The 48,657-nt window shown below is 54.3% G+C and carries 52 protein-coding genes (1 of these 52 running past the window's edge); 21 read left to right on the top strand and 31 right to left on the bottom strand.

The window, feature by feature from the left end; genetic code table 11:
• The 28 genes from FEF65_RS07820 to FEF65_RS07955 all read right to left on the bottom strand — a co-directional run.
• On the bottom strand, positions 1 to 2,230 hold the 5' portion of the coding sequence (locus FEF65_RS07820; protein ID WP_138239241.1) for an ATP-binding protein. It extends 206 nt beyond the left edge of the window; the window shows 2,230 of its 2,436 coding nt (coding positions 1-2,230); the start codon lies at positions 2,228 to 2,230; the stop codon falls past the left edge of the window.
• A 216-nt stretch (positions 2,231 to 2,446) separates the two neighbouring features.
• Entirely contained in the window at positions 2,447 to 3,169 is a 723-nt protein-coding gene (gene kdsB / locus FEF65_RS07825) for a 3-deoxy-manno-octulosonate cytidylyltransferase (protein ID WP_138239242.1), read from the bottom strand.
• Between the two features lies 1 nt (position 3,170).
• Entirely contained in the window at positions 3,171 to 4,088 is a 918-nt protein-coding gene (gene rfaE1 / locus FEF65_RS07830) for a D-glycero-beta-D-manno-heptose-7-phosphate kinase (RefSeq protein WP_138239302.1), read from the bottom strand.
• 31 nt (positions 4,089 to 4,119) lie between these two features.
• Positions 4,120 to 5,247: a dTDP-4-amino-4,6-dideoxygalactose transaminase gene (gene rffA, locus FEF65_RS07835; protein ID WP_138239243.1), complete on the bottom strand. Its 1,128-nt coding sequence runs from the start codon at positions 5,245 to 5,247 to the stop codon at positions 4,120 to 4,122.
• Positions 5,244 to 6,668: an ArnT family glycosyltransferase gene (locus FEF65_RS07840; RefSeq protein ID WP_238701255.1), complete on the bottom strand. Its 1,425-nt coding sequence runs from the start codon at positions 6,666 to 6,668 to the stop codon at positions 5,244 to 5,246. The genes rffA and FEF65_RS07840 overlap by 4 nt, the downstream gene beginning before the upstream one ends.
• Positions 6,665 to 7,342: a GNAT family N-acetyltransferase gene (locus FEF65_RS07845; RefSeq protein WP_138239244.1), complete on the bottom strand. Its 678-nt coding sequence runs from the start codon at positions 7,340 to 7,342 to the stop codon at positions 6,665 to 6,667. The genes FEF65_RS07840 and FEF65_RS07845 overlap by 4 nt, the downstream gene beginning before the upstream one ends.
• Positions 7,335 to 8,267 carry a glycosyltransferase family 2 protein gene (locus FEF65_RS07850; protein WP_138239245.1) on the bottom strand — a complete coding sequence of 311 codons (933 nt, stop codon included), beginning with the start codon at positions 8,265 to 8,267 and terminating at the stop codon, positions 7,335 to 7,337. Before FEF65_RS07850 ends, FEF65_RS07845 begins: the two co-directional genes overlap by 8 nt.
• A 31-nt stretch (positions 8,268 to 8,298) precedes the next feature.
• Entirely contained in the window at positions 8,299 to 8,937 is a 639-nt protein-coding gene (locus FEF65_RS07855) for a class I SAM-dependent methyltransferase (protein WP_138239246.1), read from the bottom strand.
• Positions 8,937 to 9,797, bottom strand: coding sequence for a class I SAM-dependent methyltransferase (locus FEF65_RS07860; protein WP_138239247.1), 861 nt, complete (start codon positions 9,795 to 9,797; stop codon positions 8,937 to 8,939). The genes FEF65_RS07855 and FEF65_RS07860 overlap by 1 nt, the downstream gene beginning before the upstream one ends.
• 371 nt (positions 9,798 to 10,168) lie before the next feature.
• A complete protein-coding gene (locus FEF65_RS07865; RefSeq protein ID WP_138239248.1) occupies positions 10,169 to 11,206 on the bottom strand; it encodes a glycosyltransferase family 4 protein in 1,038 nt (345 codons plus the stop codon).
• Between the two features lie 5 nt (positions 11,207 to 11,211).
• Positions 11,212 to 11,985, bottom strand: a complete 774-nt coding sequence (locus tag FEF65_RS07870) for a glycosyltransferase family 2 protein (RefSeq protein WP_138239249.1) — start codon at positions 11,983 to 11,985, stop codon at positions 11,212 to 11,214.
• Entirely contained in the window at positions 11,978 to 12,799 is an 822-nt protein-coding gene (locus FEF65_RS07875; RefSeq protein WP_138239250.1) for a glycosyltransferase, read from the bottom strand. The genes FEF65_RS07870 and FEF65_RS07875 overlap by 8 nt, the downstream gene beginning before the upstream one ends.
• A 2-nt stretch (positions 12,800 to 12,801) precedes the next feature.
• On the bottom strand, positions 12,802 to 13,506 hold the full coding sequence (locus tag FEF65_RS07880; protein ID WP_138239251.1) for an FkbM family methyltransferase: 705 nt from the start codon (positions 13,504 to 13,506) through the stop codon (positions 12,802 to 12,804).
• Complete coding sequence (locus FEF65_RS07885) at positions 13,503 to 14,306, bottom strand: DUF3108 domain-containing protein (RefSeq protein WP_138239252.1); 804 nt, start codon at positions 14,304 to 14,306, stop codon at positions 13,503 to 13,505. The genes FEF65_RS07880 and FEF65_RS07885 overlap by 4 nt, the downstream gene beginning before the upstream one ends.
• Complete coding sequence (locus tag FEF65_RS07890) at positions 14,300 to 14,869, bottom strand: methyltransferase family protein (protein WP_138239253.1); 570 nt, start codon at positions 14,867 to 14,869, stop codon at positions 14,300 to 14,302. Before FEF65_RS07890 ends, FEF65_RS07885 begins: the two co-directional genes overlap by 7 nt.
• The gene (gene waaC / locus FEF65_RS07895; RefSeq protein WP_138239254.1) at positions 14,859 to 15,872 is read right to left on the bottom strand and encodes a lipopolysaccharide heptosyltransferase I; all 1,014 of its coding nucleotides are present in this window, start codon (positions 15,870 to 15,872) and stop codon (positions 14,859 to 14,861) included. Before waaC ends, FEF65_RS07890 begins: the two co-directional genes overlap by 11 nt.
• Complete coding sequence (gene waaF, locus FEF65_RS07900; RefSeq protein ID WP_138239255.1) at positions 15,869 to 16,849, bottom strand: lipopolysaccharide heptosyltransferase II; 981 nt, start codon at positions 16,847 to 16,849, stop codon at positions 15,869 to 15,871. Before waaF ends, waaC begins: the two co-directional genes overlap by 4 nt.
• Positions 16,846 to 17,526, bottom strand: coding sequence for a class I SAM-dependent methyltransferase (locus FEF65_RS07905; RefSeq protein ID WP_138239256.1), 681 nt, complete (start codon positions 17,524 to 17,526; stop codon positions 16,846 to 16,848). The genes waaF and FEF65_RS07905 overlap by 4 nt, the downstream gene beginning before the upstream one ends.
• Entirely contained in the window at positions 17,523 to 18,392 is an 870-nt protein-coding gene (locus FEF65_RS07910; RefSeq protein WP_138239257.1) for a lysophospholipid acyltransferase family protein, read from the bottom strand. The genes FEF65_RS07905 and FEF65_RS07910 overlap by 4 nt, the downstream gene beginning before the upstream one ends.
• A gap of 65 nt (positions 18,393 to 18,457) precedes the next feature.
• Positions 18,458 to 18,637 carry a Trm112 family protein gene (locus FEF65_RS07915; RefSeq protein WP_138239258.1) on the bottom strand — a complete coding sequence of 60 codons (180 nt, stop codon included), beginning with the start codon at positions 18,635 to 18,637 and terminating at the stop codon, positions 18,458 to 18,460.
• A 90-nt stretch (positions 18,638 to 18,727) separates the two neighbouring features.
• A complete protein-coding gene (locus tag FEF65_RS07920; protein ID WP_138239259.1) occupies positions 18,728 to 19,387 on the bottom strand; it encodes a Bax inhibitor-1/YccA family protein in 660 nt (219 codons plus the stop codon).
• Positions 19,388 to 19,510: 123 nt separating this feature from the next.
• Positions 19,511 to 19,930: an FxsA family protein gene (locus FEF65_RS07925; protein WP_138239260.1), complete on the bottom strand. Its 420-nt coding sequence runs from the start codon at positions 19,928 to 19,930 to the stop codon at positions 19,511 to 19,513.
• A gap of 90 nt (positions 19,931 to 20,020) precedes the next feature.
• Entirely contained in the window at positions 20,021 to 20,527 is a 507-nt protein-coding gene (locus FEF65_RS07930; RefSeq protein ID WP_138239261.1) for a type IV pilin protein, read from the bottom strand.
• A gap of 153 nt (positions 20,528 to 20,680) precedes the next feature.
• Positions 20,681 to 22,420, bottom strand: a complete 1,740-nt coding sequence (locus tag FEF65_RS07935) for an O-antigen ligase family protein (RefSeq protein WP_138239262.1) — start codon at positions 22,418 to 22,420, stop codon at positions 20,681 to 20,683.
• Complete coding sequence (locus tag FEF65_RS07940) at positions 22,417 to 23,061, bottom strand: hypothetical protein (RefSeq protein WP_238701256.1); 645 nt, start codon at positions 23,059 to 23,061, stop codon at positions 22,417 to 22,419. The genes FEF65_RS07935 and FEF65_RS07940 overlap by 4 nt, the downstream gene beginning before the upstream one ends.
• A gap of 26 nt (positions 23,062 to 23,087) precedes the next feature.
• On the bottom strand, positions 23,088 to 23,894 hold the full coding sequence (locus FEF65_RS07945; protein ID WP_138239263.1) for a hypothetical protein: 807 nt from the start codon (positions 23,892 to 23,894) through the stop codon (positions 23,088 to 23,090).
• The gene (locus FEF65_RS07950; RefSeq protein WP_138239264.1) at positions 23,887 to 24,579 is read right to left on the bottom strand and encodes an ABC transporter ATP-binding protein; all 693 of its coding nucleotides are present in this window, start codon (positions 24,577 to 24,579) and stop codon (positions 23,887 to 23,889) included. Before FEF65_RS07950 ends, FEF65_RS07945 begins: the two co-directional genes overlap by 8 nt.
• 78 nt (positions 24,580 to 24,657) lie before the next feature.
• Positions 24,658 to 25,119 (bottom strand): prepilin-type N-terminal cleavage/methylation domain-containing protein, encoded by a 462-nt coding sequence (locus FEF65_RS07955; RefSeq protein WP_138239265.1) that lies wholly within the window; start codon positions 25,117 to 25,119, stop codon positions 24,658 to 24,660.
• 223 nt (positions 25,120 to 25,342) lie between these two features.
• Here FEF65_RS07955 and FEF65_RS07960 point away from each other — a divergent pair, with 223 nt between their 5' ends.
• From FEF65_RS07960 to FEF65_RS07985, 6 genes are all read left to right on the top strand, one after another.
• Positions 25,343 to 25,705, top strand: coding sequence for a DUF6164 family protein (locus FEF65_RS07960; RefSeq protein WP_138239266.1), 363 nt, complete (start codon positions 25,343 to 25,345; stop codon positions 25,703 to 25,705).
• Positions 25,706 to 25,753: 48 nt separating this feature from the next.
• Complete coding sequence (locus FEF65_RS07965) at positions 25,754 to 26,536, top strand: outer membrane lipoprotein-sorting protein (protein WP_138239267.1); 783 nt, start codon at positions 25,754 to 25,756, stop codon at positions 26,534 to 26,536.
• Position 26,537: 1 nt separating this feature from the next.
• On the top strand, positions 26,538 to 27,746 hold the full coding sequence (locus tag FEF65_RS07970) for an ABC transporter permease (RefSeq protein ID WP_161595211.1): 1,209 nt from the start codon (positions 26,538 to 26,540) through the stop codon (positions 27,744 to 27,746).
• 162 nt (positions 27,747 to 27,908) lie between these two features.
• The gene (locus tag FEF65_RS07975) at positions 27,909 to 29,141 is read left to right on the top strand and encodes an ABC transporter permease (protein ID WP_138239269.1); all 1,233 of its coding nucleotides are present in this window, start codon (positions 27,909 to 27,911) and stop codon (positions 29,139 to 29,141) included.
• 4 nt (positions 29,142 to 29,145) lie between these two features.
• Positions 29,146 to 29,835: an ABC transporter ATP-binding protein gene (locus FEF65_RS07980; protein ID WP_138239270.1), complete on the top strand. Its 690-nt coding sequence runs from the start codon at positions 29,146 to 29,148 to the stop codon at positions 29,833 to 29,835.
• A gap of 56 nt (positions 29,836 to 29,891) precedes the next feature.
• Positions 29,892 to 30,959, top strand: coding sequence for a hypothetical protein (locus tag FEF65_RS07985; protein ID WP_138239271.1), 1,068 nt, complete (start codon positions 29,892 to 29,894; stop codon positions 30,957 to 30,959).
• A gap of 2 nt (positions 30,960 to 30,961) precedes the next feature.
• Here FEF65_RS07985 and FEF65_RS07990 read toward each other — a convergent pair whose 3' ends face one another.
• Positions 30,962 to 31,864 carry a MerR family transcriptional regulator gene (locus FEF65_RS07990; RefSeq protein ID WP_138239272.1) on the bottom strand — a complete coding sequence of 301 codons (903 nt, stop codon included), beginning with the start codon at positions 31,862 to 31,864 and terminating at the stop codon, positions 30,962 to 30,964.
• Positions 31,865 to 31,937: 73 nt separating this feature from the next.
• Here FEF65_RS07990 and FEF65_RS07995 point away from each other — a divergent pair, with 73 nt between their 5' ends.
• The 6 genes from FEF65_RS07995 to FEF65_RS08020 all read left to right on the top strand — a co-directional run bounded on the left by FEF65_RS07995 (position 31,938) and on the right by FEF65_RS08020 (position 38,331).
• On the top strand, positions 31,938 to 32,504 hold the full coding sequence (locus tag FEF65_RS07995) for a glutathione peroxidase (RefSeq protein ID WP_238701257.1): 567 nt from the start codon (positions 31,938 to 31,940) through the stop codon (positions 32,502 to 32,504).
• Between the two features lie 60 nt (positions 32,505 to 32,564).
• Positions 32,565 to 33,935: a cryptochrome/photolyase family protein gene (locus FEF65_RS08000; RefSeq protein WP_138239273.1), complete on the top strand. Its 1,371-nt coding sequence runs from the start codon at positions 32,565 to 32,567 to the stop codon at positions 33,933 to 33,935.
• The gene (locus tag FEF65_RS08005; protein ID WP_161595212.1) at positions 33,919 to 34,881 is read left to right on the top strand and encodes a YbgA family protein; all 963 of its coding nucleotides are present in this window, start codon (positions 33,919 to 33,921) and stop codon (positions 34,879 to 34,881) included. The genes FEF65_RS08000 and FEF65_RS08005 overlap by 17 nt, the downstream gene beginning before the upstream one ends.
• A gap of 190 nt (positions 34,882 to 35,071) precedes the next feature.
• The gene (locus tag FEF65_RS08010; protein ID WP_138239275.1) at positions 35,072 to 36,283 is read left to right on the top strand and encodes an FAD-dependent monooxygenase; all 1,212 of its coding nucleotides are present in this window, start codon (positions 35,072 to 35,074) and stop codon (positions 36,281 to 36,283) included.
• On the top strand, positions 36,280 to 37,500 hold the full coding sequence (locus FEF65_RS08015; protein WP_138239276.1) for a UbiH/UbiF/VisC/COQ6 family ubiquinone biosynthesis hydroxylase: 1,221 nt from the start codon (positions 36,280 to 36,282) through the stop codon (positions 37,498 to 37,500). Before FEF65_RS08010 ends, FEF65_RS08015 begins: the two co-directional genes overlap by 4 nt.
• A gap of 78 nt (positions 37,501 to 37,578) precedes the next feature.
• Entirely contained in the window at positions 37,579 to 38,331 is a 753-nt protein-coding gene (locus FEF65_RS08020) for a lipoprotein YafT (protein WP_238701258.1), read from the top strand.
• A gap of 66 nt (positions 38,332 to 38,397) precedes the next feature.
• On the opposite strand, the gene argB is transcribed toward FEF65_RS08020, so the two are convergent.
• Together argB and FEF65_RS08030 are read right to left on the bottom strand one after the other, a co-directional pair.
• Positions 38,398 to 39,285: an acetylglutamate kinase gene (gene argB, locus FEF65_RS08025; protein WP_138239277.1), complete on the bottom strand. Its 888-nt coding sequence runs from the start codon at positions 39,283 to 39,285 to the stop codon at positions 38,398 to 38,400.
• Positions 39,282 to 39,791, bottom strand: coding sequence for a hypothetical protein (locus FEF65_RS08030; protein ID WP_138239278.1), 510 nt, complete (start codon positions 39,789 to 39,791; stop codon positions 39,282 to 39,284). The genes argB and FEF65_RS08030 overlap by 4 nt, the downstream gene beginning before the upstream one ends.
• 288 nt (positions 39,792 to 40,079) lie before the next feature.
• Between FEF65_RS08030 and FEF65_RS08035 the strand changes: the two genes are divergently transcribed.
• The 9 genes from FEF65_RS08035 to FEF65_RS13640 form a co-directional block, all read left to right on the top strand.
• On the top strand, positions 40,080 to 40,877 hold the full coding sequence (locus tag FEF65_RS08035) for a TorF family putative porin (protein WP_138239279.1): 798 nt from the start codon (positions 40,080 to 40,082) through the stop codon (positions 40,875 to 40,877).
• Between the two features lie 103 nt (positions 40,878 to 40,980).
• Positions 40,981 to 41,322: a P-II family nitrogen regulator gene (locus FEF65_RS08040; protein ID WP_138239280.1), complete on the top strand. Its 342-nt coding sequence runs from the start codon at positions 40,981 to 40,983 to the stop codon at positions 41,320 to 41,322.
• Between the two features lie 18 nt (positions 41,323 to 41,340).
• On the top strand, positions 41,341 to 42,627 hold the full coding sequence (locus tag FEF65_RS08045; protein WP_138239281.1) for an ammonium transporter: 1,287 nt from the start codon (positions 41,341 to 41,343) through the stop codon (positions 42,625 to 42,627).
• A gap of 283 nt (positions 42,628 to 42,910) precedes the next feature.
• Positions 42,911 to 43,405, top strand: a complete 495-nt coding sequence (locus FEF65_RS08050) for a GNAT family N-acetyltransferase (protein WP_138239282.1) — start codon at positions 42,911 to 42,913, stop codon at positions 43,403 to 43,405.
• A gap of 62 nt (positions 43,406 to 43,467) precedes the next feature.
• A complete protein-coding gene (locus FEF65_RS08055) occupies positions 43,468 to 44,535 on the top strand; it encodes a hypothetical protein (protein ID WP_138239283.1) in 1,068 nt (355 codons plus the stop codon).
• Positions 44,536 to 44,963: 428 nt separating this feature from the next.
• Positions 44,964 to 45,305, top strand: coding sequence for a P-II family nitrogen regulator (locus tag FEF65_RS08060; protein ID WP_138239284.1), 342 nt, complete (start codon positions 44,964 to 44,966; stop codon positions 45,303 to 45,305).
• 33 nt (positions 45,306 to 45,338) lie between these two features.
• Complete coding sequence (locus FEF65_RS08065; RefSeq protein ID WP_138239285.1) at positions 45,339 to 46,550, top strand: ammonium transporter; 1,212 nt, start codon at positions 45,339 to 45,341, stop codon at positions 46,548 to 46,550.
• A 94-nt stretch (positions 46,551 to 46,644) separates the two neighbouring features.
• On the top strand, positions 46,645 to 47,910 hold the full coding sequence (gene tolB / locus FEF65_RS08070) for a Tol-Pal system beta propeller repeat protein TolB (RefSeq protein ID WP_138239286.1): 1,266 nt from the start codon (positions 46,645 to 46,647) through the stop codon (positions 47,908 to 47,910).
• Between the two features lie 57 nt (positions 47,911 to 47,967).
• The coding region (locus FEF65_RS13640) for a hypothetical protein (protein ID WP_238701259.1) at positions 47,968 to 48,657 on the top strand (690 nt) is incomplete at its 3' end.

Below are 48,657 nucleotides of genomic sequence, written 5' to 3' on the forward strand. Positions count from 1 at the left end.
CAATGCCACTTTTCTCCGGCATCATGATATCAAGAATAGCCAGTTGGATGTCGCTTTGATGCAGTGCAAACAGCTCGATGGCCTGCACACCATCGGTCGCTTTTAACAGGCGGTAATTTAGACGCTCAAGCACTGCGGCGATGGAGTCCAGTACTTCGGGGGCATCGTCTGCGAGAAGAATCAGCTCATGTTGTCCATATTGCATGGTCTGGTTTGTGGTGGCATCACCAACGGTGTCCGGCTTATGTTCAATATGGGAGCACAGCGGCAGGTAGATGGAGAAGGTTGTGCCCTGATCCTTACTGCTTTCTATATCAATGGCGCCATCATGGGTTTTGACGGCACCAAAGGCCATGGCAAGGCCAAGACCGCTACCTTTCCCGACCTCTTTGGTCGTGAAAAATGGTTCAAACAGATGGGGCATATCTTCTGCCGCAATGCCGCAGCCGTTATCGACCAATGTGATGCAGGCGAATGCATCGCCTTGCAGTTCCGGATGCAACTTGCGGAAGGCTGCATCGGCTGTTAGCCGCTGCAGTCGGATGGTCAGAGCGGGGTTGTTAACCCCTTTTAAGGCGTCACGGGCATTATTGGCCAGATTCAGCAGCAGTTGCTGGAGCTGGTTATGATCCCCGCAGATATGGCACTCATCTTCACAATGCGTGTATTCAAGCCGGATGTTTTCAGGAAGAGCAAGGCGAATCAGCGCCATTGTGTCACTGATCAGTGCGTGCAGATGCAGCGGTTGTTTGTGAACCATGGCCTTGCGGGCAAAGGTCAGCAGTTGGCCGATGACCTCGGCGGCCCGATAGCTCAGCTCGTTGATATGATCTATTCTGGCCTGTACGGCAGGCTGGGCCAGGGTCTCCTGCTTGATCAGATAAGCGTAACCGGTGATACCTGCCAGCAAATTATTGAAGTTGTGAGCGATTCCTCCGGCCAGTATGCCGACAGCCTCCATCTTCTGCGCCTGAAGAAAGCTCTGCTCCAGCTGTTCATAGTCCGATATGTTCTGTTGAATGCATACCACATGTGAAATATGACCGGCGTCATTATAGATGGGAGCTGCTGACATCATGGCCGGGTAACGGCTTCCATCCTTGCGTCGGGCAGTCACTTTATTCTGCCAGATTTCACCTCGATTGACAGTGGTCCAAAGGGCATTGAAAACAGGAATGGTTTGACAGCTTTCCTGCAAAAAGGCGGGCCCGTGGCCGATGAGCTCTTCGGGATCGTAACCGGTCAGCTTGCTAAAACTGTTGTTGATATAGACGGTAATGCCATTCAGATCGGTTACAGCAATCGCTTCTCCCGCCTGCTCAATCGCGGATGAGAGGATGCGAAGCCGGTTTCTGGCTTTAAATGCACTGCGAATGACCAGTGTGGCGAGTGCAGTGACAATCAGCATCAGCAGTAGAAGAAGCGGCATCACACCTTCAATCATGCGATGGGCCACTGCATCCACATGCCAGGTCAGATAGCCGATCGATTTACCATGGATATCTTTCAGCTCAAAGCTTCCTCCATTCGTAACATCAGCGGCAGCTGTATCGGTAGCGGAAATAACCTGCAGCCGGTTGAGAATCAGTTTTTTCGAGTGTTCCTTGAACAGTGCTGTGGAAAACGGTCGCATAAACAGAAGCACAGGTCGTAATCCGTCAGGCAGGGCGGTTGAGCCCTCTTCTTCCGGCGTCAGGGCGGAGGCTGAGACAACCATGATTTGTCCCTGAACGATGGCAAGTCCATTAAACGGTTCCGGTTCTGACGATGAGGCGCTGCGAGCCCGGTTGAGCAGCAGTTGTAGTGTATCCGTATCGAACAGCTCGGTTGCATCAGTTTGGCTGAATGTGTCGTCATGGATGGCATAGAGCGTTTGATTGTCTCCGCCGATCACAATCATATCCGATATTTTCAGCGTTTCCGAAAGGTAGGGGATATAGGTTTTTCTAACCCACTCAGGATCGGGTTGAGGGGTGGAGTGGATGATGATTTCGTCCCACCAGCTGTTGTCTTTGGCAAGAAGGCCGAGATCACCATAAATACTTTCCAGTTCCAGCCCGGCAAAGTAGCGGGACTCATCAACCCTTTGCTGATCCATGCTGCGTGATCCGAAAAACAGAATCAGCGTAAACGCAATCGCCCCGATGATAAAGAGGGCTGAAAATGACAAAATCAGCGTATTGATGGCACAATGAGGTTGCGCCGCTGCGCGGTTGTTTTTTACGCCCATATGCGTTGCCCGGTTGTTTGCTTCATCACATATCTCGCGATGGGTTTATGTGATCCTCACACGGGCTGATTTCTTCAGCCCCCCGAATACCTCGTTCCTGCAAGGCTCGCATGTATAGCCGGATGTTTCCAGCGGTTATTGTTAAGGAGATGCAGATTTATTCAGAGTATCCCTGACAGTGATTTTTCAACGATGGCATCGCAGCCGGCAGGTGATTCAGCTGTTACCTGCCAGCAATAACTCGGCACGGGCGAGGTCGGCCGGGGTGTCGACCCCGATACAGTGAAAGTCACCGACCGTCACCGCGATATCATAGCCATGATGCAGGACCCGCAACTGCTCAAGCTGCTCACTTTGCTCCGACTCACACGGAGTCAGGGCAGGATAGATCAGAAGAAACTCTTTGCGGTAGGCGTAAAGGCCGACATGCTGAAGTGCATTTGCCTCGCCTGAGCGTGGAAAGGGGATCGCGGCACGGCTGAAATACATCGCCCGACCTTTGCCATTGGCAACGAGTTTGACGACATTGGCATCATACAGGTCATCCGGATTACGCAGCGGGTGGGCCAGCGTTGCCATGGGCAGGAATGGATCGGATGTAAACGGGGTGACTACAGCCCTGATCGCGGCCGGATCGATCAGTGGCTCATCGCCCTGAACGTTGATGACGATATCGCACTCCATGTCGCGCACGGCTTCTGCCAGCCGGTTGCTGCCATTGGGGTGATCGGCGCGGGTCATGCAGGCGATGGCACCGCAGTGGCGGGCAATATCGGCAATACGTGCATCATCGGTGGCGACAAACACCGGGCCGAGTTCGCTTGCCTGTGCCTTTTCGATCACATGCTCAATCATCGGGCGCCCGGCCAGCAAAGCCAGAGGCTTGCCGGGAAAACGGGTGGAGCCCATGCGGGCGGGAATACCAATGGCGATTTTCATATCAATGGGCCTCAATCTCTGCCCAGCTGGCCGTTGCCGTGCCGAGCTTGCCAACCACTACGCCGGCAGCGTGGTTGGCCAGTTTTGCTGCTGTCAGGGCATCATCACCACGGGCGAGACAGGCGGTGAAGACGGCAATCACTGTATCACCGGCACCGGTGACGTCGAAAACATCGCGGGCCGCCGTCGGAATATGATGGTGATGTTCGCCGTCAAACAGCGTCATTCCTTTTTCCGAACGGGTAATCAGCACATAGCGCAGCTCAAGCCGTTCATGCAGGGCACGGGCGATGGCTTCGACATGCTGGTCCTCATTGACAGCCTTCATGCCGGCCATTGCGGCAGCCTCCATCAGGTTCGGTGTAATCACCGTGGCGCCCTGATAGGCATCGGTGTGAACGGGTTTCGGATCGATGGCAATAATGCGATCGCCAAGTTGTGCGATCAGCAGGCGGATAAAATCAGGGGTCAGTACCCCCTTGCCGTAATCAGAGAGAATCACGGCCGTGGCATCGGCCTGCAGCGACTCCACACTGGCAAGCAGACGCTGGTGGGTTTCCGGCTGTGCCGGGGCAACCCATTCCCGATCATAACGTACGACCTGCTGGTGGCGTGCAATGATGCGTGTTTTGATGGCGGTCGGCCGGTCATTTGTTTTGGTGATGACGCCGCGATTGTCCGAATCCATCCCGGTTAACTGCTCATGAACCCAGCGCCCGGGCTCATCATCGCCGACGATACCGAACATGGCCGATGCCGTATCCAGTGCATGCAGGTTGCGCACCACATTGGCCGAGCCTCCCAGTCTGCGGTCAATGCGATCAACCGAGACAACAGGAACCGGTGCCTCAGGCGAAATGCGTGATACATCGCCCCAGATAAATTCATCTACAATGATATCGCCAATCACCAGAATCACGTTCAATTCCCTCTCGTTGTCAGGTTCGCTATCATGGTTGCAGTGCAGCAAGTGCGCAATCGATGACATATGATTGCCGGTTTTCAAGTTCGGGCCACAAGGGCAGGCGCACCAGCCGGTCGGCAAGTTGCTCTGTGTGGGGCAGGTCGCCGTGGGTGCGGCAGAATTTCAGTCCGGCCGGAGCAAGGTGCAGCGGCACATAGTGGAAAACACTCATGATATCTGCCTGTTTAAGTGCGCTGATAAACGTCGTGCGTTCGTCCAGAGAGCTCAGCAGCAGGTAATACATATGGGCGTTGTGGCGGCACTGCTGCGGGATCACGGGGCGGCGAATGATGCCAGCCTGCTCAAGTGGTTCGAACGCTTCGTGATAGCGTTGCCAGATGGCCAGGCGCCGATCGGTAATGGCCTCGGCGTGTTCGAGCTGGGCCCAGAGGAATGCGGCGATCAACTCTCCCGGCAAATAGGATGAGCCGATATCCACCCAGGTATATTTATCCACTTCACCGCGAAAAAAACTGCTGCGATTGGTGCCTTTTTCCCACAGGATTTCAGCCCGTTCGGCAAAGCGCTCATCATTGATCAGCAGTGCACCGCCTTCACCTGAAATCACATTTTTCGTCTCGTGAAAACTGAAGGCAGCCAGGTGGCCTATGCTGCCCAGTGCGCGCCCCTTGTAGTCGGACATCACCCCCTGAGCGGCATCTTCAATGACAAACAGCCCATGACGAGCGGCAATAGCCATGACCTCATCCATTTCACAGCCGACGCCGGCATAATGAACGACACAGATGGCACGGGTTTTTGAGGTGATGGCGGCCTCAATCAATTGCTCATCGATATTCAGTGTATCCGGGTGGATATCGACAAAAACAGGGATGGCTCCCCGCAGCACAAAGGCGTTGGCCGTGGAGACGAAGGTATAGGAGGGCATGATCACTTCATCGCCGGGTGCAAGATCCAGCAGCAGGGCAGCCATCTCCAGTGCTGCCGTGCAGGAGTGGGTCAGCAGTACCTTGCGGGCACCGGTTTTCTGCTCAAGCCAGCGCTGACACTTTTTTGTGAACGGGCCATTGCCGGCCAGTTGGCCGTTGGCATGTGCCTCCAGCATATGCGCCGTTTCCTCGCCGGTCATGTAGGGCTTGTTAAATGGAATCAAGGTGTTGCTCCTGTAGATGCCCGGCTGCCTGCATGACGGTAGAGGTAGACATGATCACCGCGCAGTCGCCAGGACTTGATCAGCTGCCCCAGTGCCGGAGTTTCCACCTCTGCCAGAATGTAGACGGTCTTCTCACTGCCACTATACCAGGTGACCGGAGGGCGCTGCTGACGCCATACATCGATATAGGCGGCAATGGCGAGACCGGTAGCCACATCATTCTGTGTTAACAGCGGGGCATCATCGGTCATGCGCATGATCTCTTCAGCCACTGCCTTGACATCCCGCTCCGGACGCCAGTCCTTGATATAGGGCAGTACGGCAAGGCTGTAAGGGATTTTAAGAATCACCAGCAGTGTCAGTAACAGCAGGGACTGGCGTAGTCGTAAGGCATCCAGTTGCAGGGTCATCCCTGTCAGCAGCAGGGCAACCAGTCCGTACAATGGCACCAGATAGCGAGGGGTGGCACCGGCCGAGATCCAGAACGGCAGGAAACAGATCAACAGCACCAGCGCAAGCGTGGTCAGCGTGTGATCGAGGTGCAGGCGGTATTTGTGACGCATCCACAGCCAGGCAAGAAACAGGGAGAGCGGCAGGGCGCGAAAGAGGAAGACAAACGGAAAGCTCAGCCAGTGACCGATAAAGGCGAGGATGCCATAGCCGGTATAGTTTCGGATCACATCATTGATCGTAGTGGTGGCGGTATTATTGCCAGCCGGGACGACATAGGCCTGCCACAGGATCGGGACCGAGAGGGTGAGCAGACCCGCGATCAGAAACAGCGGTTTCTTCAGCAGTGACCACTGCTGCATACGCCAGATCAGAACCAGGCCCGCGGCGCCGAAAAGGGCGTAGGCGGTGATGTTTTTGGTCATGAATGCCATGGAAATCAGCAACAGCGAAAGCAGGAACCAGCTGATTTTTTCATCATGGATGGCGCGCCAGAGTGCGGTGATGGCGGAGAAGATAAACAGTCCGAAGGTTGCATCGACATAGCCCAGCCAGCCATACCAGAATGCAACCTCACCCAGCGTCAGATAGACAAGGGCGCAAAACCAGCCGGCATGCGGGTGTGAGCGGTGGAACAACCAGTGGCCAAACAGGCCGGCCGTCAGCGCGGTCAGCCAGGTGGCAATGACCGAGACAAGGCGTACGGCAATGTCGACATGTTCCCAGCCGATCAGATTGCTGATCGCCATGACCGGCCAGTGCCAGAGCGGTGAATGAGGCCAGATCATGCCGACAATCGACGGGTGCAGCCAGTCATGGCGCACATACATCTCATAGGATTTGATCGCCATCAGTCCCTCTTCACCGACATATTGCATCACAGGCAGCGGCAATAACATCAATACAGCTGCCGAGAGAGTCAGCAACTGAAGAAGTTTGAGGGTAGGGGAGAATTTATCGGCGATATTCAATCGGATGATCGTGTGAGTCGGTGATAGATGTCTGTTGCATGGCAGAAACGAAAGCCCAGTGATGCATAGAGATTCAGTACGGCAAGATTGGCAGCGGAAACAGAGCTGCGAATTTCAGATGCACCGGAAAGAAACAGATGGTCACATACATTCGACCAGAAATATTTTGCCAGGCCCTGTCCGCGATATTCGCGGGCGATGGCATGCAGCAGCAGATTGCCCTGATGGTGGGCAATGAAGCCGGCAAGGTTTGAGTTGTAATAGAGAGCGAATACCTCATTCTCGCAGTGCATCTGGCTCAGCCACTGCCGATAACGCTGGTCTGCGGCAGCACCGGCGAGCATAAAGTCGCGATGAAAGCGACCGTGCAGAAAGGTGTGATCACACATGGGTAGCAACTCATCCAGTGGCGTATCTGTGCGGACTGAGCAATCGGCATGTTGGTGCGGGGTGAATCGATCCGCCCTGCACACCGGCTCGATCAGTGTGTCAGTGTAGTAGAAGCCGTATTTCTGCAGCAGCTCCTTGTTGGCGAGCGGATCCACCTTGATGGTGTAATGGCCCGTGACGCTGGCTGCGATGGCCAGCGGCTCTTCTGCATATGCGGTGATTTCAAAGCACGGGATGCCGAAAACCTTTGTATCCCATGGCGTGGGGGATATGTGGTTATGCATGATCATCGAATGTTTGGTGGTTAATGATATAAAGGGGACGCTTTTTCGTTTCATCAAAGGTTTTGCCCAGGTAAATGCCGATAATACCCAGGTTGGCAATGATGATGCCACCAAGAAAATAGATTGAAACAATCAGGCTGCTCCAGCCCATGATCGGGTTATTGTAGAGCAGTGCATAGGTAAACAGACCGATGCCGATCATAAAAGCCAGTGCAGCAATGGTAAAACCGAGTTTGATCGACATGCGCAGTGGCTTATCCGAGTAGGCGATAATGGTATCGGTTGCCAGGCTGACCAGTTTACGGAACGTGTAGGTTGATTCGCCGGCAAAGCGGCTGCCATGTTCCACATCGATTTTTGCAGCAGGGAAGCCCATCCAGTCGACCATGCCGGGAAGAAAACGAAGGTTTTCACGCATGTTCCGGCAGTTTTTTACAATTTTGGCCGACATGATGCGAAAGTTTCCGACCGCCGGATCGTAGTCCATGCCGGTCAGATAGTTAAACAACCGGTAAAATAGCACCGATGAAAGTTTCTTTTCGGCCCTGTCCTTACGGTGTGTGCGGCGTGCCAGTACCAGATCAAACCCCTCCTGTGCTTTTGCATAGAGGCGGGGAATCTCTTCCGGTGCATCCTGAAGGTCACAATCCATGACCACGACCCATTGTCCGCTGCAGTAATCAAGCCCCGCTGTGATGCCATAGTGCTGGCCGAAGTTGCGGGAAAACTGCAGCCCTTTGATACGCGGATCCGCTTCTGCCAGCTCCTGGATGATCTCCCATGAGCGATCACCGCCGCAGTCTTCGATCAGCAGGCATTCAAAATCGGTGGTGATCTGCTCCAGTGCGCTTTTTAGTCGCCGATAGAGTTCATGCAGGCAGCCTTCTGCCTTATATACCGGAATGACGACGGAGAGATGGGTCATGCGGCAAGCCTATCATACGCCCGGCGGATTGCTAAAGCGTTTGGGGGTCGCTGTTCTGGCACTCCAGAATACAGTGGGAGTAGGGAATGCGCAGCATGTCGTGCCGGATCATCGTATTGACCCGGGCAAACTGCTGACTGGCCAGGCTGCTGTAGTGTTCAGGGCTGCGGATGCACTGGCCCCGATCCTTGCTGATGATCCATTTTGCCATGCTGTTTTGCCCTGCGACATAGGTGGGATCGATGGTCAACAGCTTGCCGCCGGGTGCAAGGGCATGGCTTGCCAGCTGGAAGAGCATGCCGGCTTCGTCATCGCCCAGATGGTGTAAAAGTCCGAAGGCCAGAACGAGATCAAAACTGCCCAGCTCATCAAGTGTCGCCTCTCTGACGAGTTCGGCCCGGAATGTGCCTCTGTTGCCGAACAGGCGCACTGCCTGCTGGATATAAGCCTCCGATGCATCAAAACCATGATAGTCAATTGCGGTTGGCAGGTGCCGGAGGATTTCAGCGGTACCGCATCCGATATCAAGCATGCGATAGCGGTTTTGAGCGGGGAAGTAGTCTTGTACCAGTATATGACGGGCTTTTTCAGCTCCAACCATGCGTTGCGCCAGATTGTAGATCAGCGCACTGGAAAATATGGCCCGGAAGCCTGTGACCTTTTGTGCCATCAGTTCAGCCTTTTTGGGGTGATATGGACAATCATGGGGGTCGCCAGTGACGGGGGAATATAGCGGAACAGTGTTCCGATTCCTGAGCGCATCAACAGTCGGGCGATGGTGGCGACAGCTCCCTGATGACGGGTTTCAAACAGTGGATCATCCTCAATGCGTTTGAGGGCCTTGTAGAGCAGTGCTTTTTCAAAGGTGCAGGAGAGCTCGTGTTGTTTGCCGTAATGAGCTACTTCCCTGCAGGTAATAAAATTCAGGGAGTCCCATATCTCTGTATCATCTCTGTTACCGAGAAAGAGCCATTTGCTAAATTTCCGCAAGTGTCTGAAGACAGGTACCCCGTAATGAGGCTCATAGGGAACAGTGTAATTGGGGCACGCATGCAGCATCTTGCCCTGATCACTTAATACCCCGCCCATGGCAGTCAGCGCTGCCGGCCAGTCGGGGATATGCTCGATGACATTATTACTGAAAATCAGGTCAAAGTGGCCATCAGCAGTCGTCAGTGCTTGAGCCGGCTTCTCCAGTACGGTCAGCATGCTGTCGCTGTAATGGTTGAGTATGGCTCTCTTTAACTGCTCAAACAGGCCGAACCCCCCCATGGCCGGCTCAAGGGCCGTGATCTGATAGCCCTGCTGTTTGAGAAACAGGCTGGTCAGGCAGAGTCCTGCCCCTACCTCAAGCAGGCGCAGCGCCGGTGTCAGGTGCGGTTGAATCAGTGCCACAGTGACTCTTGATTCGTTTGCATAGGTGAGCAGTCTCTCTTTGATGTTCTCCGCATCCAGCCCGTTGTCAGCGGAAAATTCACGAGCAAGCTGATCATAGGGCAGGGTCTTGAGAAAGTGATCCAGTTCGGCCATCAGTGCGCTGCTATGTGATTCTGTTGTGATGACCGCTACTCCTGTTTGAACGTTTACATGTCCTCATGTCGGGCCATGGTCGGGCGATACTAGGAGCCTGTCGTACTTAAGCAATCCGTAGCGAGCAGGTGGGATGGCGAGGCAAAAATATTCCGGGATTGAGGAGCATAGTGGTGACTATGCGACAAAAGCCCGGGGCATTTTGGGCCGCTATCCCTGCCGCGCAGTAGGTTTGAGTTAAGTCCGACAGACTCCCGGGAGCCTGAGGGACTTTGGCAATGCATGGTGAGCCGAAGAAATTTGCCACTGAACGTCATTTTTCGCTGTTTGCAGGCTGTTTCCGCAGCAGGTCTGCGGGGCTTGAGTGGAAGTTATCGCTGCAGTTGCTGATAACAGCGTAACTGCTCCTTTGCCACATCGCGCCAGCTGCGCATGGCGGGCTCACATGTCGTACCCAGCAGCTCCAGTGTGGCCTGGGCCCAGGAGGCCACTGGCGCATCCTCCTGCATCACTGCAGATGGGGGGAGCTCACAGGCGATACCGCATGCATCCGACACCAGCACAGGTACGCCGGCTGCCCGTGCTTCCGCGATCACCATGCCATAGGGCTCCTGACGGGCCGGATGCAGCAGCAGATCAAAGCGGGCATAAAGCGGGGTGCTGTCGGTCTGCCCAAGCAATTGATAGCCGCCAGTCCAGCCGGTAAACAGATGTTCGATCTCGGCCGGTTGCGGACCTGCGACCATCATCTTCAGGTCCGGACGCGTTTTCCGTGCGGCAGCGACAATGGCTACGGCGGTATCAAGCCCTTTGCGACGCCACTCCTTGCCGACAAAGCCGATGATGCCGCCGTTTTCAGCGATATTCCGCGGTGGTCTTGGCGGAATATCGCCAACGCCCGGTGCCACAGGGGCAACCATGCGGGAGCCGATGCACGGATAATGGCTGGTAAGTGCCTCACCGATCATGAATGAGTTTGGCACTACCGCTTGTACCTGAGGCGCGCATACCTCACGCTTCTCAAGCCACAGGTTGACGGCAATGCGCAGCGACAGCCTTTTCCACCACGGCTTGCTGCGTACAGCCGCAAAAGGGGGGCCATGAAATGTGGTGACATGATGAACGGCTGTTCTCTCATGACTGTGGATGATGCGTTGCGGGTCCGGATGATCTGTCACCCAGCGGGAAACGCGGCGGGAAAAGCGCAGGTGTGCCAGCCAGCGGGGTTTGGCGGTTACCGTACCAAGCTCAATGACGCGAACCCCCTGAGGGGGGGCGTCGGCATAGAGTGCCTCGCACAGCACGGTAACATCGTGGCCCATGCCCGCCAGCTCGCGACTTAGTTCCCACACGTAACGCTCCATGCCGCCGACAGGGCCGTAACGACGTACCACCTGTAACAGGTTCATCGGGGTCATGATTGAGGCGGTCGGTCCCAGCCGTATTTGCGTTCGCAAAGCTTGGCATAGCGGTAAAATACCCCTTCCAGATTGCTGAAGGCGATGACAAAACCGGCCCAGCCATCCAGAAATCCAAGCTTGAGAATATAAATGCGGAAGAAGGACCACAGCCCGCGCAGCAGAGCATGGCCCATGCCGGCTCTTGCTCCTTTTGCCTCAAGGCGATCCACACCGAGTGACGAGTAACGATTGGCCTTATCCAGTGCCTGGGCCATGTTCCTGAACGGGAATTGCCAGATGGCTGCCTGCATGTGCGCGGTCGTGCCGTTGACCCGGTAGCTTTCGTGCACCTTGTCACCTGTTTCAAATAGCAGGGCGCCGCGACGGAACAGTTGCGGTTGCCGATAATCGGGATACCAGCCGCAATGGCGGATCCATCGCCCCATAAACCAGTTTTTACGGGGGGTGAAATAGGCATCGGCACTGTCGTCGGCATTGATAATGCGGCGGATCTCTTCTGCTGCCTCCGCAGTGCAGCGCTCATCGGCATCCAGGCTGAAAATCCACTCATGAGTGCAGCTGGCAATGGCATCATTGCGCAGTTTACCGAAACCAGTGAACTCAAGCTGTACAACACGGGCGCCGAGTGCGCTGGCAATTTCGGCTGTTCGGTCACTGCTGCTGGAATCGGCGACAATGACTTCATCGGCCCACAACACGCTGTTGACGGCATCGGCGATCTTTTCTTCCTCGTTATAGGCGATGATATAGACAGAAAGATCAGCCATGGCTCTCCTCCAGTTGCTTCAGTCCGCACAGGGCCTCAACCCTCTTTTCATCCAGGCATGCCTGTAGCAGCGCATCATTTTCTGTCAGCTGCTGGCGAGAAAACTCGCGATGCCAGAGATGCAGTACCGGCTGGCCGCGCAGATTACGTCGTTTCAGGCCTGCATGCAGAAGCCGGGCTGTCAGATCAGAATCTTCGCGGCCCCATCCTTCGAATGATTCATCAAAGCCGTTGATTTGGCGGAGTGCTGCAGTCGGGCAGGAGAGGTGACAGCCGCGAATGCCTTCAAGCCGGGTGGATGCAGGCGAGAGAGCCGCTGGTAATAGCAGTGGCATGACCCGGTTGATGTGGCCTTTGAACCGTTGTTGCAGCCACCAGATAGTCGGGCGATCGGTTGTCAGTGCGGCAGATTGTGCACACAGTGTGGCAGTCCATGTCGCTGACAGCAGGACGCGGCTACCGCTGATAAATATGTGGTCAGTGGCAAAGCGGCGATGGGCGGCCACCAGCTCTGGCAGGGGAATGCAGTCACCATCCGTCAGCAGGGTATAGGGTTCATCAATGCGGGCAATGACGCGGTTATGAATGCGGGCTTTACGGAAGCCGTCATCCGGTTGCCATATGTGATGAATCGGTACCGGGAAATTCCGCCTGAGTCGTTCGATTAATATTTTTGTTTCATCCGTCGAGCCATCATCGGCAATATAGATGACAAAGGCCTTATCGCTTTGCTGGCGATATCCCTCCAGCGTCAGACGAAGAAAGTCCGGGGCGTTGTAGGTTGAGATGACAACGGCAAGCGGGGAGACGGGCACGATCAGCGCTGTTTAAGCAGGCCGCTGTTCGGCAGGGCATAAATCAGGGTAAAACCGACCCAGTTCATCAGCTTGTAACCCTGCTCCTCCAGATAGCAGTGCATCGGCAGCTGCAGAATCCCGGCAAGATCGGTCAGGTGGCTTTCAGTCAGCAGAATTTTTGGTTTGTAGCGCACCATATCCAGTGACTGGATCACCTCAAAATCGTGTCCTTCAGCATCAATGGTGAGAAGATCGATTTGGCGATCCCTGAACGGACTGGCATCGATGATTTCGGTGAGCGGGCGAGTTTCAATCTCATTTTTGCTGTACACCGGCATAGGGGTGTTTTTTGCCACTTCAGGGTCGATCGTCGATCCCAGGCCGTATCGGCTGAAGTTATAGACAGTCACCGTCTCTCTTCTGTTGGAGACGGCGGCATTGATGTTGGTATCGTTCGGCCGGGCAAGATCGAAGCATTTGATCTTGATGGCATCCATATCAATGTTAATGCCGCTCCAGCCACGTTTATGCAAAAAACAGGTGTTGGAAAACTTGCTCGGGTGATAGCAGCCGACATCGACATAAAATCCGTTTTTGACCGATTTATCAAGCCAGTCATTGAGCACCACATCCTCACCGAACTGGGAATGGTGGCGGCGGCTGTGCCGGGTTAGCCATGTTTTGCGCAGGATATAGGCTTTTTCAAGCAGGCTGCCCAGACTCATAAGTGCTGTCCTTCCTTGATGGTCATGATGGCCGGTTCTTTTGAGGCAATCACCGGTTTGTCAGTTGAGTATGAGGTCAGCCGGGCAAAAATGCGTCCGAATTTGATCTTTGCCATCATTTTGACCGGAATATGACGCTCGTCATCGGTCATCCACAGCGTCATTTCGCCGCGGTTGGTGAAAATACCCTCTGACTTCAGTTTGGGGGTGACAATCAGGCAGCTGACTTTTTCTCCCCACGGGGTGGTCAGGGTATCGCGCCGATTCTGAATGTTGACCTCAATTTCATAGCGTTTACGTGAGTCAAAAACCGGGATATTGATGGTGGTACCCGGCTCCAGTTTCAGTTTGCGAACGGCAAGAAAGGCATCGATCACGCTCAGGTGACCGGCGGGGACATCAAAGTATTCAGTGATCTGGTTCTGGGTATGGGTGACCTTGTTCTGTTGCCAGAGAAATTCGGTTTTTTTCTCCGCTTTATATTGACGTTCATGCAGATTGGCATCAAACAGGGTGCTTTGCATTTTTCCGTTGATACAGATCCCTTCTGCCGTGATGTAATCGCGTACTTTTTTAAAGGCATCGAGCAGCGGATTGGTGCGGGCAAATGTTTTGGCCTGCCAGCCCTGATCGGTTGCGGCAATATCCATGGTAGCGGAGCCGGCATTGATAAACTCCCAGCCGATATCAAAGCTCATATGCTCACCGGCATAGGGCATACAGGTAGAAACGGAATTTGCATGGGCTGTAAGCGGTAACAGCAGGGCCAGAAATATCGCCAGCCGGGAGGCTTTCACCATGAGTGGCGTAACACTCCGAGCGCAATCATGCCGGCAGCGCCGGCAGCAAGGCCGAACAGGTGATTCCACTCACGGTGCTGTTTTACCATGGCCCAGCTGAACTCCCCGCTGAACATCTGTGCGCTCCATCGTGGCAGAATGGCAAAGCGGGTGGCCATGAACTCACGATAGGTATCCCCGAACAGGGCAATGAGGTTTTTCTCCTCGTTTTTCCATGTCGGTACATAGACAATAAAAAACGAAATGCTGACGATGATGTAGGCCAGCAGGCTGTTGGCGGCAATACAGAAGCCGGTGGCAATAATGAAGTGGCCAAGATAGAGCGGGTGGCGGCACATCGCGTAAGGACCTGTTTGCGTGACCTCAGCCGACTTATGAATGTGGCCTGATGCCCAGATACGCAGTGATTCACCCAGGGCAATCACTGCAAGGCCGATCAGCCAGCTGTTCAGGGTCGGGTAGGCAAGCAGAAGAATGGAGGCTCCCATCAGAATGCTGGCCGGTATGCGGGCACGCAGAAAAGCCTTGTGCAGGCGCTGGCCGGTAGTAAGTTCAGAGTTCATGCAATACCTTTATGATGGACCCGGCCTCGATGCGATCCATGCAGTTGAAATGTGCACACTTGCGCTGAAAGCAGGGGCCGCATTCCGGGTTGGATTCGATATGCCAGTGTCTCTCTCCTGTAGGGGCTGAGCGCCATGATGCCGATGGACCCCAGAATGTAATCGTCGGGGTGTCCAGCGCGGCAGCCAGATGCAGCAGGCCAGTATCTGCACCCACGACGGCCGATGCGCCGGTGAGCAGTGCGCACAATGCTGACATATTCAATCGTTCGGGCAAAGCAAAGCCATGGCATGCACGGGCCAGCGCCTCTGCCTGCTGCTTTTCCTGCTCGTTGCCCCAGCTGAATACCGCCTGTGGGGAGTGCTCCGGCAGGTTGTGAGCAATGCTCAGCCATGTGGACTCGGGAAGCTGTTTGGTTTCCCAGCCTCCGGCCGCATGCAGGATCACAAAGCCCTTTTTGCGTAACCCGAGTCGTGCAAGCAGGTTGGCATCAGGGTGGCAGTTTGTCCTTTCCAGCTCGATGTGCGGAGCCTGATAGGGAACAGCCTGATCGCGTGTATACCCTTTGTTGCAGGCTGTAAGTGCAACGCGGCGATACTGCTGGACCACATGACGCTCATCCGGATGAAAGCTGACCGGACGGGTCAGCCATGCGCTGACTTTCTCACGCAATTGCCGTTTGTCGAGGCCATAGACGGGCGAGCCACAGGCTCGCGCCAGTACTGCGGATTTAATCAGCCCCTGCAGATCAATGACGGTATCAAACTTGATGGCTCTGAGTTTAACGATGGTCTGCCAGGCAGAGCGCAGCGGTGTATCGCCCTTGAGGGCGACGCGGTGAACATGGACACTGGCCGGAAAAATTCCGCTGACAAAGGCGTAACGCTCATCGACCAGCCAGTGAACCTCACTGACATCGGGGTGGCTGAGCAGATCATCCAGTGCCGGCAGGCTGTGAATAATGTCTCCGAAAGCCGAGAGCTTGACGACCAGTACCTTCATGGCTTGAGCAGGGCGAGGCAGGCATCGCTAAGCATGCGGGGCGTGATATTGCTCATGCACGGGTGTCCTGTAACCGTGCATTCACGCTGCAGGCAGGGGCTGCACGGGGCTGGCTGATAGATGATTTTAACGTGTTTGCCGCTGGGGGCTGTGCGCTCAGGATCGGTTGCGCCGAAGGGGGCGACGGTCGGAATATCCAGGCCTGCCGCGATATGCATCAGGCCTGAGTCGTTGCAGAGCATAAAGCGGCTGGCACCAATCAGTGCAATCGCCTGGCTGAGTGTGGTTGCGCCGGCTGCATTCCAGGTTGCCACATCAAGGCCGGCAAGAATGCGTTCACCGGTTGCATGATCCTCCTTCATGCCGAGGACCACCGGTTGAAAACCATGGCTGGCAAGGTGGCGGCAGGCCTCGGCAAAGCCTGCCTCAGGATAACATTTGGCCGCGCCGAACTGTGCACCTGGCGCCAGCATAAAGCTCTTTTCCGGGTTCAGTCCGTGAGCGCGTATCATGTTGATCCCTTCCTCAACGGCATCAGCGGGAGTGGAGAGATGTACATACCGTTGTTCAATGGCCATGCCCGACTGGGTCGCAATATCGAGGAAGAAATCGCGGTGGTGCTGGTGTTTCTGGCTGATGCGTTGGGGCAGGGCCCGGCTGAGTAGCAGGCTGCGCCACTGGCCGGAGTAGCCGATAATGCTGCGGATGCCCGCTTTTCGGCACTGCCATGCCGAGCGCAGGGAGTTTGGAAACAGGAAGGCTGTGTCCGCTTTCGGCAATTGCTCTGCATAGCGGGCACCTGCCAGATTCAGCCATGGCAACAGGTCTTTAAGCCAGGGGCGGCCGCAAACGGTGATCTGCAGCGCCGGATTCAGCGCGCGATAATGGCTGGCAACGGCGAACATGGCCGGCTGTGCCATGATGACATCGCCGATCCAGTTCGGAGGCATGAGCAGCAGATGGTGAACCGGCTTCATGCGCCGGCTTTCCTGTCGAGAGGTGAGCAGACAAAAATACGCTCAACACGCCTGAATGGCGGCAGAAAAGTACTTTTCCGGGTCATCTCCTGCACGATGGTAAAGTGTCTCGCCAGCGTGCGACGGATGCCGGTTAACGAGTAGTAATAGGGCCGGGTTTTATGGCACAGGGACGGAGCACAGCATTCGGCATAGTAATGCATGCGGGCTTCAAGTGCACTGTGGGTGGTCATGGTCAGAATCAGCAGGCCAGCCGGTTTCAGCAGTCGTTCCATTTCATGCATGATCAGCTCCGGATTCATTGAGCAGGAGAGAGCGTGCGTGCAGAGAATCAGATCATAGGATGCATTGGGGCGCTCGATTGATTCTGCGCCATTAGCCAGATATTCACCCTCCGGCAGTTTGCCGGGGAACATGCGCCTGAAATCATTAAGCAGTGGATCGAGATAGGTTTTATGTCTTTGCGGCAGGAACTGGCTGATGCAGATCGGGCCACAGCCCACCTCAAGAATCGATGCGCTTTTAGGGTACTCACGGGCATAGCGTAACAGCAGTGGCAGCAGTTCACGTTCCGCCTCTTCACGTGCCAGCTGAAGATTTTTTCCCTTCCATTTTTCCAGGGCATGCTTTTGGGCGGCCTGCCAGCGGGTGCGGGATACGGGTTTGTGGCGACTCATGCTGCCTCACTCTCCTGCTCATCCAGGTACAACCAGCGTCTGTGGATCCATAACCATAGTTCCGGCCGGGCATGAATAGCCGGGGCAAAGCTGTCGGAGATCAGTTTCAGCTGATCAACCTGGTGATTGACGTGGTCAGTTAAATCAATGGTCCGGAACTGCAGACGAAAACGGAACCCTGTTCCGATTCTGTGCAACATGACAGCAAGAATAGGGGTGCCATATTTGCTGTGGATGGTGGCGGGCAGTGTGGTGGTGCGGGCCATGTGGCCGAGAAAGGGCACGGGCACGCCACCGGACAGGTGCTGGTCAACCATAAAGCAGATGCAATGATTCTCTTTCAGTGCTTTGGGAATCCACCTCAGACCATCGTCGCGCGAGCGTAGTGTGGAGCCGAAGCGGCTTCGTGCCCGGCTGATGAAAAGGTCGATGGGCTTTTGTCTGATTGGCCGGTAGAGGCTGTCGTTGCGGTAGCCAAGCAGGGAAAAGGTCAGTGCTCCCAACTCCCAGTTGCTGTGGTGGCAGGCGGTCAGGATAGCACCCTGTCCGTGCGACAGCGCCTGTTGCAACAGCTCCTCACCTTCGACCTCAATGCGGGAGAGCAGAAATGCGCGCGAGCGAAGAAATACATGCGGTAGCTCAAAACATGTACGACCAAGTTCGGCACACGACTCACGTGCCGTGTGCCGGTGCCAGGAAGAATCTTTTTCCGGGTAAATCCGCTGCAGGTTTTTTATGGCAATGTCACGGTGGCGTCGATCCAGACGATAGAACAGGCGCCCCATCCCTGCACCTGTTGCACCGGCAACCCGTACCGGGATCAGTCGGATAAAGTAAAACAGCAGTTTGACAATAATACCGACCATATCAGCGGCCGGTCCTGCAGGCGTGATCTGCCTGAAAATACATGGTCAGGGCGGTGGAGGTGGCTTTAGCTGGCGCTGCCGGTCAGTTGTCTGGCCTCATCGATCAGCATGACAGGGATATCATCGCGAATCGGGTACTCAAGGCTGCATGCATCACATACCAGACCGTTTTTTGCCTCATTGTAACGCACGTCGCCCTTGCACTTCGGGCAGGCAAGGATTTCCATTAAAGCTTGATCCAACATGGTGAACTCCAGTAAGCGTAATCGCGTATCAGCGTCGTATGATAACGCGAATGCAGCCTGAGAACAGGCTGCACTGTGATCGTGGGAAAATCAGTCGTCGCCGAGTATGCCGAAGAGTGAGAGAATATTTTCAAACAGCATGAATACATCCAGGTAGAGGGTCAGGGCTGCAGCAATATATTCATCATTCGGATAGTCGCGCAGGATGCTGGATGTATCGTAGAGAATAAAGGCGGAGAACAGCAGTACGCCGATCCCGGAGAGGCTGAGTGCGACGACGGGAGATTCAAAAATGAAGTAATTTGACAGGCCTAGTACAATCATGGCAATGAGGCCGGTCCAGACGAACCCTTTAAGGAAAGAGAAATCACGCCTGGAGATAAAGGTGTAGGCTGTGAGGGAAACAAATGCGATCGCGGTGGTGAGAAATGCCTGTGTCACCAGCATGGGGGATTTGGCGGCGACCATGCCGACGAGCGGGGCAACTGCCATGCCGGTGATACCGCCAAAGGCGATAAGGGCTGCAAGGTTGATGCCGGGTGTGTGGCGAACCGCCTGTACGCCAAAAATTCCACCTATCATGATCATCAGCATGATAAACGGATGCTCATGCGGGAAGGCTATGCCCATAGAGAGCCATGCCCCGGCGCTCCCTGCTGCGATACAGAGTGCCAGCATGCCGTAGGTTTTGCCGAGGAAGCTGATGCGGGCATCGGCAAGTTGTGTGACCTGAATTGTGTTTGTATTCATTGAATCCCCCATGGATACATAAATTTGGTGGAGCAGTACAGCTGTCGAGTTTTACAGATGTGAGTGAATGACAGATTAACGCGTTGCTGATTTTTGCCAGGAGGGCAATAAATCAGCATCTCATTAACGGATGTGATGCTCGTGGTGAATGACTTCTGCCTCGATAATCGTTGTGTCCTGTTGTGTATGCATGGGTCGGATCGGCAGCAGCCTGTGAATGATCAGTTGACGCAGGGCCGGAATGAGTAACAGAAAACCGGCGGTATCGGTGATGAAGCCCGGCAGAAACAGCAGCAGGCCAGCCACGGCAAGAAGAATACCGTGAAATCCATGATCGGCAGGGATTTCCCCTCTGGCCATGCATTTTTGCGCATCAATCAGGGTTGCGATGCCCTGCCACCGGATGATCAAGCCGCCGATGGCGGCGGTCAGCAGACAAAGTGCAATGGTTGTAAGGCCGCCAATACCACTGCCGACTTTGATCAGCAGGTAGAGTTCAGTGAGTGGTGCGATGACAAACAGAAGAAATAAAAGTTTCAGCATTGCCAATGTATAGGGGGACTGCGCATGCAATTCAAGCGCTGTTCGTGTCAGCTATTCTCTGTCGTGTGTCGGTGCATGACTGTCTGTGTGTTACTGGTGGAAGACCGGGTAACTGCTCAGGTCGTTGCCTGAAGTAGAGTTGGGGATGCTGGAGGAGGCAAAGGAGCCGCTGAGCGTGATGGCATGGTAGCCATCCTGGGCATCGGGATCAAAGGCGATAATGGTATCACTGCCGGCAGCAAGCCCGCCGATGACCAGTGTCTGGTGCGTGTTGTCGGTATTTACAGCAACCTGTACGTCCGCTGTCAGGTTTCTGATCTCGAACAGCACAACGGAGCCATCGGCCAGCGTAACATTTTTACTCAGTAATCCGCTTGCCTGTTTGTCAGCAGGGGCAATGGGCACGTACTCATGATGTTCATCATAAAACTGATTTTCAAACAGATAGAGATGGTAGACGTCAGAGACCGACTGGGTGTTTTTTGCCCGCACCTGGTAGCCGTGCATCAATGGAACGGCAATGGCGGAGAGGATACCGATGATCACCAATACGGTCATCATTTCGATCATTGAAAAGCCTTGCTGCTTATGCCTCATGATAGCGATCTCCTGCCTGAATGAAGTCGTACTAAAATGGTTGCCGAAGCAATTTGGCTGCCATTCATGTTGCGGCTGCAGTCACACTCTGTAGCTGCCGGGCAGCATAGTGAACTGTTGCCTGTTTGTCAGATGAATTCTGACGTTGCCGTATTATGGTTTTGTCTGGGAGAAATTGTATTCCGCAGGGACTTTTCCTGTGCAGCTTTCCTGGTAGGCCTTGTTGTTGTGATCGAGGCTGAAGTGCTGGTTGCTGATTATTTCGCCGATTTTGCACGCTTGTTGCAGTGAGCCTGTGCCGGCAAGTGCATAAAAGAGAAGCTGGTAGGAGGGAATCAGCGGCAGGTCGCGGGTTACCTGTGTTAAGGGGGGGATCGACCACTTAAGCAGCCCTCTGTGCTGACCGGTGACGGCAACCTGATAGGTGATCCAGATCGCAGGAATGGCTCCGATTCGTGCCGTGTCAGTAAAAGAGGCCAGTGTTTTTACGCTTGCCTCATCATTGAAATCAAACGCATACAGAGCCTTTTCCGCTCTAAACCATTGCATGATGACCGGGGTGCTCCAGATCAGATAGAGCGCAGTCATGATTGGAAGCAGGATCAGGATGATGCGGTGGAGATGATGCTTCCGGTTGTATCGTCTGAGTCGCGGCGCCATGGCTACACCGGCAAAAAAAGCGAACAGCAGCAGAGGAACCGGTTTTGTGTAAATGATATTGATCTGTGACTGGATGATAAACGCGATGGCTGCGAGCGCATAACAGATGCGGATATTGTGGGCCTTTTTCAGCAGTCGAATGCTACATGCCATGAGTGACCAGAGTGCTGTCAGTGTGGCCAGAAGCGCAATGATGCCGCCCTCTGCCATGATGTGCAGAAACAGATTGTGGGCACTGAAATAGACATTGGCCAGTTGATGTGGCTGGCCCGCTGATGCAAGCAGGCTCGCGGCCTGTGGTGCGACAAGCCAGGACCGGGCTGCATATTGTCCCCAGCCATTACCGGTGAAAGGTGCTTGCAGAAATTCCGCCAGTGCAGTGGCCCAGATCGTCAGTCGCGCCGTAAGTGACGTACCGGCAGTATTGATGACACTGATCATACTCTGTTCATGGGCGAGCGCCGGCTGGCTGTAGTGTGACAGGAGTACGCCCATGGTTATGCCGCACAACCATGGCAGCAGGAAACAGCGTAACCATGTCTGTTTGTCGGGTTTGATGGCAAATAGCAGGGCTGCGATGGAGAGAGAGAAGGCCAGCCAGCCTCCGCGTGACAGGGTGTCAAACAGCATGGCGGTGAAAAAAGTTGCTGCAACCACGTACTTCCAATGTTTCTTCTTCCAGGCGAACCAGTGTGAAAACAGCAGGGCAAGACCGGTCAGGCCCGCAAAGACATTGCCCTGATTGAACGGGCCGGCCAGCTTGATGGCCGGCGGCATGGTGATCGTAAACGGGCCGACTCGCAGTGCCTCTCCGTCTGTTCCTCCCAGCCAGACGAACAGGCCGATTGCTGACCAGAGAATGGCAGCCAGCAGATAGAGTTGCAGCCAGCGCTGCAGGCTTTTTACGGGTACGGATGCGCCGGCTACAAACATCAGTCCCGCCATGCTGTAGAGTAGTAGCTGAAGCAGCCATGTGCTGACCGACAGCAGCTGCTGACTGCCATACAGCCACAGCTGAATGGATACCAATAGCCCCAGTGCTGTCAGAAATTTCGTTGGTAACAGTATCGCACCCCTGTTTTCGAATGCGATTGCGATGACGAAGAGCAGGGTGGCCGCCGATGCGGAGAGGATATTGACGTCGTGCGGAAAAAAACCGGGATATGCGAGCGGTGTCGCCAGCAGCGCAATAAAGGCGATCGCACTGTATGGCAGCGGCGGGCTCTGTATCATCCGGATTGCCTCTTTTTCTCCAGACGTTTGATGCGGGCATCAATGATATCCCGGTATTGAGCCGGCATGCTGGCTTTCAGGTAGTTCAGAAAGTGAATGCTGGCCTCGGTACCCTCCGAGCTTTGCAGAAACTTTGAGGCCAGACCTACTGCCAGCGGAGGGGCATCAGGGCGTTTGATCGCTTCTGACATCAATGCATAGGCGCGTGCATCATCATGCAGGAAATCATGAGCGATATAACCGGCCATAAAAGGCAGTTCCCAGTCCCATGAACGAGCCTTTGCACCGCGCGAAAGCAGTTCAACGGCGGTAGACGCTCCCTGTTCATGAAATGCCGTGAGCCCGATCGTCAATCGGTATGTGTCGGCAAACCAGGGATCCAGCGTTTGGGCTGCCAGCAGGCGTTCATTCAGTTTTTTCCATAAATCGGTCTGATTCGTTTGTTGTTGACGGATTGTGTCATAGATCGAAAACAGGGCGAGGATATCGAGGTCGGCGGCACTGCCGGCAAAGGGGCCAGCCAACATTTTTTGAGCTGCCGGAGGCATTCCTCCGGTCAGCAGTGTGGTTTGATCCGCCTGCTGCGCCGGCTTGCAGGCAATCGAGCTGCCATACAGGCACAGCCCCGTCAGCAGGGTCATCCGGATGAGGCTGGTTTTGTGCAGTTTCACAGATCCCGACGGTCAAACAGCAGCAGGGCCGCAGCAACCAGTGTGATGATATAGCCGCACTGGCCTGCAAGGTACCAGCCAAGCTCCGCTGTTGGCAAAGTGAGTCCATGGGCAATGCAAAGGGCCACCTGACCGCCGCTCATATCAGGAAAGAGATAATCAATCGTGTGGATAAAGGCCACGCTCCAGGCCGGTACCTGTGCGATCACCTCGCTGGATGTGATGGCACTCATCACCGATGGCAGCAGGTAGGCCATGAGCGTAAATGCACTGGAAAACAACATCATTTCAACCACACCGGTGGCCCATGAGCAGGTGAACAGAACCATGGCCAGGATGGTGGCGGACTGAAGCAGTGCAAACAGTCCCATGATTGTTGCAGACCAGAGGCTGATTCCGGCGGCTCTGTCCGGCAATGCGTGTTCAAGTCCCCATGCCACCGTGGCGGTTGAGAGCACGGCCATCAATGCCAGCAGCAGTGTCAGGGCAAGAGTCAGACCGGCTGTTCTGCCAAGCAGGTAGCTGTGGCGATCCATATGGGGAAGAAAGAGCGATGCAGTGCCACGAGTGATATCGTGTCCCATCAGCGTGGTGCCGATGAACAGGCTGAATCCGGCTCCGAGCAGTGACATGCCCAGCCACAGAAAGTCCAGCTGTACCTTGACGGTTTCCAGCAGGAACAGATTGGAAACAGCCAGTGCCATGATGGCAAACAGGGCGGTTGCGGCAAGCAGGGCTCTGAATGCCGGAGATGCCAGGATTTCACGCAGGGTAAATGCAGCTACGATGTATATGTTATTCAAAATCATGGCCTGCTGTTTGTATGAGTCTGTTTTCCAGCATGGCTGCCTCTTCCATGCTGTGCGCAGAGATGTGAATGGTGTCGATCATTGATCCCTGATGAATCAGTAGCACCCGATTACACAAGCGGACGAGGTCGGGAACGATATGGCTGCAGACCAGCATGCCGGTTCCCCGGGCATTCAGGTCAAGCAGGATATCGAGAAATTGTCTTCGTCCCATGGCATCGAGGCCTGACATCGGCTCATCCAGAATGAGCCAGTTTGGCTGGCCGGCGATGGCATAGGCCAGGGCGACCCGTTGACGCATGCCCTTGGAAAAGGTGCCCAGTGGCTTATGCCAGTGGCGGGGAGCGAGTAACACCGTATTGAGCAGGCTGCTGATCTGATCGGTCGAGTCGGTATGGGTAAGCTGGCAGGCAAGCTGAACCATTTTCCATGCAGAGAGAGAGGGAGGGATGCGCGCCAGTTCCGGCAGGTAGCCGATGGTGGTGCCGGCAGGGGTGATGATCGTGCCGCGATCCGGTTTGACAAAGCCCAGCAGGCATTTGATCAGGGTACTTTTACCAGCACCGTTGGGGCCGAGGAGGCCTGTTACAGAGCCTTGTTCGAGCGTCAGCGAAACATCATGCAGGGAGCAGGTGTGATGGTATGATTTATGGATATGTTGACAGACAATTGCAGGCATGGTCAGGTCATTGCTGAAGAGTGAGAATAAACAGAGGCAGCCGGTAAAGGCTGCCTCTGCTCTGTGTAAACAAGCTGATCAGGGGCAGGTGCCGACCGTTGCCAGTGCAGTGCCTTTGGTGCCACCGGAGGTTGCCGCAACGCTTGGTGCTGCATCGGTTGCCGAGTAGCAATTGTCGCCAGCGACATGTTTGGTCATGATCTGGTAGTTCTGGCCGGCAGTGCCGCCATTGATGCCGGAGCCGGCAGATACGCCGGTGGAAAGGGTCCAGCTGGTGGTGCCGGTTGCAGAGCCGGATGTCAGCTGCAGGCTGAGAGTGCCGGTGCCGACGGTTGTCGCCTTGGGATAGGCATTGTTGTCTGTATAAAATGCCTCAAACAGGGTGACGCCGGTGTTGGCATCTGCAGCTGCAGCAGCATTGAATGCCTTGGTGCGGTAATTTGAGAACTGCGGGATGGCAATAGCAGCCAGAATGCCGATAATGGCAACAACGATCATCAGTTCGATGAGCGTAAAGCCTTTTTCATTGTACATCTTCATTAAGAATCTCCTTGTGTGATCAGCCATCCTTGGCCGGTGATATCATGAACCATGGTCCAGCAAGCAGCGTGCCATCCGGATGGTTTGTCTGTCAGCTGTATGGTGTGTCATTCTGACGTATCCCGTCAGTTTTGAGTGACAAAAAATGTCATATGTAGCGCAAGATCGTTCTTCCTGAGTGAGGACGAACCACCTACTCTTCGCCAAATCTGTGGAGGTAATCATGGCAGAGTTGCTGTTCAGGTTAAGAGGGGTGCCGGATGATGAGATTGATGACATCCGCGGGTTGCTGGATCGTCATGATATTGACTTCTATGAGACCACGGCCGGTAGCTGGGGCATTTCTCTGGCCGCGATCTGGCTGCATGATCATGACAGACTGGATGAGGCGAAGGGTTTGATTGACGCCTATCAGCAACAGCGGGCTATACAGGCCAGGCAGGCCTATGAGCAACTGAAACAGCGTGGAGAGCACAAGCGCCTCTGGCAGGGGATTGCCGCTCACCCGTTTCGCTTTTTGTTGATGCTGGGGCTCATGGCCTTCACGCTTTATGTGACGCTGAGTCCGTTTATTCACTTTGGTTAATACAATAAATTCATAGAGATGGCTTTAAGGTTTGGCTACAATCCAGCTATGTCGATGCGTCTGTTTATAGCTCATGTTGTGATAGTGCTGGTGCTGGTCGGTCATGCCGGAGCCGCCTGTGCCGGCGGTCAGTTCTCTGACGCGGATGCGCGTGCGCTGGTGGAGAAGGTGCAGCAGCTGTTGCGTTCGGATACCAGTATGGCCCGTTATACCATGCGCATTGAAACGCCGGAATGGCAGCGCGAGATGCGTATGGATACCTGGGATGATCGTGTTCACAAACGTTTTTTCATACGCATCCTTTCGCCGGCAAAGGACAGGGATACAACCTGGCTGAAGGATGGCGCTAACCTCTGGATGTATTTGCCGAGGCTCGAGCGGGATATCCGTATCCCGCCATCGATGATGCTGTCGAACTGGATGGGCTCTGATTTCACCAATGATGACCTGGTCAAGATGGAGTCGGTCGTGGATGATTATAGCCATCACCTGATCGCCCGGGATGAGCGTGCTTATACCATCGAATCCATACCCCTGCCTGATGCTCCGGTTGTTTGGGGCAAGATTGTGCACCGCATCAGTCTGGACGGTATGCCTCTTTCCGATGATTACTTTGATGAGCATGGTGTCCATATCAGGCGCCTGTTGTTTGATCAGGTGAGGGAGATGGGGGGCAGGAAGATACCATCGCGCTGGACGATGCAGCCACTTGATGAGGCAGGCGAGCTGCAGGGTAAACAGACGGTGATGATCGTCGAGTCTGTCAGTTTTGATGTAAGGCTTGATGATGCGGTTTTCAGTCGTGCCAACCTGAGACGGAGTGCCCGCTAGGGTGTTTGCACTGGCCTGGCGCAATATCGTGCGCAATGCCCGCAGAAGCCTGATTACTGTTTCAGCAGTTGCGCTTGGTTTGATATCGCTGATTTTTTTGTGGGGCTTCAATGATGGTGTGCACAACACCATGATGCGCAACCTTCAGCAGGTGATTGTCGGCAGTATCCAGATACATGCGGATGGCTTTTTTCATCATCCGAAGCTTGTTCATACCGTGCCGGATGTGAATCGGGTGGCCGGTTTGCTGAAATCGGCCGGTGTTGCTCACTATAGCGGGCGTTTGCGTACGTTTGCGCTTGCCGCCGGCGAAGATAGCTCGGAAGGATTGATTCTCCTCGGTATAGATCCGTTGGTGGAAAGACAGGTTACTCGCATGGACAGCAAGGTGGATCAGGGGCGCTTTCTCCGTGATAATCAGGAGGCAGCCTGTGTGCTGGGACGTACAACCGCCCGTAATCTCGGTGTGGTGCCGGGGGATGAGGTGGTGCTGCTGAGTGAGGATCGTTATGGCTCGCTGGCGGCGGAGAGGGTGCGACTGGTTGGTGTGATCAATAGTGGCGAGATGGGGATTGATCGCGGCCTGGCGATTGTTCCATTGGGGTTTATGCAGCAGATGACGGGTATGCAGGGGCGATACTCTGAAATCGTGGTGCAACTGCAGCCCGCTCGCCTTGAGGCTGTTGCCAGTCAGTTGAAGCAGGGGCTTGATCAATCATACGAAGTGCTGCGCTGGTATGATATGTATCCGATGATGAAGCAGTGGGTTGAGCTGGAGAATGCATTTTATTACATATTTCTCTCTATTGTACTGTTGATTGTGGCGGCCGGTATCATGAATACGGTGCTGATGAGCATGCTGGAACGGATTCACGAGTTCGGGGTGATGATGGCCCTGGGATGCGGGCGGATGCAGCTGGCCGGGATGGTGGTGATCGAGTCGGTGCTGCTGGGCGTTGCCGGGATCGCCATCGGCGTGATGGTGGGCATGTTGCTGGTGCACTATTTTCACGGGGTGGGCATCGATCTGTCCGACCAGATGGATTCGATCACACGATTTTATCTGAATCCGGTGGTGCGTACTGAAATTGATACCGATCACCTGCTGAATACCGTGTTGGCAGTATTGATGGCGGCGTTGCTGGCTGCAGTCTGGCCGGCCATACGTGCGTCACGCCTGGAGCCGGTTGAAGCGATCCGCCATGTTTAAATGGTTGTTGGCTGATAGCGGGTTACCGCCGCAGGTATGCATGCTGCATCTCGTCGCGGCAGGCGATGGAAACCATCGCCTGCCGGACCGTCATACATGTGGCACTGGCCGCTCTGCTTGCATATCACTGCGGATGCGGCCGTTTTGTCCGGGAGCGTTATGATGGATCATCTGATGGTTTATCCGGTGCTTGGCTGGCGCAATCTCTGGCAGCATCCGATGCGTACACTGCTGACCACTGCCGCGCTTGCTGTCGGCATTGCGGCGCTGACCTTTCTCTCTGCCATGGACGATGGCTGGTTGCAGCAGATCAAAACCAATTTCGCTTTGACCGTGACAGGTCATATCCAGATTCATGCCGAAGGATTTGAGGATAGTCAGAAGCTTGCGCTGAATATGAAGGATCCGGACCGGATCATGACAGATATCAGCAATATGGCCGCGGTGCAGGGGGTGACGCGCCGGATCCGGGTATCCGGGCTTGCCTCCAGTGCCGGAGCCAATGCCGGTGCCCTTGTTTATGGCGTAGAGCCTGTCGCTGAGCAGCAGATGAGTCGGCTTGCTACTTTCATCTCTTCAGGATCATGGTTGCCAGAGGGGGATGTGCGGGCGGCGGTGCTCGGGGATGGGCTGGCCAACAAGCTCAATATCGGTATCGGCGACAAGCTGGTGCTGATGGCTGCAGTGCCGGGAGGGGATATTGCATCGGAGGTATTCAGGGTGCGCGGCCTGGTTCATTCCGGCGTCATGGAGGTGGACGATCTGATTGTGATTGTGCCGCTGGGCATGGCCCAAAAGTGGCTGGGGATGGGGAATGCGGTCACCGATATCGTCATTCGGGCGACCTCTTTTGATGCTGTGACGCCACTGGCTGAGCGCTTGCGGGAGAGATTGCACGACCGTCATCTTGAGGTGCTGCGCTGGATTGATATCGATCCGATGGCTGAGCAGTGGGCTGATTTTGCCGATGCCTATACGTGGATTGTGCTGGCTGTTGTGATCGTCGTGGTGCTGGCTGAGGTGCTGAATACGATGCTGATGAGTATGCATGAGCGTATGCATGAATTCGGGTTGATGGGGGCGCTGGGGGTCACATCGCGGCAGATGTTCGCCATGATGGTCTGGGAGACGATGCTGCTCGTATTGATCGGCGGGGCGGCAGGATTTTTGCTGGGTGGGGGGCTCGCGCTCTGGTATGGTGAGCAGGGGATAGATCTCTCCCGTTTTGCGATTGCTTTCTCATTTATGTACATGGACCCGGTGATTCACCCGTTGCTGCGACCTGAAAGTGTTTTTCGCATCCTGGGAGCGGCGTTGTTTGGAGCCATGATCGCCGGTTTGATTCCGGCATGGAAGGCCTCGCGTCTGGAGCCGGTGATGGCATTGAGGGAGTAGTTTGATGGCGGATATACTGATTCAGGCTGCAGCCTTACATAAAAGCTATGCCAGTGGTGACGCGGTAGTGAAGGCACTCGATGGTGTGGATCTGGTTGTGGAGCGGGGTGCGTTTGTCGTACTTTCCGGTCGTTCCGGTTCGGGGAAAACCACCTTGTTGAATATGTTCGGTGCACTTGATCGTCCCGATTGTGGCACGCTTACGCTTGCCGGGCAGGATCTTCTGGCCATGTCGGCGGCTGAACGGGCTCGCTTTCGCTTGCGCCATCTGGGCTTTGTTTTTCAGGCCTATAACCTGATCAGGGTGCTTAATGCCCGCGAAAATGTTGCCTATGTATTGCAGCTGCAGGGTATGGATAAGAAGCAGCGTTTTGCCAGTGCGGACCGCTGGCTGGCGGCAGTCGGGCTGGCCGGTTTTGAACAGCGCAGGCCGGATCAGATGTCCGGTGGTCAGCAGCAGCGCGTGGCTGTGGCCAGAGCGCTGGCGGCAGCACCCGATCTGATTCTGGCCGATGAGCCGACAGCAAATCTGGACTCACATAATGGTGAATCACTGATTGCACTGATGGAGCGGCTGAATCGGGAGGAAGGGACGACATTTGTCATTGCCTCGCATGATCCGACCGTGATTGCGGCAGCCCGTACTCTGGTGACGATGCAGGATGGACGGATTGAAGCGGTGAATCACTTGTGACGGGGGGGGCATTTCTGCGGCTGTTATCCGGCCTGTGGTTATTGCTGTGTTCTAATATGGCAGCCGATGCGCTTGAGTTTTCGGGGCAATCCGCCAACCTTGTCATGGGTTCGAAAAATTCATTGCAACAACAGGGGATTTCAGGCCTTGAGCGGGTGCGTCTGAAGGTGGCACATACTGCCGGACCATGGTCGGGGCAGCTTGCATATGATCATGAGGCTGTGTGGGGGGCGATGGTGCGCGACCCTCTTTTTCCCTTGCAGGCGGCACAGCCGCAGCCGACATTTTTTGATGCCACAGCAACGGTCAGGCAATCACGCTCCCTGTATTGGCAGCATACCCTGTATCGGGGGTGGATTCAGTTCGATAACAGGAAGGTGCGTGTCACCGCAGGCCGCCAGCGCATCGCATGGGGCTCAGGCCGTATCTGGAATCCGACCGACCGTTTTAATCCGGTTCAGCCGACAGCGCTGGAGGTGGATCAGAAGCTTGGCGTGGATGCACTGAATGCCGAGTGGAGATATGCGTCGGCTGGCAGTGTGCAGGTAGTGCTGGCCCCCGGTCGGCCTGCGGCGGCGGTATCCCGCAAGCTGGCATTGCGCTGGCGCGATACCCTTGCTGATACCGATGTGGCCGTACTTGCTGCCCGCATCGGGGGGGAATCGGTGGTTGGCGCAGATCTTACCGGTAACTGGTTTGATGCCGGATGGCGCCTGGAAGGGATGCAGGCCTGGCAGCATGGGGGGCGAAGCTACGGGCAGTGCGTGATCGGGGTTGATTATACCTGGATGAATGCGTGGCTGCCGCAGGGATTATATCTGGCAGTGGAGTATTTTTATAACGGGGCCGCAGCATGGCCTGTCACGCATGACCGTCTGCAGAGTCGCTCTGCCCATCTGCTTGGCACTATGGCCGGTTATGATCTCACACCACTGCTGCGTCTGGATCTTTTGTTGATCAACGATCTTCAGCAGGCAAGCTGGTTTGCCTCTCCTTCACTGACCTGGTCTGTGGTGGAAAATGTTGATCTTAAACTTTTTTCCCAGCTTCCCGGAGGGCGGGGGGCAGGTGAGTTCGGATTATTGAAGGCATTGTATGCGTTGCGTATCGACTGGTATTTCTGAGTTCATGGGCATGTGTTGGTCTCTATCCAGCCCTTGAGTATGGCAATGGCCGCCTGCTGATCTGCCGGCAGTACCGGTATTGATATCTCCTGCAGTTTTGCCGCATGTTGAAGGGCGAAGGCCCCGCCGATGGCAACCGGTATTTCCAGACTGCTTTTGAGTCTGGATAGCAGTGCCTCCCATGGTCCCAGGATTTCACTATCCTCCCATATGACGGCAGCACGGATGTTGTGCCTGTGTGCGATCTCTGTCAGAGCGGAGATGCCGGGGACTCGTCCCAGCCAGCGCAGGTCCACACCGGCTTCCCGGGCAATGCTTTCAAACAGGTGTGCGCTGAGCGGAATTTTTTCGGCCAGCATGGTGACCATAAATATAGTCGGCGCTGCGGCCGGCAGATTGACCTGATGGCTGCGCTGGTCGAGATAAATCGTGACTGATTGTTCCAGCAGCTGGCTGTGTGCCCAGCGGTCGCTGTGGTCCGACTGGTCAATGAAGTGCTGCACGGGGGTGATCAGCTCACTTGCCAGCATGGGCAGGGGATACAGTTTGCCGGCATGGCGGATCAGGTCGATGATGGTTGATTTTCTGAGATTTTGCGCGGCGTGAAGAAGCTGCTGGCGAAGCTGGGGCCAGTCAGATGTCGAGGCGGTGGTGCCCTCGGGATCTTGCAGGTGTTGGCGAACTTTGCCGACAGCAATGCCCTGGTTGATCAGTCGAATGATCTGCCTGATCAGGGCGATATCCTCTTCAGAGTAGAGTCGATGGCCCTTTTCTGTTCGTAATGGCTTGATCAGTCCATAACGACGTTCCCATGCACGCAAGGTTACCGGCAGTACACCGGTGGTTTGGGATACAAATCCGATAGGAAGATTTTTTTTCTGGCGGGTTATATCGATTGTCTGCATGGGCAAAGCTTGACATTTCTGTACAAGGTTGTCAAAAATGCTGTACAAAATATGTACAAGAGGAGGCAGCATGATGCGCCGAGTGACATGGAAGATGATGTGGTTGATGGGGTTGCTGTTTCCGACAGTGCTTGCTGCTGCTGAAGATTGCCCGCCATTGCTGGATTATTCTGTCCATACGCTGGTTGATCACAGGCCGGTCCGTCTCTGTGATGCTTTCCGTGGCCGGGTGCTTCTGGTGGTCAACACAGCCAGTAAATGTGCTTTTACACCTCAGTATGAATCGCTTGAAAAACTCTATGCGACCTATCGCCCCGGAGGGCTGGTTGTGCTTGGTTTTCCATCGAATGACTTTGGTCAGCAGGAGCCGGGAAGTGAACAGGACATTCATCAGTTTTGCCGAATGACGTATGACGTGCAGTTCCCGATGTTTGCTAAAACCACGGTGCGTGGCAGTGATGCTGATCCACTCTACAAGGCACTGGCTGCTGCAGCAGGAGAATCTCCTGCATGGAATTTTCACAAATATCTGATTGGTCGTGACGGGAAACTGATCGGCAGTTTTGCGAGTGCGGTCGCACCCTTTGATCGCAGGCTGATACAGGCGGTTGAAAAGGCGCTGGCAGCCGGTGCGCGCTGAAGTGGTGGTCGTGGCTGTAGCCGGCAGAGAGTGTCTGCCCTGTGCCGCAGGGAGGGCAGCATGAAAGAGCACGGGCTGGTTGTATTCAGGCGCGATCTTCGCCTGTATGATCATACGGCACTGGCGGCTGCATGTCGTATGTGCAGAAAGGTGAGTCTCTGTTTTGTGCTTGATCCCGAGCAGTTACAGCCGCATGCATGGCACAGCGGGCCGGGCTTATGCTATATGCAACAGGCACTGCTGCAGTTGCATGCAAGGCTGCGTGAATACGGTGCAGGTTTGTGGATTGTCTCTGGCAAGCCAGCCGATGCAATCGCCGGATTGAGTCGCCGGCTTGGTGTTGACAGCCTGTTTATCAATCGGGATTACACGCCTTTTTCCCGTCAGCGCGATCAGGATATCCAGGCCGCCAATGCAGCACAGAGGAGTCTCTACTGGTATGATGATGCGCTGCTGGTTCCGCCCGGGCATCTGCTTAATGGCAGCGGCGAGCCATACCAGGTTTTTGGTGCTTTTTTCAGGGCGGCAAGTCGTATCGCGGTAGCAGCGCCGGATCATTCGCCGGTACATTCGAGGCTTGCCGGTATGGCGGAGGCGCAGTGGGTTGATGGCTATGAGCGATTAAAAGGCATAGCGGATGGGCAGCCCCTGATTACCGGCTTGCAGGGCGATTTAACCGCTTATCGCAACTATCAGGGGGAACGGGATTTTCCGGCTCTGGATGCGACCACTCACTGGTCAGTACAGTTGAAATTCGGCACAGTCTCGGTGCGTGAGCTCTATAGCCGTGTCTGGCATGAGCTGGGTGCCGAGCACCCGTTGATCAGGCAGTTGTACTGGCGTGATTTTTTCTACCATATTGCATGGCACTATCCGCATGTGTTCGGTCACGCCTTTCATCGTCACTTTGATGCAATCCAGTGGCAGGATCATGAAGCACTGTTTCAGTGCTGGTGCGAGGGGAAAACCGGTTTTCCGATCGTCGATGCCGGGATGCGGGAGCTGGCTGAGAGCGGCTTTATGCATAATCGCGTGCGCATGATTGTCGCTTCATTTCTGGTCAAGGATTTGCATATCGACTGGCGTAAGGGAGAGGCCTGGTTTGCGCGTCACCTTGTTGACTATGATCCGGCCATCAATAACGGCAACTGGCAGTGGGCAGCTTCCACCGGTTGTGATGCCCAACCGTGGTTCCGGATTTTTAATCCGTGGTTACAGCAAAAACGATTTGATGCTGATTGCCGCTATATCAGGCGCTGGCTGCCTGCCCTTTCGCAAATAGATAGTCGTACGATTCATCAGTGGGGCGAACGCGGCGATCAGCGTATACATCCGCTACCTGTTGTCGACCACAAAACCGAGGCTGCACTTGCCAAACAGATCTACCGTCATGCCTCAACAAGGGAGAATCATCATGTCAAATACGGTTAAACCGCGTGTCATTGTCAGTCGTTGTCTCGGCTTTGATGCCTGTCGCTATAACGGTCAGATGCTTGAGGATCGCCATGTTGAGGCGCTGAAGCCGTTTGTTGAAATGATCACGGTGTGTCCTGAGGCGGATATGGGACTGGGGACACCGCGACAGCCGGTCAGGCTTGTTCGCCAGGATGGAGAGGTGCTGATGCTGCAGCCATCTACCGGCAGGGATGTGACCGCCGAAATGCAGCGATATCTGGACAGGCAGATGGCGGTGGGCACGGATATTGATGGATTCCTGTTGAAGGGGCGCTCACCTTCCTGTGGGCCGTCATCGGTCAAAATCTATCATGGTGTGGATAAAAGCGCCTCATTCAGCAAAGGTGCCGGCCTCTATGCCGAGGCGGTGATGCGATGCCATCCCTATGCCGCGGTTGAAGATGAGGGGCGCTTGCGTAACTTCCATATTCGCGAGGCATTTCTGATGCGAATCTTTGCGCTCGCCCGTTTGCGTGCGCTGTTAATGCGGCCCTCGCTTGCTGATCTGGTTCGTTTTCATGCCAGCCATAAGCTGTTGCTGATGTGTTATCATCAGGAGATGATGCGTCAGTGCGGCCGCATTGCCAGTAACGGAGCGCATTTGCCGCTGCAGGCGCTGGTGCAGGAGTATGCCACCGTATTTCGTCAGGCACTTTGCCGGCAACCGGGGCAGCGCAATATTATCAATGCACTCTACCATGGTTATGGCTGGATTTCGGAAGGGCTGACGGCGGCGGAGAGAAAATTGTTTGTTGATGCCATTGAAGAGTATCGGGATGACCGGCTGACGCTGGCAACACTGCAGCACCTGCTAAAATCATATGTGTTGCGCTTTGATCATGACTATCTTGGCAGTCAGTATTTTCTTGATCCCTATCCCAGAGCGTTGTTTGATCTTGCTGATTCCGGGCATGCAGCATAAGTTCAGCTCAGTGCTTGCGAGCGGGCTATAAACGTTGGCGGGGATTATATTGTTCGCCTGAACAGAAGTTTTTCGCCCCGTTCAGATCATGGTCGGTCTGGCGTGTAGGTTTGTGAATGATCCTGCCAGCAAGGCTTGCAATCCTTACAGTGAAGGTAAGGATAATGCCACCATGATCCGGGGAGGGTGAGTGACTCAAACAGTTGATTTTGATGTTGTGATTGTTGGTGGTGGTGCCATTGGTGCAACGCTTGCGCTGACGCTTGCGGGCATGTCCTATCGGGTGGCGGTGGTTGAGCTGCATGCACCGTCATTTTCCTCCAGTGACCCGGAGCGGGTGATTGCGCTGAACTATGGTTCCCGTGCGCATCTCGAGCGGCTTGGATTATGGGGTGAGATAGCCGCTGCCGGTGTCGGCGATATCCGTCATATTGTGGTTGCCGAGCCGGGTAATCACGGGCGCACGGATATGGATGCGGCCGAAGTTCGTTTGCATGAGCTTGGCTATGTGGTGGAGATGGGGACACTGCTTGAACCGATGTATCGCAGTCTGGCGGCATCAACGGTTCAGCTCTATTCGTCTGCCGAGGTCACCGGTGTTATCAATGGTGCGCAACAGGTCGAGATTCATCTGACGCAGCAGGGTGTATCGCGCCGGCTTACGGCCTCCCTTCTTGTCGGGGCCGATGGCACGGAAAGTCAGATCCGGCGGCTGGCAGGAATAGGCGTTTATGGTTGGGATTATAACCGGTTTGGCGTGGTTGCATCGGTTGCCTGTGCCCGGCCCCATGGCGATGTTGCTTATGAGTGTTTTCGACAGTCAGGGCCGCTGGCGTTTCTGCCACTGGCAGACGGCCGCTTCTCGATTGTCTGGGCGGTGACACCGGCGGAAGCTTCACAGCTGCTGGGGATGGATGATGAGGCATTCATGATTGCACTGCGTCGTGCTGCCGGTCCTGAGTTGATTGCGCAAACCGGTCCTGTGATATCCGTTTCAAGGCGGGCGATTTATCCGCTTGAGTTGACGATTGCCAGATCCTTTGTGGCCGGTCGCATTGTGCTTGCCGGTAATGCTGCCCATACCGTCCATCCGGTGGGCGGGCAGGGGATGAATCTCGGGCTGCGTGATGTCGAGGTGCTGGCAGAAATACTTGCCGGTGATCTGGCCCGCAAGGATCCGGGGCAGGGAATTGTGTTGCAGGGTTACGCTGGCAAGCGACGCGCGGATGTATTGGCTGTTGCCGGATTTACCGAATCCATGGTGCATGCATTTGGCAGTATGGTGCCGGGAGTGAAATGGTTGCGCGGCCGGGGGCTGGATGGACTGGCGGCACTGCCCCGATTGAAGGATATATTGCTCAGGCAGGCAGCGGGTCTGGGGCAGATGAGGGGGCTCAAATGAGCAATGGTGCTGTATGTGCCGGTATGGATGCTGATGTCATCATTATTGGCGGTGGCATGGTCGGGCTGGCGCTGGCTTGTGCGCTGAAAGATTCCGGTCTGCATATTGTGGTACTCGAGCGGGCTGAGGCACAGGTGCATTATTCGCTCGGTCGCGACTGCCGTGTTTCGGCGATTGTGGCGGGTAATGCGCGTATTCTTGATGGTATCGGTGTATGGAAATATCTGCAGTCTGATGCAAGCCCGATTCGCGCCATGCGTATATGGGATAATCAGGAGGCGGGTGGTATCCGTTTTGATGCCGGTGAAATTGATCAGCCAGCGATGGGCTATCTGATCGAGAACTCCTGTACCCAGGCGGCCATGCACAGGGCGCTGCTGGCAAGTGATCATGTCGAGTATCTGTGTCCGGTTGAGATTGATGCAATCGAGTGGTTTGATGAGCGGGTGCAGGTGAAGCTTGCCTCCGGGCGTGTGCTGAATACGCCACTGCTGGTGGGGGCTGATGGTGGCCGTTCATGGGTACGAGAGCAGGCGGATATCGGTTGCTACCAGCGCGATTACAGTCAAAAAGGTATCGTGGCCACGGTTCGTCCTCAGCGGGGGCATCGGGATATTGCCTGTCAGCGCTTTCTTCCCACGGGGCCTCTGGCTGTACTGCCGATGAGCGGCGGTCTTTGCTCCATTGTGTGGAGTGCCGAAAACAGTGAGGCAGACCGCCTGATGGCGATGTCGAATGGGGCATTTCTCTCTGCGTTGAATGCCACTTTCGGACCGGTGCTGGGGGAAATCACTGAAGCAGGTGAACGGGCTGCATTCCCGCTGATTGCACGTCTGGCGCATCATTTTGTACGAGACAGGGTGGCGCTGGTCGGCGATGCCGCCCACTGCATCCATCCGCTGGCCGGGCTTGGTGTGAATCTCGGTTTGCGCGATGCCATGGTGCTGGCCCAGGAAATTGTGGATGCCAGGCGCTTTGATGAAGATTGGGGTGATATGTCCGTGCTGTCACGCTACAGAAACCAGCGCTTGCCTGATGTGCTCAGTGTGATGGGCTCGATGGAGGTGTTTCATCAGCTGTTTACCCGTGATTTCCCCGGTCTCAGGGAGTTGCGGGGTCTCGGTATGCGACTGGTTGGTAACAGCGGCCCGGTAAAGAAGCTTCTGATGCAAAATTCCACCGGCCTGAATCTTCCTGTGCCCAAGCAAATATCATAAATTATTGATTTCGTTTGTCCTGTTTGTCGTTTTTGCGGGTGGGGTTGTTGCTGTTGTATTGAGTGGGGGCATAAGAACATGATGCAGAACTACCGAAAAATTACTTTGATCACTTGCCTGTTCGCAATAGTCACGATGTTTATCGGGTGTTCAACGCGATCAATTTCCAATTCCGGGTATGAAGAGAGGTCTGTTTTTGGCTATAAGGCATCTCCGGACAATCCGTTCTATAAAGGCGAATTGAGTGAGTTTGATGTGATAGGCATCGACCCGGCAGCGGATGTGACCGAAGATGATATTCAAAAGGCGATGTCGAACTCAGCTTCTTCCATGGAATTAAAGAAAGGGTCGGCCATTATGTTGATTCAATCCGGCGCAATGATTCCGGATAGCTCAATGGTTGATGCAATGAGCCGGTATTTTAATGTGTCGGTCTTTTCCGGTGTTTCTCAGACGGTCAATGATGGTAAGTCTCATTACTCCCGCCTGTTGAGGTTGTCTGCTGCTACGGGTGGTTATAGTAAAATCGTCTGTTATTGGGGGCTTCTGGAGGCTGCACAGAAGGATTTGTCGAGCAAAACTGTTTCCTGGGTGCCATTTCTCGGCAGTGTGATTCCGGATGAAGATCAGCAAATGCGCCTTCGCCTGAAGGTTGCTGTTATTGATGTCGGAACGGGGCGGTGGGAGATGTTTTCCCCGAAAGCGTTTGAGGACCAGGCAAGAAGCAGCAGGAATTCTCGCGGGATGTCGGATCAACAGCAGGTATTGCTGTTGAAAGAAAAATCATATTCGGCAGCAGTGGAGGCACTGGTAGCCCGTTATGCGAGGTGAAGGCTAAAAAAATATAGGCAGGGGATGCCTGCCTATATTTTGATCAGTCATGTCATGGCGGAGAAATCAGGCCTCAGCAAAGACCGTGCCGACACCCGCATCCGTGAGGATTTCCAGTAGCAGGGCGTGTGGTACGCGGCCATCGATGATGTGAGCCTGACCTACGCCTGCAGATACGGCATCCAGGCAGCACTGGACTTTCGGTATCATGCCGCCGGCAATAGTACCATCGGCAATCATATCCTTGGTCTGTGCGGTCGAAAGCGATGAGCAGAGTTCCTTCTCCTTGTTCAGCACACCGGCAACATCGGTGAGAAGGATCAGTTTTGCGGCTCCGAGCTCTGCAGCAATGGCACTGGCGACAAGGTCGGCATTGATGTTGTAGCTCTGGCCATCTGCTTTGTGGTAGCCGACGGGGGCAATCACCGGAATAAAACGGTCATGCTCCAGTAGTCTGAGGATGCCGGCATTGACGCTGTGTACATAACCGACGTGGCCGATATCGATAATTTCCGGCACATCCAGCTCCGGTGCATTGCGTTCGATTTTCAGTTTGCGGGCACAGATCAGACCGCCATCTTTGCCGGACAGGCCGACAGCCTTGCCGCCTGCCTTGTTGATGTTGGCAACGATCTCCTTGTTAACCAAACCGGCCAGTACCATCTCGACGATGTCCATTGTTTCACTGTCAGTGACACGCATGCCGTCGATAAATTCGGCCTGTTTGCCGATTTTTTTCAATAGCTGTCCAATTTGCGGGCCGCCGCCATGGACGATCACCGGATTGATGCCAACCTGCTTGAGCAGGGTGATGTCGGTTGCGAAGCTGGCTTTCAGCTCCTCCTCAACCATGGCATGTCCACCGTATTTGATGACAATAGTCTGGTCTGCAAAACGTTGCAGATATGGCAGGGCCTCAACCAGGGTGCCTGCTACGGCTTGTGCGTGCTTCATTGGGTCACCTCATTGACCGGTACTGTTTTTCTGTGGTGCTCTGGTTCCCGGTCCAGCATCATTGACCAGACCCACAGCAGGCCGCAAATGGCCAGTGTAATGCCGATGCTGATGCCCATGCGGCTGTCATTCGGGTCATGGAGTTGTGCTCCCAGCGGGATAAAGATCAGCAGTGCGATGGCCAGTAGTGAGAAACGTGTCCAGGCCAGACTCTGGCGAAACAGCACCGAGGCGGCGCCGGGGAAGGACATCAGCGCATACAGCGTGAATATGATCCAGTAATTTTCCTTGTTCATGCCGCCGAGAATTGAGGTGAGATCGGACTTGATGCCTAAATGTTGGCCGATGACTGCGCCGAGTACGATGATGCACACGGCTGAAACACTCCAGAGCAGCCAGCCCAGCCAGGCATTTGATCTGGACAGGTGGTTGGTCCAGACGCCATTTCCCAGAAGATACATCAGAGCGGCGTAAGCCATGCCCCACGGGGCGAATGTGAAATCCATATTATGACACCTTTTGCTGCATGTAATGGGCGCAGCCTAACGCCTATCGGATGTGAAATCACTCGCAAGGAGTTGGTGTGTTCTGATGTGTTTCTGGTGGTTTAATTTTAGTCATTAGTGATTATTAAATAGCCATTAGGTATTTTGAGCTCTGTTCGATGGTATTTTTTAAGTCATTGTAAATAAAGGCAAAAACATCAAATGTTCAGTTTGGCACGGGCGCTGCTATATGTTTGGCATGAGGCTGCTGGACAGCTAAACAAATAGCGAAACAACAAGGAGCAGGATATGAAAGGAACAAACAAGTACATGGCAATGCTGATGCTATCCGTTTCACTGATGGGTGTGGAGTCTACTTCTGCAAGGGCAGAGATGCCGACCGTTTCCGGTGATATCGGCGTGGCCAGTCAGTATGTATGGCGAGGTGTGGTACAGAAAGGGCAGCCGGCCGTGCAGGGTGACCTGAACCTTGCCCTTGAAGGATTCACTGCATCTGCATGGTTTTCCAATTCATACGTGGCAGCATCCTATGCAAAGAACCCGACCAAAGAGGTGACGGAGTTCGACTTTACCGCAGACTACTCCGGTAGCGTGGGTGATTTCGGTTACTCACTCGGTGGTATCTACTACACCTATCTCTATGATCCGAACTCCAACTTTGTCGAAGGGTATGCCGGTGTCTCCTATGATGCAGTGGTTTCGCCATCCATTACGGCTTACTACACCGCCAAGGGGACCAGTAATGCAGGTACGAGTGCCGGCTTCTACAAGACGGGTGACCTGTGGGTTGATTTCGGTCTTTCTACATCGGTTGCCGGTTTCGATCTTTCCGGTACTGCATCGTATGTAAAATGGAAGGGCGATGCGATCAGCAGAGCTGTGGTTGGCGGCCTTGATACGCACAAGAATGGTATCAGCCTGGTTCAGCTTGGTATCAGCAAGGAGGTTGAAGCCGGTGGCGTGAAGGTGACCCCATCACTGACTGCCTCTATTCCTGTGATCGGCAAGTCCTCGGATGGTTTCCGTTATATCTACGGTGCAAGGGTGTACAACGAGTTCGTGGCTTCAGTGAGTTTTTCCTACTAATCGCTGACCGGGCTGTTGTTGATTCAATTGGGAGGGGGATGCTGCAATCGATCCCCCGACCGACCTGTGCTGTTCCTCATCAGATAATTCAAGGAGAGATATAATGAAAATGATCAGAGCCATTATCAAGCCATTCAAACTCGATGATGTAAAAGATGCCCTTGTCGCAGCCGGTATCTCCGGTTTGACAGTCACAGAAGTTCGCGGGCACGGACGTCAGAAGGGCCATACCGAGCTGTATCGCGGGGCTGAATATAATGTCGATTTTGTACCAAAAACAGAAGTGATGATTGTCGTTGAGGCGGACCAGGTTGACGGGGCCATTCAGGCCATCGTCGCAGCTGCCCGATCCGGCAAGGTCGGTGATGGCAAGATATTCGTTTCGAATGTCGAAAAGGTTGTACGTATTCGCACCGGTGAAGCCGATGCAGATGCATTAAATTGAGATAGAGGAGAGAGACGAATGAGATATATCACTTCAAAAATCGGTCTGATGCTTCCGCTGGCGCTGCTTGCACCGGAAGCTGTGTTTGCAGCAGATACCCTTGATTCGGGCAATACTGCCTGGATGCTTACATCGACAGCCCTGGTGTTGCTGATGACATTGCCGGGCCTTGCGCTGTTTTACGGCGGTATGGTGCGTAAAAAGAACGTGTTGTCAGTGGGTATGCAGTCGTTGTCGATTGCTGCCCTGATGAGTGTGTTGTGGGTTGTTTGTGGTTATTCACTGGCCTTTGGTGAGGGTAATAACTTTATCGGTGACTTCTCCAAGGCCTTTTTTGCCGGAGTGGGAGTGGATGCCTTGTCTGGTTCAATTCCCGAGACGGTATTTGCAACCTTTCAGATGACCTTTGCCATTATTACGCCGGTACTGATTATTGGTGCATTTGTTGAGCGTATGAAGTTCTCTGCTGTTCTGCTCTTTACGGCTGTATGGATGCTGGCTGTCTATGCCCCTGTCTGCCACTGGGTATGGGGTGGTGGTTTCCTGGCTGATGCGGGTGCGCTCGATTTTGCCGGCGGTACTGTTGTGCATATCAATGCCGGTGTGGCGGGTCTGGTCTGTGCACTGGTGCTTGGCAAGCGTATCGGTTATCCGAAAGAGGCCATGTTGCCGCATAACCTGACCTATACCCTGATCGGTACTGCCTTGCTGTGGGTTGGCTGGTTCGGTTTCAATGCCGGCTCAGAGCTGGCTGCAGATGGCACGGCCGGTATGGCGATGCTGGTTACCCAGGTGGCTACTGCGATGGCTGTGCTGGCATGGACCTTTGCCGAGTGGGTGGTCTTCAAGAAGCCAAGTTTGCTGGGTGCGTGTTCAGGTGCTGTGGCAGGTCTGGTTGCGATTACGCCTGCTTCCGGCTTCGTTGGTCCGATCGGTGCGCTGGCTATCGGTATGGCTGCTGGTCTGATCTGCTTCTGGGCGGTTGCGTTTGTGAAGCGTGCGCTGGGTTATGACGACTCTCTCGATGCCTTTGGTGTCCACGGTGTGGGCGGCATGGTCGGAGCTCTGTTGACGGCTGTCTTTGTATCTGCCGGTTTCGGTGGTGCGGGTCTGGCTGACGGAGCAACGATTGCCTCGCAGCTGCTTGTGCAGGTGGAGGCCGTTGGAGCCACTGTGGTCTATTGCGGTCTGATGACCTTCGTTATTCTCAAGGTGATTGATCTGGTGCTTGGTCTGCGTGTAGAGCACGATGAAGAGCGTCAGGGACTTGATATCACCCAGCATGGTGAGCAGGTCTACGAGTAATACATGTCCGGCAGGCGCCGCAAGAATGTTTCGAACTGTCGATGTGGTTCGGGACGGTGCTTTCCGGGGGTGATTTGCAGATGATATGTTAAAACAGTAACACCCGGTCAGTTAGTGTCATGTCATTTGCCAATGGAATGGGGGTGGGGAGTTCCCCGCCCCCTTTTTTATTTGTTGTCATGGCTGTGTCACGAAAAATAAGTATATATTCAATTTTCCCGGGCTATTGTTAGTACCTGTATTATGGATAAATGACAGGTTGATGAAGGAGAGAGTTGGATTGATGTCGACAGCAGGATTTAACAGGATTAAACAGTCATTATCTGGGCAGAAGATGGTGATTCGCGAAGCAGAGCTGGATGATCTGTTTGCCATGACCTCATTGCTGGGGGAGTTGTTTACAATCGAGGCTGATTTTACGCCGGATGTCAGGCGTCAGCGGGAAGGGCTTGCGGCTTTGATGGCAAGTGAGGATGCTACTTTACTGGTTGCATCCATGGCTGGTGAGATTGTCGGTATGTGTACACTGCAGCCTTTGATTTCCACTGCAGAGGGTGGCGTAGCAGGTATGGTTGAGGACTTGATTGTGGCCGATGGTTATCGTGGTATGGGGATCGGCAGGCAGTTGCTGGCGGAGATTGAGAAAAGAGCTGCGGAACAGGGAATGAGTCGCTTGCAGTTGCTGACGGACCAGGGGCATGAGCAGGCTGACCGCTTTTATGATCGTCATGGCTGGCAGGCGACCAGTCTGGTGGCCAGGAGAAAGATGCTGGCCTGAGTTGAACGGCGCTGATCTGTCTGGTGGCGCGTGGATCGAAAATAAGAGTGTGCGGGGATTAAATGAGCAGATCGGTTTTATTACATGCATTGTCACTGAACGACAGGATTCTTGAGCCCAATCACTTGCCTTTGTGTGGTCATGTATGGGCTTTTGATAAGCTGACGATGAGTCATGAGATGTTTGTGGGTAACTGCATCAGCATGTTGTCGCTGCTGGGTAGTCAGAATGCCAGTATTGTCTGGGAAAACGACATCATGGCCTTTGATGTGCAGCTGGGAAGGCAGGCTGCAACCGTGATTATCTCCCTGCAGGATGACTCCCTTGCTTCGGATTATTATTACTTTCTTGGCATCTGGGTGGCCGCAGATGAGGTGGCAGGGGCAGGTGAATGGCTTGATCCCGATGACTGGGAGCGTGAAGGTTTGCTGGCACCGGCGATTTCCTATGAGGTGATTGTGGCCGACAAGCCGTTGCAGTTGCCGCAGGTGAAAAAGATTGTCGGGGCAGATCCGTTTGCTGAAAATATCTGTCACTCCGCATTCAGGTTATATGGTTGTACAGAAGTGACGCCGCGTCTCAGCGGGCGCTTTGTGATGTGTCCTGCCATGCATGCCTCGAATCATGGTCGTTTTGAGGTGAGGCATGCGCTCTATTCGTTAAGGAACCTGATGGCGCTGGCCGGCTGTGCCATGAAGATGCACGATCAGGTGCTGGAGAACAGCCTTTCCCACCGTCTGGCACAGGATATCGAGAAGCTGCAGGGGTTGTTGGCAAGAGAGCAGATTGATGCGGCCGAATGGGCAGCCATGGTTCGGGAGGGCGGGCGGATCGCGCTGCTGGCAGCATCTGAAGAGATGGTTCATCAGAAGATGAGGCCTGATGCGCGCAATCTGTTCCGCTTGTTTGAGTCGATCGAGGCTGAACTTGATATTTCCGATATGAGTGGAATGCCATCGTTGTCTGCCCGTATGCGTATGCCATTTGAGTATGCCAGTGAGTTGATCGAGGAGAAGCTTGCTGTTCTGAGCGGGCTGGATAAGCAGAGTGGTATTTTGCAGCTTCAGATCAATAACTGTATTCTGGTTACCCAGCAGCTGGCGCTGGAGCGGTTGCTTGCATCCGCTTGAACAGGGATGCGCTGAATAAGTCAGAAGTGTCCTTGCTGGCCATGGGTAGCCTGCCAAATCCATGCGCTGTAAGCGCCTGGTTTTGTGAGGAAGGGAAAAAATCGCACTTTTTCCTTTTCGTGCTGAATTACTACGGGACGTCGTTATTCAGCTGATCCCGGGAGCGATTCCGGATGTATTTTGTTGTGGTTACTGTGAGTGGCCATTGTTGCTGTTGCCTTTAAATTAGGCGGCGTGTGGCTATTGTTTAGTCATTCTGCTGCCATTTCTTTCGTGTGTATCTATATTTTTCAACGTTTCTAATTATGGCCTGCTGCTTGCTCTTATTCGCCACAGTGTAATCCCCCTGCATGATCAGGGGTGGGGATGGATCATGTAACCTTGCCGGGTGAGCTGTGCCCGGTGTTGATAGCCAAGGGAGGCTTTTGATGAAAAAAATTACTGCTGTGATCAAGCCGTTCAAGCTTGATGATGTGAAGGATGCACTGCTTGAAGCAGGTATTACAGGTATGACGGTGGCAGAGGTGCGCGGGCACGGTCGTCAGAAGGGACATACCGAGCTCTATCGCGGAGCCGAGTACAATGTTGATTTTGTTCCGAAAACTGAAGTAACCGTTGTGGTGAACGATGAACTTGCCGAAGTAGCCATCGAGGCGATTGTCAGCTCGGCCAATAGCGGCAAGATTGGTGATGGGAAAATTTTCGTATCTGATATCGAACGTGTTGTTCGCATTCGTACCGGTGAAGAAAACACCGATGCGCTATCCTGATTAAGTAACGGTTATAAGGAGGAGTCATCCAATATGAATACAGCAGGAAATGATGTTTTTTTTCTGACTCTGGGAGCGGCCATGGTGTTGGCCATGCATGCAGGATTTGCATTTCTCGAAGCAGGAACGGTTCGCAAAAAGAATCAGGTCAACGCACTGGTGCGGGTGATTACTGATTTCGGCTTCTCCACTGTTGCCTATTTCTTTGTCGGTTTCACTCTGGCCTACGGTATCAGTTTTTTTGCGCCGGTATCAGAGCTTAACCTCCTCAATGGCAAGGCAAACGGCTATGAAATGGTTCACTTCTTTTTTCTGCTGACCTTTGCGGCGGCCATTCCTGCAATTATTTCGGGTGGTATTACTGAACGTGTGCGATTCTGGCCTAATACACTTGCAACGGTGGTACTTGTTGCATTGGTCTATCCATTTTATGAGGGGCTGATCTGGGGCGGAAATCTGGGCTATCAGGCATGGCTGGAGGCAACTTTCGGGGCGGCTTTTCATGACTTTGCCGGCTCGGTCGTGGTTCATGCCATGGGCGGTTTTCTTGCTCTGGGCGCTGTTGTGTTGCTGGGTGCGAGAAAGGGGCGTTATGCAAAAGATGGCCGTGTATTGGCGATTCTTCCTTCAAATATCCCGTTTCTGGCGCTTGGCTCGTGGATACTCTGTGTTGGCTGGTTCGGCTTTAATGTTATGAGCGCCGGTAATGTCGAAGGGGCATCGGGGCTTGTGGCAATGAATTCGTTGCTGGCGATGGTCGGCGGGCTGCTTGCCGCTCTTGTGGCGGGCAGAAACGATCCGGGTTTTGTACATAATGGTGCGCTGGCAGGTCTGGTCGCTATTTGTGCCGGTTCCGATATTGTCCACCCGATCGGAGCACTGGTCATTGGTGTGGTTGCCGGTGCCGGCTTCGTATTCGGTTTTCAGGTGGTGCAGAACCGTCTGAAGATTGATGATGTGCTTGGTGTGATTCCTTTGCATGGCGGTGCGGGCCTGTGGGGAGGTATTGCTGCAGGAATTTTCGGGCTCAGCTCATTCGGCGGAGCTGGTGGCGTGACCTTTATGTCGCAGCTGGTTGGAACACTGACCGGTGTGGCTATTGCCATTTCATGTGGTTTTATTGTTTATGGCGCGATTAAAGTAGTGATGGGGATTCGCCTTAGTGAGGAGCAGGAGTATCACGGAGCTGATTTGTCGATTCACAACATCAGTGCAAATCCTGAACAGGATATGGCAGCGCACTAGGTTTGCCGGTGTGTGACAGCAGTTGCCCGGGAATACGCCCGGGCAACTGCTTCTCCTCCTTGTCTTGAAGGTCCGACAACGCTAGAAATCTGGCATGCGTTTCCCGTTTTTTGTTGCTCTTTTTCTGACAGCAGTGAGCAATGCCGTTGCTGCTGACTTTGATATTTTTCAATCTGATTTCCGTCCCTTGCAGATAGCACTGCTTGCTGGAGGGGATGCAGAGGCCGCTGCAGACAGCCGCCTGTTGCAGCAGATCGTCAATAACGACCTGGCATCCAGTCAGTCGTTCAAGGCCATGAATCCAATGGCATTCCTGGATACCCCTGAAAATGCATTTGCGCATGTCGATTATGGTGACTGGCGCCTGATCGGTACCGATATTCTTGCACTATGCCGTATGCGCTCGCTCAATGGTGTCGTGCAGGTTGATGTTCAGGTGCATGATCCGTTCCGCGGCAAGCAGTTGTTGTCGTTGACCCTTCAGGGAAGCCACGCCGGTATACGCGAGCTTTCCCATCGTGTAGCCGACCAGATTTATAAGGCCGCTCTCGGTATTCCAGGTTACTTTACCACGCATATTCTTTATGTATCCAAACGGGGCGAATATTCCGACCTGGTATACATGGATCAGGATGGCGGCAATAAACAGGTGGTTGGCAAAAACTTTACACTCCTGCTTTCTCCCGACTGGTCGCCGGATGGAAATCAGGTTGCACTTAATACCTATGTGGGCAATCACCCCCGACTCGAGTTTTTTAATCTGCGTACCGGCAGTCGCACAGCGTTTGGTGATTTCAAAGGGCTCAATAGTACGCCTGAATTTTCACCGGATGGACGATTTGTTGCAGCCACACTTTCCGATCATAACAATATCAATATTCATATCTATGATATTAAAAAAGGGACCTGGCAACAGTTTACCCATGGCAAGGCGATTGATACCACGCCGACATGGTCTCCGGATGGCAAGTGGATTGCCTTTGTGAGTAACCGTTCCGGACAGCCGCAGGTTTATCGTCAGGCGCTGGCCGGGGGTGGCCCCCAGCTTGTCAGTACGACAGGCAATTACAATACATCACCGGCATGGTCACCGACGGGCGATCGCATCGCAATGATTTCGTTGAAAAACTGGTCATTTGCAGTGGCTACCGTGAAACCGGACGGAACGGATATTCGTTATCTTGCGACGGGGAACCGTGTTGAATCCCCCACATGGGCGAGTAACGGTCAGATGCTGCTTTACTCGGCTGAGCAGGATGGTATACGCCGGCTTTATCGGGTACCCGCCTGGGGTGGCGTTCCTGAAGCGATGACAGCACCGGCGACTGATGCGTCGGATCCGGCCTGGTCGCGCCACTGATAGTGCCGGTTTGGCAACGGTTTAGAGTAGTCGGGAACGTCGGGAGAGGGGATAAGGATGAGTTACGGGAAGGGTGATGGCTTTGATAGCGAGCCCATGGTGGATGATACACTGATGCCATCCTTTCTTGCCGAATTTACATCGGCAGAAAGTGAACATGATACGTTGGCAAGTACCTCCCGCAGCTCTGCCTCAACGTACGATGCAAAGGAAGCAGCCAGGGATCCTGCTCTGGATGAGGTTCTGCAACCCTACAGGCAATGGCGTGAGGAGCAGCTGCAGGACAAGCAGGTGCAGGCGCATGCAGAAGAGCGGCTTTCAGAGTTTTTTGCCGAGTTTTCCGATATCGCACATGACGCGATCGACTCCGATATTGTTTATACACGTCTTAAGCAAGCCGAGATTGCCCGTCACAGAGGCGAAGAGGACGACCTTCCACTGCCACGCAATGGGTCGGGTGTGGTGACAGTTCTTGTCGTTGTATTGTTGCTGTTTACATTGATCGCCTGCTGGTTTGTTTACAGAACAGCACAGGGTATCGATTCATTGCGGGATCAGATGCATCAGCTTGAGTCTGCTGCAGTCTTGACGCAAAAACACTCTTCGGAGGCGGCAGCTCAGGCAGCTCAGGCAGCTCAGGCAGCTCAGGCAGCTCAGGCAGCTCAGGCAGCTCAGGCAGCTCAGGCAGCTCAGGCAGCTCAGGCAGCTCAGGCAGCTCAGGCAGCTCAGGCAGCTCAGGCAGCTCAG

It is taken from the genome of Mariprofundus erugo, assembly GCF_005818865.1.
GTDB classification, from domain to species: Bacteria; Pseudomonadota; Zetaproteobacteria; order Mariprofundales; family Mariprofundaceae; genus Mariprofundus; species Mariprofundus erugo.

Bases quoted from the DNA above. Each gene is read 5' to 3' on its own strand.
- kdsB (WP_138239242.1), bottom strand. From the start codon at position 3,169: ATGAAAATCGCCATTGGTATTCCCGCCCGCATGGGCTCCACCCGTTTT.
- FEF65_RS07845 (WP_138239244.1), bottom strand. From the start codon at position 7,342: ATGCATAACCACATATCCCCCACGCCATGGGATACAAAGGTTTTCGGC.
- FEF65_RS07850 (WP_138239245.1), bottom strand. From the start codon at position 8,267: ATGACCCATCTCTCCGTCGTCATTCCGGTATATAAGGCAGAAGGCTGC.
- FEF65_RS07855 (WP_138239246.1), bottom strand. From the start codon at position 8,937: ATGGCACAAAAGGTCACAGGCTTCCGGGCCATATTTTCCAGTGCGCTG.
- FEF65_RS07860 (WP_138239247.1), bottom strand. From the start codon at position 9,797: ATGGCCGAACTGGATCACTTTCTCAAGACCCTGCCCTATGATCAGCTT.
- FEF65_RS07865 (WP_138239248.1), bottom strand. From the start codon at position 11,206: ATGAACCTGTTACAGGTGGTACGTCGTTACGGCCCTGTCGGCGGCATG.
- FEF65_RS07870 (WP_138239249.1), bottom strand. From the start codon at position 11,985: ATGGCTGATCTTTCTGTCTATATCATCGCCTATAACGAGGAAGAAAAG.
- FEF65_RS07880 (WP_138239251.1), bottom strand. From the start codon at position 13,506: ATGAGTCTGGGCAGCCTGCTTGAAAAAGCCTATATCCTGCGCAAAACA.
- FEF65_RS07885 (WP_138239252.1), bottom strand. From the start codon at position 14,306: ATGGTGAAAGCCTCCCGGCTGGCGATATTTCTGGCCCTGCTGTTACCG.
- FEF65_RS07890 (WP_138239253.1), bottom strand. From the start codon at position 14,869: ATGAACTCTGAACTTACTACCGGCCAGCGCCTGCACAAGGCTTTTCTG.
- waaC (WP_138239254.1), bottom strand. From the start codon at position 15,872: ATGAAGGTACTGGTCGTCAAGCTCTCGGCTTTCGGAGACATTATTCAC.
- waaF (WP_138239255.1), bottom strand. From the start codon at position 16,849: ATGAAGCCGGTTCACCATCTGCTGCTCATGCCTCCGAACTGGATCGGC.
- FEF65_RS07905 (WP_138239256.1), bottom strand. From the start codon at position 17,526: ATGAGTCGCCACAAACCCGTATCCCGCACCCGCTGGCAGGCCGCCCAA.
- FEF65_RS07910 (WP_138239257.1), bottom strand. From the start codon at position 18,392: ATGGTCGGTATTATTGTCAAACTGCTGTTTTACTTTATCCGACTGATC.
- FEF65_RS07915 (WP_138239258.1), bottom strand. From the start codon at position 18,637: ATGTTGGATCAAGCTTTAATGGAAATCCTTGCCTGCCCGAAGTGCAAG.
- FEF65_RS07920 (WP_138239259.1), bottom strand. From the start codon at position 19,387: ATGAATACAAACACAATTCAGGTCACACAACTTGCCGATGCCCGCATC.
- FEF65_RS07925 (WP_138239260.1), bottom strand. From the start codon at position 19,930: ATGCTGAAACTTTTATTTCTTCTGTTTGTCATCGCACCACTCACTGAA.
- FEF65_RS07930 (WP_138239261.1), bottom strand. From the start codon at position 20,527: ATGAGGCATAAGCAGCAAGGCTTTTCAATGATCGAAATGATGACCGTA.
- FEF65_RS07935 (WP_138239262.1), bottom strand. From the start codon at position 22,420: ATGATACAGAGCCCGCCGCTGCCATACAGTGCGATCGCCTTTATTGCG.
- FEF65_RS07940 (WP_238701256.1), bottom strand. From the start codon at position 23,061: ATGACCCTGCTGACGGGGCTGTGCCTGTATGGCAGCTCGATTGCCTGC.
- FEF65_RS07950 (WP_138239264.1), bottom strand. From the start codon at position 24,579: ATGCCTGCAATTGTCTGTCAACATATCCATAAATCATACCATCACACC.
- FEF65_RS07955 (WP_138239265.1), bottom strand. From the start codon at position 25,119: ATGAAGATGTACAATGAAAAAGGCTTTACGCTCATCGAACTGATGATC.
- FEF65_RS07960 (WP_138239266.1), top strand. From the start codon at position 25,343: ATGGCAGAGTTGCTGTTCAGGTTAAGAGGGGTGCCGGATGATGAGATT.
- FEF65_RS07965 (WP_138239267.1), top strand. From the start codon at position 25,754: ATGTCGATGCGTCTGTTTATAGCTCATGTTGTGATAGTGCTGGTGCTG.
- FEF65_RS07975 (WP_138239269.1), top strand. From the start codon at position 27,909: ATGGATCATCTGATGGTTTATCCGGTGCTTGGCTGGCGCAATCTCTGG.
- FEF65_RS07980 (WP_138239270.1), top strand. From the start codon at position 29,146: ATGGCGGATATACTGATTCAGGCTGCAGCCTTACATAAAAGCTATGCC.
- FEF65_RS07985 (WP_138239271.1), top strand. From the start codon at position 29,892: ATGGCAGCCGATGCGCTTGAGTTTTCGGGGCAATCCGCCAACCTTGTC.
- FEF65_RS07990 (WP_138239272.1), bottom strand. From the start codon at position 31,864: ATGCAGACAATCGATATAACCCGCCAGAAAAAAAATCTTCCTATCGGA.
- FEF65_RS07995 (WP_238701257.1), top strand. From the start codon at position 31,938: ATGCGCCGAGTGACATGGAAGATGATGTGGTTGATGGGGTTGCTGTTT.
- FEF65_RS08000 (WP_138239273.1), top strand. From the start codon at position 32,565: ATGAAAGAGCACGGGCTGGTTGTATTCAGGCGCGATCTTCGCCTGTAT.
- FEF65_RS08005 (WP_161595212.1), top strand. From the start codon at position 33,919: ATGTCAAATACGGTTAAACCGCGTGTCATTGTCAGTCGTTGTCTCGGC.
- FEF65_RS08015 (WP_138239276.1), top strand. From the start codon at position 36,280: ATGAGCAATGGTGCTGTATGTGCCGGTATGGATGCTGATGTCATCATT.
- FEF65_RS08020 (WP_238701258.1), top strand. From the start codon at position 37,579: ATGATGCAGAACTACCGAAAAATTACTTTGATCACTTGCCTGTTCGCA.
- argB (WP_138239277.1), bottom strand. From the start codon at position 39,285: ATGAAGCACGCACAAGCCGTAGCAGGCACCCTGGTTGAGGCCCTGCCA.
- FEF65_RS08030 (WP_138239278.1), bottom strand. From the start codon at position 39,791: ATGGATTTCACATTCGCCCCGTGGGGCATGGCTTACGCCGCTCTGATG.
- FEF65_RS08035 (WP_138239279.1), top strand. From the start codon at position 40,080: ATGAAAGGAACAAACAAGTACATGGCAATGCTGATGCTATCCGTTTCA.
- FEF65_RS08040 (WP_138239280.1), top strand. From the start codon at position 40,981: ATGAAAATGATCAGAGCCATTATCAAGCCATTCAAACTCGATGATGTA.
- FEF65_RS08045 (WP_138239281.1), top strand. From the start codon at position 41,341: ATGAGATATATCACTTCAAAAATCGGTCTGATGCTTCCGCTGGCGCTG.
- FEF65_RS08050 (WP_138239282.1), top strand. From the start codon at position 42,911: ATGTCGACAGCAGGATTTAACAGGATTAAACAGTCATTATCTGGGCAG.
- FEF65_RS08055 (WP_138239283.1), top strand. From the start codon at position 43,468: ATGAGCAGATCGGTTTTATTACATGCATTGTCACTGAACGACAGGATT.
- FEF65_RS08060 (WP_138239284.1), top strand. From the start codon at position 44,964: ATGAAAAAAATTACTGCTGTGATCAAGCCGTTCAAGCTTGATGATGTG.
- FEF65_RS08065 (WP_138239285.1), top strand. From the start codon at position 45,339: ATGAATACAGCAGGAAATGATGTTTTTTTTCTGACTCTGGGAGCGGCC.
- tolB (WP_138239286.1), top strand. From the start codon at position 46,645: ATGCGTTTCCCGTTTTTTGTTGCTCTTTTTCTGACAGCAGTGAGCAAT.